The organism is Cryobacterium sp. TMT1-3 (genome assembly GCF_004402315.1).
Taxonomy (GTDB): Bacteria; Actinomycetota; Actinomycetes; order Actinomycetales; family Microbacteriaceae; genus Cryobacterium; species Cryobacterium luteum.
In genome coordinates, this window is record NZ_SOFW01000006.1 from 56,701 (window position 1) to 114,371 (window position 57,671).

The 57,671-nt window shown below is 63.9% G+C and carries 50 protein-coding genes, 1 tRNA gene, 1 other RNA gene and 1 pseudogene (2 of these 53 only partly in view); 29 read left to right on the plus strand and 24 right to left on the minus strand.

From position 1 onward, the window contains the following. On the minus strand, positions 1-54 hold the 5' portion of the coding sequence (aceE, locus tag E3O25_RS00805) for a pyruvate dehydrogenase (acetyl-transferring), homodimeric type (protein ID WP_134360230.1). It extends 2,673 nt beyond the left edge of the window; only the first 54 of its 2,727 coding nucleotides appear in the window; its start codon is at positions 52-54; its stop codon lies beyond the left edge, outside the window. A gap of 261 nt (positions 55-315) precedes the next feature. On the opposite strand from aceE, the gene E3O25_RS00810 reads away from it, so the two are divergent. The 8 genes from E3O25_RS00810 to rnpB all read left to right on the plus strand — a co-directional run bounded on the left by E3O25_RS00810 (position 316) and on the right by rnpB (position 5,186). Continuing rightward, positions 316-786, plus strand: a complete 471-nt coding sequence (locus E3O25_RS00810; RefSeq protein ID WP_092108049.1) for a peroxiredoxin — start codon at positions 316-318, stop codon at positions 784-786. A 72-nt stretch (positions 787-858) separates the two neighbouring features. After that, positions 859-931 (plus strand) — tRNA-Val (locus E3O25_RS00815). Positions 932-1,050: 119 nt separating this feature from the next. Further along, positions 1,051-1,800, plus strand: coding sequence for a GAF and ANTAR domain-containing protein (locus E3O25_RS00820; protein WP_092108047.1), 750 nt, complete (start codon positions 1,051-1,053; stop codon positions 1,798-1,800). 9 nt (positions 1,801-1,809) lie between these two features. After that, positions 1,810-2,523, plus strand: coding sequence for a GAF and ANTAR domain-containing protein (locus E3O25_RS00825; protein WP_174721689.1), 714 nt, complete (start codon positions 1,810-1,812; stop codon positions 2,521-2,523). A 172-nt stretch (positions 2,524-2,695) separates the two neighbouring features. Continuing rightward, positions 2,696-3,031 (plus strand): hypothetical protein, encoded by a 336-nt coding sequence (locus tag E3O25_RS00830; protein ID WP_134360231.1) that lies wholly within the window; start codon positions 2,696-2,698, stop codon positions 3,029-3,031. Positions 3,032-3,113: 82 nt separating this feature from the next. After that, positions 3,114-3,932 carry a Nif3-like dinuclear metal center hexameric protein gene (locus E3O25_RS00835; protein ID WP_092108043.1) on the plus strand — a complete coding sequence of 273 codons (819 nt, stop codon included), beginning with the start codon at positions 3,114-3,116 and terminating at the stop codon, positions 3,930-3,932. A gap of 73 nt (positions 3,933-4,005) precedes the next feature. Then, on the plus strand, positions 4,006-4,743 hold the full coding sequence (locus tag E3O25_RS00840) for a zinc ribbon domain-containing protein (protein WP_134360232.1): 738 nt from the start codon (positions 4,006-4,008) through the stop codon (positions 4,741-4,743). A 48-nt stretch (positions 4,744-4,791) separates the two neighbouring features. Beyond that, positions 4,792-5,186, plus strand: an RNA gene (gene rnpB, locus E3O25_RS00845) — RNase P RNA component class A. 63 nt (positions 5,187-5,249) lie between these two features. On the opposite strand, the gene ppgK is transcribed toward rnpB, so the two are convergent. Next, entirely contained in the window at positions 5,250-6,008 is a 759-nt protein-coding gene (gene ppgK / locus E3O25_RS00850) for a polyphosphate--glucose phosphotransferase (RefSeq protein ID WP_134360233.1), read from the minus strand. Positions 6,009-6,059: 51 nt separating this feature from the next. After that, positions 6,060-6,923 carry a type I methionyl aminopeptidase gene (gene map / locus E3O25_RS00855; protein WP_092108037.1) on the minus strand — a complete coding sequence of 288 codons (864 nt, stop codon included), beginning with the start codon at positions 6,921-6,923 and terminating at the stop codon, positions 6,060-6,062. Between the two features lie 12 nt (positions 6,924-6,935). Here map and E3O25_RS00860 point away from each other — a divergent pair, with 12 nt between their 5' ends. Further along, entirely contained in the window at positions 6,936-7,124 is a 189-nt protein-coding gene (locus tag E3O25_RS00860) for an SPOR domain-containing protein (protein ID WP_092108035.1), read from the plus strand. Between the two features lie 22 nt (positions 7,125-7,146). Here E3O25_RS00860 and panB read toward each other — a convergent pair whose 3' ends face one another. Beyond that, positions 7,147-8,022 carry a 3-methyl-2-oxobutanoate hydroxymethyltransferase gene (panB, locus tag E3O25_RS00865; RefSeq protein WP_134360234.1) on the minus strand — a complete coding sequence of 292 codons (876 nt, stop codon included), beginning with the start codon at positions 8,020-8,022 and terminating at the stop codon, positions 7,147-7,149. A gap of 115 nt (positions 8,023-8,137) precedes the next feature. Between panB and E3O25_RS00870 the strand changes: the two genes are divergently transcribed. Together E3O25_RS00870 and E3O25_RS00875 are read left to right on the plus strand one after the other, a co-directional pair. Further along, the gene (locus E3O25_RS00870) at positions 8,138-9,475 is read left to right on the plus strand and encodes a glutamine synthetase family protein (protein WP_092108031.1); all 1,338 of its coding nucleotides are present in this window, start codon (positions 8,138-8,140) and stop codon (positions 9,473-9,475) included. A 58-nt stretch (positions 9,476-9,533) separates the two neighbouring features. Next, entirely contained in the window at positions 9,534-12,641 is a 3,108-nt protein-coding gene (locus tag E3O25_RS00875) for a bifunctional [glutamine synthetase] adenylyltransferase/[glutamine synthetase]-adenylyl-L-tyrosine phosphorylase (protein WP_092108029.1), read from the plus strand. 106 nt (positions 12,642-12,747) lie between these two features. On the opposite strand, the gene glnA is transcribed toward E3O25_RS00875, so the two are convergent. After that, positions 12,748-14,172, minus strand: a complete 1,425-nt coding sequence (gene glnA / locus E3O25_RS00880) for a type I glutamate--ammonia ligase (protein WP_092108027.1) — start codon at positions 14,170-14,172, stop codon at positions 12,748-12,750. 145 nt (positions 14,173-14,317) lie between these two features. Between glnA and E3O25_RS00885 the strand changes: the two genes are divergently transcribed. Then, positions 14,318-14,746, plus strand: coding sequence for an RDD family protein (locus tag E3O25_RS00885; RefSeq protein ID WP_092108025.1), 429 nt, complete (start codon positions 14,318-14,320; stop codon positions 14,744-14,746). Between the two features lie 79 nt (positions 14,747-14,825). Here E3O25_RS00885 and E3O25_RS00890 read toward each other — a convergent pair whose 3' ends face one another. From E3O25_RS00890 to lipB, 3 genes are all read right to left on the minus strand, one after another. Next, positions 14,826-15,533 (minus strand): DUF4191 domain-containing protein, encoded by a 708-nt coding sequence (locus E3O25_RS00890; protein ID WP_092108023.1) that lies wholly within the window; start codon positions 15,531-15,533, stop codon positions 14,826-14,828. A gap of 78 nt (positions 15,534-15,611) precedes the next feature. Beyond that, positions 15,612-16,601, minus strand: a complete 990-nt coding sequence (lipA, locus tag E3O25_RS00895) for a lipoyl synthase (RefSeq protein WP_134360235.1) — start codon at positions 16,599-16,601, stop codon at positions 15,612-15,614. Further along, entirely contained in the window at positions 16,598-17,278 is a 681-nt protein-coding gene (gene lipB, locus E3O25_RS00900; RefSeq protein ID WP_092108018.1) for a lipoyl(octanoyl) transferase LipB, read from the minus strand. The genes lipA and lipB overlap by 4 nt, the downstream gene beginning before the upstream one ends. Before the next feature lie 157 nt (positions 17,279-17,435). On the opposite strand from lipB, the gene E3O25_RS00905 reads away from it, so the two are divergent. Beyond that, complete coding sequence (locus tag E3O25_RS00905) at positions 17,436-19,385, plus strand: protein kinase (protein WP_166805934.1); 1,950 nt, start codon at positions 17,436-17,438, stop codon at positions 19,383-19,385. Positions 19,386-19,451: 66 nt separating this feature from the next. On the opposite strand, the gene sucB is transcribed toward E3O25_RS00905, so the two are convergent. The 3 genes from sucB to E3O25_RS00920 form a co-directional block, all read right to left on the minus strand. After that, entirely contained in the window at positions 19,452-20,810 is a 1,359-nt protein-coding gene (gene sucB, locus E3O25_RS00910; protein ID WP_134360237.1) for a 2-oxoglutarate dehydrogenase, E2 component, dihydrolipoamide succinyltransferase, read from the minus strand. A 62-nt stretch (positions 20,811-20,872) separates the two neighbouring features. Continuing rightward, on the minus strand, positions 20,873-22,246 hold the full coding sequence (gene lpdA, locus E3O25_RS00915; protein ID WP_092108012.1) for a dihydrolipoyl dehydrogenase: 1,374 nt from the start codon (positions 22,244-22,246) through the stop codon (positions 20,873-20,875). A gap of 99 nt (positions 22,247-22,345) precedes the next feature. After that, positions 22,346-23,839, minus strand: a complete 1,494-nt coding sequence (locus E3O25_RS00920; protein WP_092108010.1) for a leucyl aminopeptidase — start codon at positions 23,837-23,839, stop codon at positions 22,346-22,348. A gap of 129 nt (positions 23,840-23,968) precedes the next feature. Between E3O25_RS00920 and E3O25_RS00925 the strand changes: the two genes are divergently transcribed. From E3O25_RS00925 to E3O25_RS00945, 5 genes are all read left to right on the plus strand, one after another. After that, positions 23,969-24,892 carry a proteasome assembly chaperone family protein gene (locus E3O25_RS00925; protein WP_092108008.1) on the plus strand — a complete coding sequence of 308 codons (924 nt, stop codon included), beginning with the start codon at positions 23,969-23,971 and terminating at the stop codon, positions 24,890-24,892. 70 nt (positions 24,893-24,962) lie between these two features. Then, on the plus strand, positions 24,963-26,288 hold the full coding sequence (locus E3O25_RS00930; RefSeq protein WP_134360238.1) for a nitrate/nitrite transporter: 1,326 nt from the start codon (positions 24,963-24,965) through the stop codon (positions 26,286-26,288). A gap of 204 nt (positions 26,289-26,492) precedes the next feature. Further along, positions 26,493-27,782 (plus strand): RNA polymerase sigma factor, encoded by a 1,290-nt coding sequence (locus E3O25_RS00935; RefSeq protein WP_134360239.1) that lies wholly within the window; start codon positions 26,493-26,495, stop codon positions 27,780-27,782. 43 nt (positions 27,783-27,825) lie between these two features. Further along, positions 27,826-29,103, plus strand: coding sequence for a MurT ligase domain-containing protein (locus tag E3O25_RS00940; protein WP_134360240.1), 1,278 nt, complete (start codon positions 27,826-27,828; stop codon positions 29,101-29,103). Beyond that, positions 29,100-29,858 carry a type 1 glutamine amidotransferase gene (locus E3O25_RS00945; protein WP_134360241.1) on the plus strand — a complete coding sequence of 253 codons (759 nt, stop codon included), beginning with the start codon at positions 29,100-29,102 and terminating at the stop codon, positions 29,856-29,858. Before E3O25_RS00940 ends, E3O25_RS00945 begins: the two co-directional genes overlap by 4 nt. Positions 29,859-29,966: 108 nt before the next feature. On the opposite strand, the gene E3O25_RS00950 is transcribed toward E3O25_RS00945, so the two are convergent. Further along, entirely contained in the window at positions 29,967-30,203 is a 237-nt protein-coding gene (locus E3O25_RS00950) for a hypothetical protein (protein WP_092108186.1), read from the minus strand. 184 nt (positions 30,204-30,387) lie between these two features. Between E3O25_RS00950 and E3O25_RS00955 the strand changes: the two genes are divergently transcribed. Continuing rightward, positions 30,388-32,466: a type IIA DNA topoisomerase subunit B gene (locus E3O25_RS00955; RefSeq protein WP_092108184.1), complete on the plus strand. Its 2,079-nt coding sequence runs from the start codon at positions 30,388-30,390 to the stop codon at positions 32,464-32,466. Positions 32,467-32,617: 151 nt separating this feature from the next. Here E3O25_RS00955 and E3O25_RS00960 read toward each other — a convergent pair whose 3' ends face one another. Further along, positions 32,618-35,101 carry a DNA topoisomerase (ATP-hydrolyzing) subunit A gene (locus E3O25_RS00960; RefSeq protein ID WP_134360242.1) on the minus strand — a complete coding sequence of 828 codons (2,484 nt, stop codon included), beginning with the start codon at positions 35,099-35,101 and terminating at the stop codon, positions 32,618-32,620. 119 nt (positions 35,102-35,220) lie between these two features. On the opposite strand from E3O25_RS00960, the gene E3O25_RS00965 reads away from it, so the two are divergent. Further along, on the plus strand, positions 35,221-36,378 hold the full coding sequence (locus E3O25_RS00965; protein ID WP_174721690.1) for an alkaline phosphatase family protein: 1,158 nt from the start codon (positions 35,221-35,223) through the stop codon (positions 36,376-36,378). Between the two features lie 39 nt (positions 36,379-36,417). Here the strand turns inward: E3O25_RS00965 and E3O25_RS00970 are convergent, their stop codons facing one another. After that, the gene (locus tag E3O25_RS00970; RefSeq protein ID WP_092107995.1) at positions 36,418-37,011 is read right to left on the minus strand and encodes a DUF3043 domain-containing protein; all 594 of its coding nucleotides are present in this window, start codon (positions 37,009-37,011) and stop codon (positions 36,418-36,420) included. Between the two features lie 38 nt (positions 37,012-37,049). On the opposite strand from E3O25_RS00970, the gene E3O25_RS00975 reads away from it, so the two are divergent. The 5 genes from E3O25_RS00975 to E3O25_RS00995 all read left to right on the plus strand — a co-directional run bounded on the left by E3O25_RS00975 (position 37,050) and on the right by E3O25_RS00995 (position 42,333). After that, positions 37,050-38,543 carry a dipeptidase gene (locus E3O25_RS00975; protein WP_134360243.1) on the plus strand — a complete coding sequence of 498 codons (1,494 nt, stop codon included), beginning with the start codon at positions 37,050-37,052 and terminating at the stop codon, positions 38,541-38,543. 107 nt (positions 38,544-38,650) lie between these two features. Then, positions 38,651-39,037, plus strand: a complete 387-nt coding sequence (locus E3O25_RS00980) for an iron-sulfur cluster assembly accessory protein (RefSeq protein ID WP_092107991.1) — start codon at positions 38,651-38,653, stop codon at positions 39,035-39,037. 248 nt (positions 39,038-39,285) lie between these two features. Beyond that, complete coding sequence (gene coxB, locus E3O25_RS00985) at positions 39,286-40,176, plus strand: cytochrome c oxidase subunit II (RefSeq protein ID WP_092107989.1); 891 nt, start codon at positions 39,286-39,288, stop codon at positions 40,174-40,176. A 3-nt stretch (positions 40,177-40,179) separates the two neighbouring features. Beyond that, entirely contained in the window at positions 40,180-41,910 is a 1,731-nt protein-coding gene (gene ctaD, locus E3O25_RS00990; RefSeq protein WP_134360244.1) for a cytochrome c oxidase subunit I, read from the plus strand. Further along, positions 41,911-42,333, plus strand: coding sequence for a cytochrome c oxidase subunit 4 (locus tag E3O25_RS00995; RefSeq protein ID WP_092107985.1), 423 nt, complete (start codon positions 41,911-41,913; stop codon positions 42,331-42,333). A 107-nt stretch (positions 42,334-42,440) separates the two neighbouring features. Here E3O25_RS00995 and E3O25_RS01000 read toward each other — a convergent pair whose 3' ends face one another. The 6 genes and pseudogenes from E3O25_RS01000 to E3O25_RS01020 form a co-directional block, all read right to left on the minus strand. Beyond that, complete coding sequence (locus tag E3O25_RS01000) at positions 42,441-43,091, minus strand: methyltransferase domain-containing protein (RefSeq protein WP_166805935.1); 651 nt, start codon at positions 43,089-43,091, stop codon at positions 42,441-42,443. Between the two features lie 48 nt (positions 43,092-43,139). Then, a pseudogene (locus tag E3O25_RS17820) lies at positions 43,140-43,265 on the minus strand (SAM-dependent methyltransferase); the annotation flags it as partial. 24 nt (positions 43,266-43,289) lie between these two features. Beyond that, positions 43,290-44,939, minus strand: coding sequence for a ubiquinol-cytochrome c reductase cytochrome b subunit (locus E3O25_RS01005; RefSeq protein ID WP_092107981.1), 1,650 nt, complete (start codon positions 44,937-44,939; stop codon positions 43,290-43,292). Further along, positions 44,936-46,009, minus strand: a complete 1,074-nt coding sequence (locus E3O25_RS01010) for a ubiquinol-cytochrome c reductase iron-sulfur subunit (RefSeq protein ID WP_134360246.1) — start codon at positions 46,007-46,009, stop codon at positions 44,936-44,938. Before E3O25_RS01010 ends, E3O25_RS01005 begins: the two co-directional genes overlap by 4 nt. A gap of 95 nt (positions 46,010-46,104) precedes the next feature. Continuing rightward, positions 46,105-46,917 carry a cytochrome c gene (locus tag E3O25_RS01015; protein WP_092107977.1) on the minus strand — a complete coding sequence of 271 codons (813 nt, stop codon included), beginning with the start codon at positions 46,915-46,917 and terminating at the stop codon, positions 46,105-46,107. 37 nt (positions 46,918-46,954) lie between these two features. Next, on the minus strand, positions 46,955-47,584 hold the full coding sequence (locus E3O25_RS01020) for a heme-copper oxidase subunit III (RefSeq protein WP_241983849.1): 630 nt from the start codon (positions 47,582-47,584) through the stop codon (positions 46,955-46,957). A 143-nt stretch (positions 47,585-47,727) separates the two neighbouring features. Between E3O25_RS01020 and trpD the strand changes: the two genes are divergently transcribed. Further along, a complete protein-coding gene (trpD, locus tag E3O25_RS01025) occupies positions 47,728-48,780 on the plus strand; it encodes an anthranilate phosphoribosyltransferase (RefSeq protein WP_134360247.1) in 1,053 nt (350 codons plus the stop codon). A 54-nt stretch (positions 48,781-48,834) separates the two neighbouring features. Here the strand turns inward: trpD and glpK are convergent, their stop codons facing one another. Beyond that, positions 48,835-50,349: a glycerol kinase GlpK gene (glpK, locus tag E3O25_RS01030; protein WP_134360248.1), complete on the minus strand. Its 1,515-nt coding sequence runs from the start codon at positions 50,347-50,349 to the stop codon at positions 48,835-48,837. A gap of 91 nt (positions 50,350-50,440) precedes the next feature. Continuing rightward, positions 50,441-51,205: an MIP/aquaporin family protein gene (locus tag E3O25_RS01035; protein WP_255576012.1), complete on the minus strand. Its 765-nt coding sequence runs from the start codon at positions 51,203-51,205 to the stop codon at positions 50,441-50,443. Between the two features lie 237 nt (positions 51,206-51,442). Between E3O25_RS01035 and dhaK the strand changes: the two genes are divergently transcribed. The 3 genes from dhaK to dhaM are packed head-to-tail and all read left to right on the plus strand — an operon-like array spanning position 51,443 to position 53,915. Continuing rightward, the gene (gene dhaK / locus E3O25_RS01040; protein WP_092108178.1) at positions 51,443-52,444 is read left to right on the plus strand and encodes a dihydroxyacetone kinase subunit DhaK; all 1,002 of its coding nucleotides are present in this window, start codon (positions 51,443-51,445) and stop codon (positions 52,442-52,444) included. Between the two features lie 11 nt (positions 52,445-52,455). Continuing rightward, positions 52,456-53,166 carry a dihydroxyacetone kinase subunit DhaL gene (gene dhaL, locus E3O25_RS01045; RefSeq protein ID WP_092107969.1) on the plus strand — a complete coding sequence of 237 codons (711 nt, stop codon included), beginning with the start codon at positions 52,456-52,458 and terminating at the stop codon, positions 53,164-53,166. A gap of 23 nt (positions 53,167-53,189) precedes the next feature. Beyond that, positions 53,190-53,915 (plus strand): dihydroxyacetone kinase phosphoryl donor subunit DhaM, encoded by a 726-nt coding sequence (gene dhaM, locus E3O25_RS01050; protein ID WP_241983847.1) that lies wholly within the window; start codon positions 53,190-53,192, stop codon positions 53,913-53,915. 987 nt (positions 53,916-54,902) lie between these two features. Here the strand turns inward: dhaM and E3O25_RS01055 are convergent. Further along, positions 54,903-57,332 (minus strand): excinuclease ABC subunit UvrA, encoded by a 2,430-nt coding sequence (locus tag E3O25_RS01055; RefSeq protein WP_134360249.1) that lies wholly within the window; start codon positions 57,330-57,332, stop codon positions 54,903-54,905. A gap of 53 nt (positions 57,333-57,385) precedes the next feature. After that, a protein-coding gene (locus tag E3O25_RS01060; RefSeq protein ID WP_092107965.1) for an SDR family oxidoreductase crosses the window boundary here: on the minus strand, positions 57,386-57,671 show its final stretch. 479 nt of this gene lie beyond the right edge of the window; only the last 286 of its 765 coding nucleotides appear in the window; the start codon falls outside the window, past its right edge — the gene reads right to left on this strand; the stop codon is at positions 57,386-57,388.

The following is a 57,671-nucleotide window of genomic DNA, read 5'->3' on the forward strand; positions in this document are numbered from 1 at the left end:
CGGATCGGAGTCGGCGTTGTTCGTCGAATACGGGTCCTGGTCGTTGACCGTCACAGTCGACCTCTCCTTGGGGTTTGTGCAGCGATGATGCTCCGTGGCGACCGTTTGCGCCGCCACGGGGGCACGTGCCATAAAAGAGCAGGTTGGATTGCAACCAGCGGCACCACGTAAGCCTACAGATTTCGCCCGTTGTCCGCGCACGGGGGTGCCGATGACGAAAAAACCGACGGGTACTGTGAACGCGCGCACATTGCCGGGCTAGAGTGTGTCACCGGCCAATCCGTGCGCTGAGGGCGCACCAGGAAAGGAGCATTCATGGCTCTCGAAAATGACACCCAGGCACCCGATTTCAAACTCATCAACCAGTTCGGTGAAAGCGTTCAGCTGAGCCAGTACCGGGGCACGAAGTCGGTGGCGCTCGTCTTCTTTCCGCTGGCATTCTCGGGAATCTGCAGCGGAGAGTTGTGTGAGCTCAGGGACAATCTCGCACTGTTCGAGGACGGCGGCGTCGAGTTGATCGGCATTTCGGTAGACTCCCGACACGCCCTGCGCGCCTTCGGCGAGCAGGAGAAATACACCTTCGACCTGGTCGCTGATTTCTGGCCGCACGGAGCCGTGGCGAAGGAATACGGCGTCTTCCTCGAAGAAAAGGGATTCGCGAATCGGGCGACCTTCCTCATCGACCCGAGCGGCATCATCCGCGCCAGTTTCATCACCGCTCCCGGTGAAGCGCGTTCGATCGACTCCTACCGCGCCGCACTCGGGCAGCTGGCACCGGTGCTCTAACCCACGTGGGTCGCCAATCAGGCATCGACTCTGACCTATACTGAACAGACCCGCGACTGTTCGTCGTCGTCGGGGCCTTTAGCTCAGTTGGTAGAGCGCCACGTTTACACCGTGGATGTCATCGGTTCGAGCCCGGTAGGGCCCACAGAACATTAGTCGTGGTCGCCCACGGGGCGGCAGCGGATGTTTTGGCGGGCGGGCCGCGTGAAACGATCTGCGTTTCACGCGAAATGACGTGATCGTGAGGTCGTATGACGGAACGATGTGGTCTTCAATACCGGTTCGAAGTCGACCGATCCGCCTCGATCCGCGATGATTGATCGGCGGGAGTTCGGCGCCGCCATCGCCGAGCTGACCGCATCGTTTGAACGGCACACGAGCATGTGCGCGCCGTTCGTGCGGGCCTTGCCCGTGCACGCTGCCACCGTGTGCACACTGGGCACCCCGTTCGGGTCCGAAACCATTTGCGCGAGCAACACCCTGGCGGCCATCTTTGACGAGCTGCAGTTCGATCTGGGTGAAGGGCCGTCCTGGGATGCCCTGACGACGCGGCGCCCGGTGCTGATCGATGATTTTCAATCCGTGCAACACGCGGCCTGGCCGGCACTCCAGAAGGCAGCACGCAGCATCGACGTTCGGACTGTCTATGTGTTCCCGCTGACGATGGGGTCGCTCGATATCGGCGCGGTGTCCCTGTTCTCGCGGGGTCCGAAGGAGCTGACTCCTGGCCAGATCGTCGACGCTGAGGCGCTCGCCCAGATCGCTGCGGGGCAGGTTTTGCGCCGATCGCTCGCGTCGCGAACATTGAAGACGAATCTGGAAGATAATGAAGGATACTCGAGGCGTGTCGTACACCATGCGACCGGAATGGTTCTGGCCCAGCTCAATCTTTCCGCGGCGGATGCGCTCCTGATGATTCATGGCCACGCGTTCTCTCACGGACGAACGGTTCGGGAAGTTGCCGCGGATGTAGTGACACGACGACTGGATTTTTCGTCGATGCCCGAATCTTAGGATGGAATTATGGTGACAAAAACCCGGGAAGGTCAACTCGTCGAGACCTTCGTAACCCTGGCCGACACTCTCGTCGCCGACTACGATGTCGTCGATTTGCTGCACACCCTGGTAGAAAAATGCGCCGCCCTGCTGGAGGCTTCGGCGGCGGGAATTATTCTGTCGGCGGGCGACGGAAAATTAGAGGTTGTGGCTTCAACCAATGAGCGCAGCCGCCTCGTCGAGATCCTTCAGTTGCGAGCCGGAAGCGGCCCGTGCGTGGAAAGCTTCACGACCGGCCGGGCCGTAGCCATTCCCGATATTGAGGGTACCGGCGACAAATGGCCAAAGTTTCGGGCGGGTGCTCTGGCCCAAGGGTTCGCTTCCATGCATGCCGTCCCGCTGCGGCTGCGTGCCACGACGATCGGCTCCCTCAACTCGTTTTGGGACCGCACCGGGGGACTGAGCACGGGAGATACCAATACGGTGCAGGCCCTGGCTGATGTCGCGACCATCGGCATCCTGCAGGAACGCGCCATTCGGGAGAGTGACATTGTTCGCCAGCAGCTCCAACACGCACTCAGCAGCCGCGTGCTGATCGAACAGGCCAAGGGCGTGGTGGCCTATACGCACGGCGTGCACATGGGCGATGCCTTCGACAAAATTCGTGAATACGCCAGAAACAATGGCCTTCCCTTGGCCGCCGTTGCTGAACGCATCGTGAATCGCGCGCTCACCCTATAGAGTCTCGGGTTCACTGCAGTGTCTCGGGTTCAGCCGGGTCGCCGTCCGGTAGAAGCTCAACATGCGAGATAGCCGAGATTCCGTCGACTTGGGGTAGACCGCGCATATACTTGCTCTCGCAACCCCGGACCCTGGTAGCACGCGATTTTTTCCGAGTTTTCGAGGGGCGAGCATGAAACGCATATTTCACCCGGGCGGTTCAGTAGTAACCGGCAGCGATCTTGCTGACGCGGTACTGCTTTATGCCGAGGCACTGTGTAACCGACGCCAGGTCGATGTCGTGGATATCCCGGTCATGGACGACGACGGTAACCTGCTGCGGGCGCAGTTCTTGATCGGTTCGGCGAGCCAACTGGTCAGCGTGACGGCGGATGGCCCGTCACCCGAACTTGTAGAGCCGGAGACCACCGATTTTCTACACCGTAAGGCCCAGACCGGTGCCATGATTCCGGCCGCCTGGACCCGTGAAGAGTCGGCTGCCGCGCAGTTCGACGATTTCGACTACTGACCCGATATTCGGCGGGCACGGCGCAACGGGGTGCGTCGTGCCCGGCGAAGCTCCGACCTCGGTCTCCGGGTAGGCTGAACGGGTGCCATTCTCGCTAGCCGACGTTACCCGCGTCGCCCATACCCTGTGGCCCCTTGCCGGTGCAGAGGAGTGGGATGCCCCCGGCCTGGTCAGCGGTGATCCGTCGAGACCGGTGCGCAGTATCCACTTGGCCGTCGACGCGGTCGCAGCTACGGTCGATGAGGCTATCGCCACCGATTCCGACCTGCTCCTGACCCATCATCCGCTGTTGCTTCGCGGTGTCACGAGCATTGCCGAAGACCGTTACAAGGGTGCACTGCTCAGTCGGCTGATCCGCGCCGAGTGTGCTCTGCTCTCAGCCCACACCAATGCGGACGTCGTCACCGACGGAGTCTCCGACATCATCGCCACCCGGCTCGGGCTGGTCGAGGTGACCCCCATCACGGAGAACGCGCTGCCCGGTACGGGGATCGGCCGGGTCGGTCGACTTGCGCAGCCGACGACCCTCGGACATCTGGCCCACGTTTTGCTGGCTCTGCTGCCGGCCACGGCGTCGGGGGTGCGGGCCGCTGGCGATTATTCCGCACCGATCAACACGGTCGCGCTGTGCGGCGGTGCTGGGGACTCGCTGTTGCGCCAGCCCAAGGTTCTGGCAGCGGATGTCTACATCACTTCGGACCTGCGCCACCACCCGGCCTCTGAGGCCCGCGAGCAGGCGCTCTGCGCCGGTGGACCGGCTCTCATAGACGTGTCGCACTGGGCGAGCGAATGGCTCTGGCTGGAACCGGCAGCCGCACAACTGCGCGCAGCCCTGCCGGGGATGGTGGTCACGGTCAGCGAGCTGAATTCCGATCCGTGGTCCTTCGCCGTCGTGCACTGACTCGTGCACTAATCTCCGAGTCGCTCCCTTTTTTCCGCACCACATCTCACTTCCAGCGTTAGGTCAGGACATCGTGAAGGCATCACCACTCCAGCAGAAGGAACTTCTGCGGCTTCAGGCCCTGGACATCAAGGTTCTTCAGCTCAGCCACCAGTCAAAGTCGCTCGCGCAGCACACCGAGCTGGCCGCGCTCAATCGTGAAGCTGAAGCCAGCCGCATGAAGCTGCTCGGTCGTTCGGGCGAGCTCGACGACGTGCGCACCGAATTGGGGCGCATCGAGAGCGACGTCGAGGTCGTCGAAAAGCGCATCGCGCGCGACACCGACCGTCTGCAGCACACCTCGTCGATTAAGGACATCCAGGCCCTGGACTCTGAAATCGCCTCGCTCAAGAAGCGTCTCTTCGACCTGGAGGAGATCGAAATCGCCGTGCTGGAGCGTCAGGAAGAGCACGAGGCCGCAGTCGCCGTCGTGCAGCAGGAACGGGACGCCATCACGGAGCGCGTGAGCGCTACGGAGTCGGCGCGCGATGAGGTGCTCGTTGACCTCACCCGTCAGCTCGGTGAACTGACGCGGGACCGTGCCACGGTGGCCGCCACCATCCCCGATGACCTCGCGGCACTGTACGAGCGCCTGCGGATCACCGGCCACGGCAATGCGGCGGCCCTGCTGCGGGCGCGCGCCTGCAGCGGATGCACGATGACACTGACCGGAAGCGACCTCGCCGATGTGCGCCAGGCGCCGGCCGACGAAGTTATCTTCTGCCCCGACTGTGGTGCCGTGCTGGTGCGCACCGACGAGTCCGGAATCTAGCCGAGGTTCAGCGCCGCGGCGCACGCCCTGTAGGCTTGATTTTCGGAATGGGTCGGCAAGACGGTCGCGTCAGTCGTATGGTCTTCGGATCACACGATTGCCGAGGAACGTCCGGGCTCCACAGAGCAGGATGGTGGGTAACACCCACCCGGGGTAACCCGCGAGACAGTGCCACAGAAAGTAGACCGCCACCAGCGCCCTGCCCTCGGGTTGGACCTGGCGGTAAGGGTGAAACGGTGGTGTAAGAGACCACCAGAGGCCAGGGTGACCTGGTCGGCTCGGTAAACCTCGTCCGGAGCAAGGTCAGACAGAAAGCGTTGAGGCTGCTCGCCGAGCTTTCGGGTAGGCCGCTAGAGGGCTGCGGCAACGTAGTCACGAGATAGATGGCCGTCGACGGTGTGCAAACACTTGGACAGAACCCGGCGTACTAGCCGGCCCATTCCACCCCTCGTGCCCGACCGGCCATTGTGTCAGGCCGGGCCTTCCGGGGCGCTCCCGGCCGCCGGCTAGTCGGAGAACCGAGCGGCCAGAGAAGCCGCGCCAAGAATTCCGGCGTTATTGCGGTGCACAGCGGGAATGATGCGCGTTTTCAGGTTGAGCAGGGGCAGAAAGTTTTCGTGGTGCTTGGAGACCCCGCCGCCCACGATGAACAGGTCGGGGGAGAAGAGTAGTTCCAAAGTTGAATAATACTTTTGCAGCCGGGCAGCCCACTTATCCCAGCTGAGGTCCTCACGTTCCTTCGCCGAGTAGGCCGCGCGTGTCTCGTAGTCGTAGCCGTCGATTTGCAGGTGGCCCAGTTCTGTGTTGGGCACGAGCACACCGTCGTTGAGCAGCGCCGAACCGATACCGGTGCCGAGGGTGGTCAGCAGAACGACGCCGGCCACGCCCCGCGCAGCACCGAACTGTGATTCGGCGTACCCGGCAGCATCCGCGTCGTTCACGAAGTGGATCGGAAGCCCGAGTCCCTTTTCGAACAACGCTTCGGCAGCCAGTCCGATCCACTTCGTCGACACATTCGCGGCCGACATGGTGTGCCCGTTCTTCACGACGGCCGGAAAGCAGACACCGACCGGCAGGCCCTCGACGTTTTTCGAAACGGTGGCGAGCAGGGTGCGGGTGGCCTCGATGATGTCCTGCGGGCGACCGCCCCTCGGTGTGGGCAGCTTGACCCGGTCGGAGAGGAGAGCACCGGTCGAAAGGTCAACCACCGCCCCTTTGATTCCGGTACCGCCGATGTCGATACCGATTGCCGTCGTTGCAGTCATGTGCCTATTCTCTCTCTGTAATGCCGAGGACGAGCCCTAGGAACGAGTCGGTCAGGCGAGGGTCAGGATCTCGGCGCCACGCTCGGTCACGACGAGGGTGTGCTCGAACTGTGCGGTGATGCTCCGATCGCGGGTGAGCACCGTCCAGTCGTCGCCCCAGATATCCCAGTCGCTGGTGCCGAGGGTCAGCATCGGCTCGATGGTGAAGACCATTCCGACCTCCATGACCGTGTCGTACTGGGGTGCGTCGTAGTGCGGAATGATGAGTCCGGAGTGGAACGCCTCGCCGACGCCGTGGCCGGTGTAGTCGCGGATGACGCCGTAGTTGAAACGCTTGGCGTACGTCTCGATTGTGCGTCCGATCACGTTGACCTGACGCCCGGGAGCTACGGCCTTGATACCGCGGGCGAGAGCCTCCCTGGTTCGTTCGACTAGCAGAGTCACCTCCTCGCTGGCGTCACCGACGATGAACGTGACATTGGTGTCGCCGTGCACACCGTTCTTGAAGGCAGTGATGTCGATATTGACAATGTCACCGTTCTCAAGCACCGTGGTGTCGGGGATCCCGTGACAGATGACCTCATTCACCGAACTGCACAGCGATTTCGGGTAGCCGCGGTAGCCCAGGGTCGAGGGGTACGCATCATTGGCCACCAAGAAGTCGTGACCGACCTGGTCGAGCTCTTCAGTCGTGACGCCGGGCACAATGGCCCGGCCGACGGCGGCAATAGCCTCAGCGGCGATGCGGCCGGATTCACGAATGAGCTCGATCTTCTCGGCCGAATAAACGTCGGAGCCGGTGAACGGGCTCGGCCCCTTCTTGCCCACGTACTCGGGACGAACGATGTGGGAGGGAACGGAACGCGTCGATGACACCGTTCCCGGGATGAGGTGACCGATCGAATCCTTAGGCATAGGATCAAGCTTATGGCCGAGGACAAGGAACACGCATTCTGGTACAACATGCGCACCGGTGAAGTGGAGCACGGCTTGCAGTCGGCATCACTGGATCGGGTCGGGCCGTTCGCCACACGCGACGAGGCGGCTCATGCCCTGGAGAAGCTGCGCGCCAACAGTGCGAAATGGTCGGAAGACGACGCCCGCGACGCCCGCTGAGTAAGCGCGGTCCCTGCGGGTTCTACTCGTAGCGGTGCTCGGGAGCCGGGTACGCACCCGAGGCGACGTCCGCGGTGAAGCGCTGCACAGCATCCGTCAGTACCGCCCGCACATCGGCGTACTGCCGCACGAACTTGGGCACCCGACCGCTGGTCATGCCCGCAAAGTCGGTCCACACGAGCAACTGACCGTCAACGGAAGGCCCGGCCCCGACACCGATGGTGGGGATCGACAGCTCTTCCGTCACGCGCGCTGCGACGGTCGCCGGCACCATCTCCAGCACCACGGCGAAGGCCCCGGCGTCCTGCACGGCGAGAGCATCCGCCAGAAGTTCTGCGGCTTCGTCCCCCCGGCCCTGGATGATGTGGCCGCCCAGGCCGTGCTCGCTTTGAGGGGTGAATCCCACGTGGCCCATCACGGGGATACCGGCCGTGACGATGCGCCGGATCTGCTTGTGACTGCGCCGACCGCCCTCGAGCTTCACCGCGTGCGCCTGCGCCTCCTTCATGAACCGCACGGCTGTCGCCAAGGCCTGGTCGGCACCGCTCTCGTACGAACCGAACGGCATGTCGGCGATGACGAGCGCGCGGGTTACTGCCCGCGCAACGGCACGGGTGAGTGGGATGAGTTCGTCGACGGTGACCGGGAGGGTGGTCTCGTACCCGAAGACGTTGTTGCCGGCCGAATCGCCCACCAGAAGAAAGTCGATCCCGGCCTCGTCGAAGATTTGAGCGGTGAGCATGTCGTAGCTGGTCAGTCCCGTAATGGGGATGCCCTGCGACTTGGCGTTGTGAAAGTGGCGGGTGCGCACCCGCTTGGGCCCGGCAGCCGCGCCATAGGGATGCTGCACCGCTGGAGATTCCGTCGGCTCGGGCTCGCGTGCTGTCAACTCTGGCATGCGACAAGTGTAGTCAGGCGAGCAATCCTGCCGGGAGCCAGTAGCCTAGATGGTAGCTATGCAGGACCGTGGCTATTTGAATCCGTACCGGTTGCAGCAATCAGAAAGAGCGTGAATGGACAAGCAGCGCGACTTCGTTCTTCGGACCATCGAGGAACGGGGAATCAAGTTCGTTCGACTCTGGTTCACCGATGTCGTCGGCACCCTGAAATCCGTTGCCATTGCACCGGCCGAGGTCGAAGGCGCCTTCAACGAAGGCCTCGGTTTTGACGGCTCGGCCATCGAGGGTCTGACGCGTTCCTTCGAAGCGGATGTGCTGGCCCACCCGGATCCCACCACCTTCCAGATCCTGCCCTGGCGAGGTGAAGTCGATCCGACCGCTCGTATGTTCTGCGACATCACCACGCCCGACGGCCAGCCGGCCGTGGCCGACCCGCGCAACGTGCTCAAGCGCACGCTCGCGAAGGCTGCCGACCGCGGCTTCACGTTTTACACCCACCCCGAGGTCGAGTTCTACCTGCTGAAGTCGTCGAAGTACGGCAAGAACGGACCAATCCCGGTCGATTCGGCCGGCTACTTCGACAACGTTCCCGGCGGAACCGCCCACGACTTTCGTCGTCGCTCCGTGCGCATGCTCGAGGACCTCGGAATTTCCGTGGAATTCAGTCACCACGAGGCCGGTCCCGGCCAAAACGAGATCGACCTGCGCTACGCCGACGCGCTGACCACCGCCGACAACATCATGACCTTCCGAACCGTGGTAAAGGAGGTCGCGATCGAGCAGGGCGTCTACGCGACGTTCATGCCCAAGCCCATGTCCGAACACCCGGGAAGCGGCATGCACACCCACATGTCACTGTTCGAGGGCGACGCGAACGCCTTCTACGAGGCCGGCGCCAAGTACCAGCTCTCCAAGATCGGCCGCCAGTTCATTGCCGGGCTGCTCAAGCACGCCCCGGAAATCACCGCAGTGACCAACCAGTTCGTCAACTCGTACAAGCGGTTGTGGGGCGGCGACGAGGCCCCGAGCTTCGTCTGCTGGGGTCACAACAACCGGTCGGCGCTGGTGCGGGTGCCGCTCTACAAGCCCAACAAAGGCCAGAGCGCCCGCGTGGAGTACCGTGCCATTGATTCGGCGGCCAACCCCTACCTCGCGTACTCGCTCATGCTGGCTGCCGGGCTCAAAGGCATCGAAGAAGGCTATGAACTACCGCCGGAGGCCGAAGACAACGTGTGGAGCCTGAGCGACACCGAGCGCCGTGCGCTCGGCTACACGCAGCTGCCGGCCAGCCTCGACCACGCCATCCAGTTCATGGAGGAGTCTGAACTGGTCGCCGAGACCCTCGGCGAACAGGTCTTCAACTATGTCCTGCTGAACAAGCGGCAGGAATGGCGCGATTACCGGTCGCAGGTCACCCCGTTCGAACTGCAAAAAAACCTGGAGATGCTCTAGTTCCTCGGAGTTCGCTCAAACTGCTCATAGGTGTCGATGATCGAAGGAAACACCCGCGATGGAGCGTCTGCAACTGACCCTGACCGAGCTCGTTCGGGTCGGATTCGTTGATCTCGCCGAGGTGCACGCGCGCCTCGACGAGGTCGCCGAGCTCGGTGCGAACAGCCCGCACAGCGGCTCGGCGGCGACTGGCCGGTCGACCGACACCCGTGCGCTGTTGCCGCTGCTCACGGCAACGGCCAGCCCGGATGCAGCGCTCGTCGCCCTGGTCGCCCTGTTGCGACAAGGGTCGGCTGAACTGTTCGCGCTCCTCCACACTCCCGCGGCGACCGGGCGACTCCTGAAAGTGCTCGGGGCGTCGAGCGGGCTCGCCGACTTCTTCCTCCGCCACCCCGAGGAGCTACCGGTGCTGACGACGCCGCTGGTGGTACTTCCAAGCGTCAACGATCTGGTGCACGATCTTCTCGATGCCGTCGGTGCGGTCGCCGGCTTCTCGCTCCTCATCGATGATGAGGCCTGGGTTGCCCTCCGGGTTCGCTACCGCCGCCGGTTGGCGCAGCTCGCCGCCTTCGACCTTGAACAGGTCGACCCGGTTGCCGGGCTCGACGGCGTCGCCCGCACCCTGTCGGATCTCGCCACTGCGGCGCTGGAAACAGCCCTCGCCGTTGCCCGAACCATGTCGAGCGGAGAAACGGCCGGCCGCGGCGTCTTTCTGATCGACCAGGTACGCGCCACCCGCCTGGCCGTCATCGGCATGGGCAAGGCCGGCGCGAGCGAGCTCAACTATGTCAGCGACGTCGATGTTATTTTCGTCGCCGACGGCGACGAGACGGCCGGTCTGGAAAGTTCCCGTGCCGTTGAAATCGCCACCCGACTCGCCGTGCTGATCATGCGGGGCCTGGGCGAATCCGGGATTGAACCGGAACTGTGGGAGGTCGACCCCAACCTGCGCCCCGAGGGCAAGAGCGGCGCCCTCGTCCGATCGATTGAATCGCACCTGGCCTATTACGATCGCTGGGCCAAGAGTTGGGAATTCCAGGCGCTGCTCAAGGCCCGCACGCTGGCCGGTGACCGGGAGCTCGGCGCTCGTTACATCGACGCCGTCAGCCCCAAGGTCTGGAGCAGCGCCAGCCGGGAGAATTTCGTCGAATCCGTGCAGCGGATGCGGGAGCGGGTCACCGACAACATCCCCGACGAAGAGGTCGACGTGCAGCTCAAGCTCGGCCCCGGCGGGCTGCGCGACATCGAATTCACTGTGCAACTGCTCCAGCTGGTGCACGGCCAGACCGACGCCGACGTTCGCCAGGCCGGCACGCTTCCCGCGCTGACCGCGCTGGCGACGGCCGGTTATGTCGGCCGTGCCGAGGCCACCGAATTCGCCCTGGACTATCGCATGCTTCGCCTGATGGAACATCGGCTGCAGCTACAGAAACTGCGCCGCACCCACCTGGTGCCGCGTGACGAAACCCAACTGCGGGTGCTGGCCCGATCGACCGGCCTGGCTACGAGCGCTGCCGGGCTGACCATCCGCTGGTCTGAAACGAAACAGCGGGTGCGTGGCCTGCACGAACGGCTGTTCTACCGTCCGCTGCTGTCTGCGGTGGCGTCGCTGCCGGCGGAAGGACTGAACCTGACAAGCGCACAGGCCGAGGCCCGCCTGGCGGCGATCGGTTTTCTCAATACCAAGGGGGCGCTCGCGCACATCGCTGCTCTTTCCGGCGGGGTATCCAGGCGTGCAGCTATCCAACGACATCTGCTGCCCGTCTTGTTACAGTGGCTCTCTCAGGGCGCCGACCCGGACTACGGATTTCTGGCCTTTCGACGACTGAGCGACAACCTCGGCTCGACCTACTGGTTTCTGCGCATGCTGCGCGACTCCTCCGGCGCCGCAGAGCGCCTGACCCGGGTGTTGTCGGGAAGCCGGTACATCGGCGAGTTGCTGGAGAAGATCCCGGAAGCGGTCGCCTGGCTCGAAGACGAGGCGGATCTTCAGCCCCGACCGCTCAAGGCCCTGCAGGACGAAGCCAGGGCGGTGCTGGGACGGCATGAGAGCCCGGATGCCGCCGCGACGATTTTGCGCGCGGCCCGGCGCCGGGAGATGCTTCGGCTGGCCTTCGCGGCGCTCCTCGGCCAGATCGACCTCGACCAGCTCGGCCAGGGTCTGACCGACGTCAACGCAACCTACATTCAGGGCGTGATCGCCGCCATCCGCGGGGGCGATCTGACCGTTTCGGAGGATACCGATGCGGTCGGCGGCGCGGCTGATCCTGCCGGTACCGCCGGCGACGGAATCGAATTCGGCGTGATTGGCATGGGTCGCTTCGGGGGAGCCGAGCTCGGTTTCGGCTCCGACGCCGACGTCATGTACGTATTCCGTGCGGGCACCCTCGAGGGTGAAGCGGCCAACGAACGGGCCCGCTTCATCGTACGGGAACTCAACCGCCTCACCGAAGACGGTCGGTTGCCGCTCGATCTGGACATCGGGCTGCGGCCGGAGGGCAGCAACGGCCCGGCGGTGCGGTCGCTGGACTCCTATCAGGCGTACTACCGGCGCTGGTCGCTCACCTGGGAGGCCCAGGCGCTGCTCCGCGGACGCGGTGTGGCCGGCGATGCCGCTCTGTTGCGCGATTTCGAAGCCGTCGCCGATGAGGTGCGGTACCCGGCCGCCATCAGCGAGCAGGCCGTGCGGGAGGTACGCCGCATCAAGGCCCGAGTGGAGAACGAGCGGCTGCCGCAGGCCGCCGACCCGAACCGGCACCTCAAGCTCGGGCGCGGCTCGCTGAGCGACGTGGAGTGGCTGGTTCAGCTGCTGCAGCTGCAGCACGCAGCCGCGATTCCGGCGCTACGCACAACGTCGACGCTGTCGGCGTTGGCTGAAGCCGTCAGCGCCGGCCTGATACCGGCAGTGGATGCCGTGGTGCTGCGCAGCGCCTGGATCTTCGCGTCCCGCGCCCGCTCGGCCATCACGCTGTGGACGAACCACACCTCGAACGTCTTGCCGACCGACCGTGCGGCCCTTGAAGGCATCGCGCGGGTCATGGAATACCCGCCCGGCTCGGGAAACCAACTCGAAGACGACTACCTCGCCGTGACCAGACGCTCTCGCGCCGTGTTCGAGCGCCTCTTCTACGGCCCCGTGGAGCGTCCGGGCCCGACCGTCGGCTGACCGGGCAGGCGCGGCTGCCGCGAAGAGAAAAGGACCGCATCCGAAGATGCGGTCCCTGTGCCCCTGTTGCTGCAGCCGTGATTCGTGCAGCTGCGTGTGCCGGAGCTTAGACGCCGTAGTACAGTTCGAACTCGAACGGGTGCGGACGCTGGGCGAGCGGCTTGATCTCGTTTTCGCGCTTGTACTCGATCCAAGTCTCGATCAGTTCCGGCGTGAACACGTTTCCGGCGAGCAGAAAGTCGTGATCGACTTCGAGGGCCTGCAGGGCCTCCTCGAGGGAAGCCGGAACCTGCGGGATGTTCTTGGCTTCTTCGGGCGGCAGTTCGTAGAGGTCCTTGTCAACGGGCTCGTGCGGCTCGATGCGGTTCTTGATACCGTCGAGGCCGGCCATGAGCTGCGCGGCGAAGGCGAGATACGGGTTACCCGACGCATCGGGAGCGCGGAATTCGAGGCGCTTGGCTTTCGGGTTGGTGCCCGTGATCGGGATACGGATCGACGCGGAACGGTTACCGGCCGAGTAGACCAGGTTGACCGGGGCTTCGAAGCCGGGAACGAGACGGTGGTACGAGTTGACCGTGGGGTTGGTGAAGGCGAGTACGGCCGGGGCGTGCTTGAGGAGGCCTCCGATGTACCAGCGGGCCAGGTCGGACAGTCCGCCATAGCCGGCCTCGTCGTAGAACAGCGGCTTGCCGTCGGACCACAGTGACTGGTGGGTGTGCATGCCGGAGCCGTTGTCGCCGAACAGCGGCTTGGGCATGAAGGTCGCCGTCTTGTTCCATTCGTGCGCCGTGTTCTTGACGATGTACTTGAACTTGAGCAGGTCGTCGGCGGCGTGCACCATGGTGTCGAACTTGTAGTTGATCTCGCCCTGACCGCCGGTGCCGACCTCGTGGTGGCTGCGTTCGAGGATAAGGCCCGATTCGATCAGCTTGAGGCAGATGTCATCGCGCATATCAACGTGCTGGTCGACCGGGCTGACCGGAAAGTAGCCACCCTTGAACGGCGTCTTGTTGGCGAGGTTTCCGCCGTCTTCCTTGCGGCCCGAGTTCCAGGCACCCTCGCTGGAGTCGACCTTGTAGTAGCTGGTGTGCTGGTTCACTTCGTAGCGCACGTCGTCGAAAATATAGAACTCGGCTTCGGAGCCGAAGAATGCGGTGTCTCCGATGCCGGTGGAGGCGAGGTACTTCTCGGCCTTCTTTGCTACCTGGCGCGGGTCCTTCGAGTAGATCTCACCGTTGCGGGGGTTGTAGATGTCGAAGAGCATGATAAGTGTCTTCTCGGTGCGGAACGGGTCGAGGTACGCCGTCGACACGTCGGGGATGAGCTGCATGTCGGATTCGTGGATCGACGCGAAACCGCGGATCGAGGAGCCATCGAACATTTGGCCAACGGTGAAGAACTCTTCATCGACGGTGGAAGCCGGAATGTTGAAGTGCTGCTGCACACCGGGGAGATCGGTGAAACGGATGTCAAGAAACTTGACGTCATTGTCTTTGATGAATTTGAGCACTTCGGACGAATCGCGGAACATGCGGTTTTAACTCCAGACGACGAGGGTGTGGAAACGGCCGAATCGGACGCATCGGCTTCATTGAGATTAGTAGCGCTGCGTTACTTGTCCGTGACGCTTATGTTTCGCCCATGTTACAGGGGCGGCTCCTCGGTAGACTCATCGGGTGCCAGACTCCAGCTCCCGCCCGAACACTTTTGGTCAGCTTCCGCCCAGTAAATGGCCGGGGGAGCGGCTCGGATTACCCAAGATCGGGCCCGGTTCCATTGGTCGTCCGCTGCGACGCCTGCTCGGCTTCGCCATTGACTGGGCGATCGCCATCGGCGCCTCCGCGATCTTCTTCGACTACGATCCGGCCGCCAACCTGATCATTTTCGTCATTCTGCAAATCATTTTCATACCGACGATCGGCGCCAGTATCGGTCATCGTCTCGTGGGGCTGCGGATCATTTCCATTCACGGCGGGTGGGTTGGACTGTGGCGTCCGGTCGTGCGATCCGTGCTGCTGGGCATTGCGCTTCCCGCGCTCGTGTGGGACTCCGACCAGCGCGGCTTCCACGACAAAATCGCCGGAACGGCTCTTATCCGTCAGTAGGGATCCGCCGGAACAGCGGATGCCGGAATGACGAAGGGCCGGACATCGTGTCCGGCCTTTCGTCGTTTTGCTCGTGGCGTCAGCCGCGCTGGGGGCGCGCCTTCATCGGGTCGACGCCCTTGGGAATGGGAAGCTTAGTGCCCATGGAGTTGAGCCGGTTGTTCACGGCCAGCACCTCCGCCTTGGTCAGGGTGGGCTTGATCCGGGTGAGGCGCCGGGCCAGCTTATGCAGCGGCACGGCGTCTTCGTCGGGTCCGACCGAGATCACAGTCACGCCGACATTGCCGCCGATACGCACAATTTTGCGCTTCTCTTCGTCGAGCATGCGGGCGGTACGCGTCTTGGGGCCCTCACTGATCAATACGACGCCGCCACGACCGACCGCCCGATAGACCGCATCCTGGGTTTTGCCGTTGACGGCGACCGGCATCTCACTGCCGACCCAGCCGCGTTTGAGTGAACTGCGCAACACGGCACCGACTGCACCGGGCTGGCCTTCGATCTGCGAATATGCGGCTTTTTCGGCACGTCGACCGAGGATGATGAGCATCGCCAGAATACCGGCGAGAACGCCGGCGACGATCCAGAGCACCATCGTGAAGACGTTGCTGCCCGGGATCAGCAGGGCCAGTGCCAGGCTGATCAAAACCGGTAAGAGGAAGGCCAAAACCAGAATCCAGACGATGTTCGAGTCGTAGCGTCTCGTCATCTGGAAAACCTGCCACATTTGCTTCAAGCGGCCGGGCTGTTTTGCTTTTTTGGGGGTCTTTTCCTTGCTGCGTGCCATGGGTATAAGACTACCCAGTCACTCGAATGCCGCGTGACCGAATTCGTCTGTGCTCTCTCATTAGGAATCACTCTCGCATCAGGAAACGGCCTGCGCAAAGCCGAGCTGGGCATCCGCGAGTTGGCGCAGTTCGGGCGGGATCGCCCGCCCGGTTGCGACCATGGATTGCGCCCACAGACGCCCGGCACGGTAGGACGAGCGCACGAGCGGGCCGGAGAGAACACCCAGAAAGCCAATCTCCTTGGCTTCCTCGTTGAGCTCGACGAACTCTTCCGGGCGCACCCACCGGGCCACCGGCAGGTGCCGGGCACTCGGACGCAAATACTGCGTGATGGTGATGATGTCGGTTCCGGCCTCGTAGAGGTCGTGCAGCGCCTGGCTGATCTCCGCGCGTTCCTCACCCATGCCGAGGATCAGGTTGGATTTGGTGATCAGGCCGGCGTTCCGGCCCTGAGTGAGCACGTCGAGCGACCGGTCATAGCGGAACGCGGGGCGGATGCGCTTGAAGATGCGCGGCACGGTCTCCACGTTGTGCGCAAAGACCTCCGGTTTGGCGTCGAAGACCTGAGCGAGGTGTTCCGGGTTACCGGAAAAGTCCGGCACGAGGATCTCAACGCCCGTGCCGGGACTCTGCTGGTGAATCTGGCGAATCGTTTCGGCATACAACCAGGCGCCCTCATCGGGCAGGTCGTCTCGGGCCACACCGGTGACCGTGGCGTAACGCAGGTTCATGGTCACCACGGATTCGCCGACCCGACGCGGTTCGTCGGTGTCGTAGTCGGCCGGTTTGCCGGTGTCGATCTGGCAGAAGTCACATCGCCGGGTGCACTGCGAGCCGCCGATCAAAAACGTCGCTTCGCGGTCTTCCCAACATTCAAAGATGTTGGGGCAGCCGGCTTCCTGACACACGGTGTGCAGGTTCTCGCTCTTGACCAGGCTTTGCAGTTTCTGATATTCGGGCCCCATCCGGGCGACCGTCTTGATCCAGGCGGGCTTACGTTCGATCGGGGTTTCTGCGTTGCGAATTTCCAGGCGCAGGAGTTTGCGACCTTCGGGTACTGCGCTCATGCGTTCGTCCTGACGGTCTCAAGGCTGGCGGGGGACAGGGCCGCCTGGTGCAGCCCCGGTGCGCGACGGAACGCGTTGGTGATGGGGTCGATCAGCTCGGCGGGGTCGACGGAGTGCCCGAGTACACGTGTCATCGTGGTCACCCCGGCGTCGCGGATTCCGCAGGCGATGATTCGCGAGTAAGGTTCGAGCGAGTTGCTGCAATTGAGCGCGAAGCCGTGCATGGTCACGCCCTGGGCGACCCGAATGCCGATGGCGGCGATCTTGTCTTCGTGACCGGCTTTCCCGACCCACACCCCAGACCGTCCGGGCACCCGAACCGCACCGATGCCGAATTCGATCAGAACCTCGATCAGTATGCCCTCGAGGCATCGAACGTAGCCGACGACGTCCACCGGTTCCTGCAGGTGCACAATGGGGTAGCCAACCAATTGGCCGGGGCCGTGCCAGGTGATTTTGCCGCCTCGGTCGGCGTCGATGACCGGCGTGTCATCGATCGGGCGTTCCTCGGGCAGGGTGCGTTTACCGGCCGTATAGACGGCGGGATGCTCCATCAGGAGGACGGTGTCCGGCCGCTCTCCGGCGACGACGGAACGGTGGACTGCGCGTTGGAGCTCAAGGCCCTCAACATACGGCACGGAGTTGGCGCTTAGCCCCGCGACGACAAAGTCGAGCATCTGCTTAGTCTAGGGGCAGAGTTCGACTGGTGGGCTGCGGCGTTGGCAGGCGGCCGCTCATGGTGCCTCGACTCCTCCACCGCGGAGGGCAGCGCTGGTTGTGCACGGATGCGGGATGCGCTGCGCGGCAGAGGGGGCCGCGCCCGAACATGAAGGTGTGAAACGACGCCCTGAACAGCTGGCCCCGGTCGAGGATGAGGCCTCGCTTCGTCCCCGTCGTGGCCAGTCCGCCCCGCCCGGCGGGGAAGCTCAGCTCACCGCTGCGGCAACGATACAAACCGATGGTGTCGTCGCCGGACACCGGGTGCTCCGTTTGCTCGGTACGGGGACTCGAGCCACGGTGTACCTGGGCCATTCTCCGGGCGCGAGCGCCGTGGCTCTGAAAGTCTTTCGGGCCGACATCGCGGCCTCCAGTATCGAGCTCGATATTGCCGTGCTCACGTCACCGGCCGCGCCTGGGCTCGTGCAGTTGCTCGATGTCGCGCAGCTCGGTGACGGTCGAATCTGCCTGGTCCTCGAACGACTCCCCGGGGGATCCTTGGCGCGGTACCTCGTCGACAACCCGCGGCTGTCACCCGGGGAGGTCGTGACGTTGCTGGCACCGGTCACCGTGGCGTTGACCTCCCTGCACACGGCTGGGTTCGCGCACGGCGGCCTCAGCCTGGCCAGCATCCTGCTCGACGCAAGCGGTCGAGCCGTGCTGACCGGTTTTGGAGCTGTCACGCAGTTCAATGACCTGCCCCGTGAACGGATGCGGCTGCTCCGAGCCGACTACGCGCGCCTCGGCATCGTGATGCAGTCCCTCGTCGACACGCTCGACCCGGCCCACCCGCAGTTCCGCAGCGGGGCGGCGATAGCGCGGCGATTCCAGGCGGCCACGAACCTGATCGGTGGAGGGTCCGGGGCGAGAACTGCGGGCGCGCCCCTCGGGGCCATCCTCGGCACCCTGGAGCGCAACCTTTTCGATTGGGCCGACGCCGCACCGTTGCGAGGTTTTCACGCCGCTGCCCCCGGGGAGGTGAACGCACCGAGCACGCCCGGTCCCGCGTTCTCCTCGGCACCTCGTGGCATCGAGCCCGCTCTCTCGACCAGCGATCACGGCGACGGCATTCACGACAATTTCCACCACGCTCAGAACAAGATTCTCAGTAGATTCCGCAATCACGTCGGTACTGATCCGGCGCACCCGACACATCCCGACAACGATGACGGGTTCGACATTCAAATCGACGACAGATTCAACACCAGCTTCGACACCGAATTTGATCATGACCTCGACCTTGACCGCGACCTCGGCGGCGACCACGAATTCGATGACGTGCCGCCCCGCGCACCCTTCGGCCAGGCCAGGGTCGCCCTGCGCCGACTCACCGACCGCTGGGCCGCCCGCAGGCGCACAGGACAACGGCAAGCCCGGTTGGGTCGCACCCTCGCGACCGTGGTCGACTCGCATCCGCTCAGAGACGCCGGTCACCTGCTGCGAAAACGGCTGCACGGTCACCGGCGACCACTCCTGGTGTCGGCCTTCGGCGGTGCGAGCCTGCTCGTGCTCGCTCTCACCCTGTTTCCCGTCTTGGGGCAGGCGGGCGAGACTGGCGAAGACAACGGTGCAGGCTCGGGCGATCGCGCCAGCGGCTCTCCAAGTGCGCTGGCGCCGGCCAACGCACCCGCCAACCCACCAGCGGATGCCGCCGGCTCGGCCGCCCCGACCGATGCGCCTGCCACTCCGTCCGTGGCGGACGGTGCGGCGGCCCCCGACCAGGCGGCAATAGCGGGCGATGACCCGGTTTCGGCGGTCGTAGCGCTGCTCGCCCGCCGGGCGTCCTGTCTCGCGGCCGCGTCCCTGGTCTGCCTGGTCGAGGTGGATCAGACCGGTTCGGCCCTGCTGACCCTCGACAGCTACGACGCCCGAGAACGTCAGAAGGGGAGAACGGGCGGCCCCCTGGCCGACTACGTGGGGTTCCTGCCGACGCTGGCGGAACGAAACGGCGACCTGGCCGTCGTTGCCTTGATCCCGTCGCCGGGGCACGAAGAAAGCCAGCCGGCCTCGGTCCTTGTGGTCAAGGGCGAGGGCGGCTGGCGTCTCCGTGAGATTTTCGACTATTGAGTCTTCACCCACGGAGTTTTTCAACGACTCAGGTAGCGAGCCGAACGTTCACGCAGTTCGAGCTGGTCAGATTCCGAGGTTGCCCTCGAATGCACCGGCTTCGAGCCGTGCCTTCATCGTGGTGAGGAAGCGGGCAGCATCCGCTCCATCGATGATGCGGTGGTCGTACGACAGCGCGAGGTACACGCTGGAACGGATTGCAATGGAGTCGAGGCCGTCGTTGGTGACGACGAGCGGCTTCTTGTAGACGATTCCGGTGCCGAGAATGGCGCTCTGCGGCAGGAACACCACGGGCGTGTCGAACAGGGCACCGCGCGAACCGGTGTTGGTCAGCGTGAACGTTCCACCACTCAGTTCATCGGGCTTGAGCTTGTTGTCCCTGGTACGAGCGGCGAGGTCGGCGATCTGCGCGGCGAAACCGGCCAGATCGAGTTCGCCGGCGTTGCGCACAACCGGGGTCAGCAGTCCACGCTCGGTGTCGACGGCGATGCTGATGTTCTCCGAGGCCGGGTACACAATCGTGTCGCCATCTATCGTGGCGTTCACAATGGGGATGGCCCGAAGCGCCTCGGCGGCGGCGAGAGCGAAGAACGGCAGGAAGGAGAGCTTGTTGCCCGTCTTCTCGGCGAATGCACCCTTGACCCGGTCGCGCAGCATGGCGACGCGGGTGACATCGACCTCGACCACGGTCGTGAGCTGGGCGGATGACTGCATCGAGATGACGGCGCGCTCGGCGACGACCTTGCGCAGGCGGGACATGGGCTGAGTGGTGCCGCGCAACGGCGACACTTCGACCACGGGGGCGGCCGCGACCGCGCCGACAGCCGAGGCCGCCTGCACGATGTCTTCCTTGCGGATCCGTCCGCCCACTCCGGTGCCGCTGATCGTCGACAGGTCGACGCCGGCTTCGTTCGCGAGCTTGCGCACGATCGGCGTGACGTAACCGCTGGTGCCGGCGTGGGAGCCACGAGTTGCCGGGGCAGCGACAGCCGGCGCAGCAGCAGCGACCGGCGCGGGTGCCGGGGCTGCAGCAACCGGCGCCGGTGCGGGAGCAGCAATCGGAGCCGCGACGGGCTCGGGGGATGTAACCGGGGCCGCGACGGGCTCCGGGGCCGCAACCGGGGCTGCGACGGGCTCCGGAGCGGCGACGGGCTCGGGCGCCTCGGCAGCGGGTGCGGCAGCGCCGGACCCGTCGCCGATCGTGACGAGCGGGGTGCCGACCTCGACGGTCTCGTCTTCCTGCACCAGGATGGCTTCAATGATGCCGGCGACCGGGGACGGGATTTCCGTGTCCACCTTGTCGGTCGATACCTCGAGCAACGGCTCGTCGACCTCCACGCGGTCGCCCACGTTCTTGAGCCAGCGGGTGACCGTGCCCTCTGTGACACTCTCTCCGAGTGCCGGGAGGCTGACGGATTCGCTCATGCGTATGTCTCCTTCAAAACCGTTTGCTTGTCTGAAAATTGGATGAAAATGGTGGGCTCCGCCTACATCGCGTGAAGCGGTTTGCCGGCCAGAGCCAGGAAGGCCTCACCCATCGCTTCGTTCTGCGTCGGGTGGGCGTGCAGGAACGGAGCGATGTCCTCCGGGTACGCCTCCCAGTTCACCACGAGCTGGCCTTCGCCGATGAGCTCACCGACGCGGGCGCCGATCATGTGGATACCTACGATGGGGCCGTCCTTGACCCGCACCAGCTTGACCGAACCGGCCGTGCCGAGAATCGAGCTCTTGCCGTTTCCGCCGAGGTTGTACTCGTAGGTGGAGATCTGGTCGGCACCGAACTTGTCGGCGGCCTTAGCTTCGCTGTACCCGACGGATGCAACCTCGGGGTCACAGTAGGTGACCTTGGGGATGTTCACGTCCTCGACGATGATCGGGTTCAGCCCGGCGATTTCCTCGGCGACGAAAATGCCCTGCTGAAAACCGCGGTGTGCGAGCTGCAGTCCGGGGACGATGTCGCCAACGGCGTAGACGCCGGGGATGTTCGTGGCGAGGCGCTCGTCAGTGAGGACGAACCCGCGGTCCATGGTGACTCCGACCTCGTCGAAGCCGAGACCGGCCGTGACCGGGCCGCGACCAACGGCAACGAGCAGTAGGTCGGCCTCAACGGTCGTCCCGTTCTCCAGGGTGACGATGACGCCGGAGTCGGACTGAGTGACACTCTGAAAGCGGATGCCGAGGGAATACTCGATACCGCGCTTGCGGAACGCGCGCTCGAGCTGCTTGGAGATCGACTCTTCCTCATTGGGCACGAGGTGCGGCAGGGCTTCGATGATCGTGACGTCGGCGCCGAAGGACTTCCAGACGCTGGCGAACTCGACGCCGATGACGCCGCCGCCGAGGACGGCGACCTTCTTGGGAACGTAGTCCAGGGCGAGTGCGGTCTCGCTCGTGATGACACGGCCACCGATCTCGAGGCCGGGCAGCGAGCGGGAGTAGGAACCCGTGGCCAGGATCACGTTCTTGCCGACGATCAGGTCGTCGCCGACCTGAACGGAGGTGGGGGAGACCAGGTGGCCTTCACCGGTGATCACGGTGATCCCGCGAGCCTTGATCAGACCCTGAAGTCCCTTGTACTTGCTCGCTACTATGCCCTCGCGGAACGCGGTGACGGCAGCGATGTCGATGCCCTCGAACGCCGTCTTGACGCCGTATTTGGCGGCTTCCCGGCTGACGTCGGCGACCTCGGCCGAGTGCAGGAGGGCCTTGGTCGGGATGCAACCGACGTGCAGGCAGGTGCCGCCGAGTTTGCCCTTCTCGATCAGGCCAACGGTGAATCCCAGCTGCACGGCCCGCAGCGCTGCTGCGTATCCACCGCTTCCGCCACCGAGAACGACAATGTCAAAATTCTGTTCCGACACTCAGCTACTCCCTCGCGCATTACGCTTTGTCACGACGACCGACGGATTGTGCTGATCGGCCGCGTGGTTTGACAAGCTTTTCTTGCCCCTACGACTGTACTACGGGCGTGAAAAGTCCTCGGCCAGTCGAAGCAGCGCCCGAACCGACACCCCGGTCGGTCCGGCTGCGGTGAATCCCCAGCCGGCACCGGAATTCTGAGCCGGCCCAGCGATGTCGAGGTGAGCCCACGGAATCGTCTGCCCGGCGGCATCCGTTCCGATGAACTCCCGCAAAAAAACCCCGGCGAGGAGCATCCCGCCGGCGGTGCTGCCGATCTTCGCATTCGCGATGTCGGCGACGTCCGAATTCAGGGTGGCGCGTAACTCATCCGGGAACGGCATCGGCCAGGCCGATTCGCCGACCGCGGCACTGGCTGCGAGCACCCGCTGCACCAGGGCGTCATCGCCCATCGTGCCGAAATACCGGTTACCGAGGGCGACTACCTGGGCTCCGGTGAGGGTGGCGACATCGACGATCGCGTCGGGGTGTTCTTCGCCGGCGGCGACGAGGCCGTCGGCGAGCACGAGGCGACCCTCGGCGTCCGTGTTGAGCACTTCGACGGTGCGGCCTCCGCGCATGCGCAGTACGTCATTAGGGCGAATAGCCGAGCCCGACGGCATGTTCTCGGCGATGCACATCCACGCGGTGATCCGCACCGGCAGCTGGAGCCGGGCAGCGGCGACCACCACGGCGAGCACCGTGGCCGCACCGGTCATGTCGTATTTCATGCCGACCATCGATGCCGGCGGCTTGAGCGAAAGCCCGCCGGTGTCGAAGGTGATGCCCTTGCCGACGAGGGCCAGGTGCTTGGCGGCCCCGGTCGGGGCGTAGCTGAGCTTGACCAGTCGCGGCGGTCGGGTGGATCCGGCTCCGACTCCGACGATGCCGCCGAACCCATCGGCGGCGAGCTGATCTTCGTCCCAGACGGTCACGTCGAGCGGCAGGTCGCGCGCAGCTTCGACTGCCAGGTCGGCGAGCGACGCCGGGTAGAGGTCGAGCGGCGGCATGTTCACGAGGTCCTTGACCAGGCGGATCGCCTCGGCGCTGGCTCGGGCACGGTCGACAGCGGATCCCGCCGGAGTCGTGCTGTGCACGACGACGCTCTGAGCCGGCAGCTTCGCGTCGGCCAGCGAACTCTGCCGGTAGGTCGTGTAGGAGTACCCACCGAGGGCCGCGCCCTCGAGCACGGCCTCCACCTGCGCGGCGTCGTTCAGCGGAAGAGCGAAGGCAACGGAAGCGGCACCGATCAGTTGGCGCACGGCGGAACCAGCCGCGTGGCGGAGGGTGTCGGTGCTGATCTGGCGTCCGAGCCCGACGATGGCGATGGCGCGCGGGGTGCCGACAGCGGCCACCAGACGCACCACCTCATCACGAGCGCCGGTCACGTTCAGCAGCGGGAGCTGCGCAGCCACCGACGCGATGAGGGCGTCGCCGAGCGTGACGTCGGCGAGCAGCCGCGCCCCATCATCCGTTTGAAGTGCAGCGAGGATGAGAACGTCGGCGGCGGAGTCCCCTGCGGACTCGGTGGACAGGGACAGTGTCGGAACAGTCATATCTTGATGGTAACCGTGGCCCGTCGGCGTCGCCGGTCCAGCCGGGTCGCTCATCGCTGTTCGCTCTGGGCGCGATGCTGAACGCCCGCAAACACAACACGGATGGAGCCTCCGGATTAGAGTTAAGGAATGTCAGACCCCGAGGAGCTCTACGAACTCACCGTTGACGCCGATGGCGTCCCGCAAGGGTTGCATCTGGTCATGGGCCTGACCGGCTTCGCGGATGCCGGCGGTGCGGTCGCGCAGTTTACCGACTACCTCCTGACCACACTGGATCACACGGTGGTGGCGTCCTTTGACACCGACACCCTGCTGGACTATCGGGCCAGGCGCCCGATCATCTACTTCGATCAGGATCACCTCACCAACTATCAGCCGCCGTCACTGCGACTGTACCTGGCCCGCGACGAGATCGGGCAGCCGTTCCTGTTCCTGACCGGCTTCGAGCCCGACTTCCGCTGGGAGCAGTTCACCGCAGCCATGCTGCAGCTCATCGACCGCTTCACCGTCGCCTCGACGACCTGGGTGCACGCGATTCCCATGCCGGTGCCGCACACCCGTCCGGTCGGGGTGACCGTCAGCGGCAACCGATCCGATCTCATCGAGAACCGTTCGGTCTGGCGGCCGCACACCCAGGTGGCGGCCAATGTGCTTCACCTGCTGGAATATCGGCTGCAGGAGCGGGGGTCGTCGACGGTCGGATACGTGCTGCTCATTCCGCACTACCTGGGCGACACCGAGTTTCCCGCGGCAGCATTGAGCGCCCTCGAAAGCACGAGCGCGTCCACCGGGTTGATCTTTCCGACCGATCGCCTGCGGGAAGCCAATCGCGAGTTCGTCGCGCGCATCGATGATCAGGTGCAGAGCAACCCCGAACTGGCCAAACTCGTCGGCACCCTCGAACAACGCTACGACGCCTATATGGAGGGCAGCCCGCTGCGCTCTCCCCTCACCGATGAAGACGGTGAACTGCCGTCGGCTGACGAAATCGCCGCGGAACTCGAGAATTTCCTGGCATTGCGCCGCAGCCGTGACGACGGGCCCGCCAGCTGAACGCAATCGGAGTCCGGTGCAGACCACGGCCTGACCCGACCGGCGGGAGGAACGCGATAGGTTTGATCGAATGAACTCTCGTCGATCTACCCTGATATTTATCGTCGGGTCGTTCGCGTACCTGTCGGCCGTTCTGCAGCGCACCTCGATGGGGATCGCCGGGGTGGCCGCCACGGACCGGTTCGGCGGTTCAGCTGCCATCCTGTCGAGCCTGGCCGTCGTTCAACTCATCGTCTACGCCGCCGCGCAGATTCCGGTCGGCGTGTTGATCGACCGGTACGGACCCCGGGTGCTCATGATCACCGGCACGGCGCTCATGGTGACCGGCCAGATCACCCTGGCCCTTGCGCCGGATATCAGCGTCGCAGTCATCGGCCGCATTCTCGTCGGCGCGGGCGACGCCACCATCTTCATCTCGATGATCCGCCTGATCAGTTCATGGTTCAGCGGACGCATCGTTCCGCTCTTGTCGCAGTGGATGGGCAATATCGGCCAACTCGGTCAGGTTCTCTCTGCGGTTCCTCTGGCCTGGCTGCTGCACACAAGCGGCTGGGAGCCCGCTTTTCTGTCTGCGGCCTCCGTGGCTGTCATCGCCCTGATCGTGGTCATCATTTTCGTGCGAGACCGCCCCCGGGATATCACCGAGCACGTGCGCGCCAATAGCCTGGGCATCGCTCTGACTCAGTTGCGGCACAGTTTTCGGCGCCCGGGCACCCAACTCGGATTCTGGTCGCACTATGTAACGCAGTCTTCCGGTACCGTGTTCAGTCTGCTCTGGGGCTATCCGTTCATGGTCTTCGGGCTCGGCTACGAACCGGCATTCGCCGCCGGAATGCTGACCGTGCTGGTCGGTGCCGGTCTCGTGTTCGGCCCGATCCTTGGCCTGCTGACGGCACGCCACCCGCTGCGTCGGAGCAACATCGTGCTGGGCATCGTGACGGTTATCGGAATCGCTTGGGCGATCGTGCTGCTCTGGCCAGGGGTTCCGCCCTTATGGACAATCGTGGTGTTGTTGGTGGTGCTCGGCATCGGCGGTCCCGGGTCTCTCATCGGTTTCGACTTCGCACGCACCTTCAACCCGCAACGGAGTCTGGGCTCGGCCAACGGCGTCGTCAACGTGGGCGGCTTCACCGCGAGTTTCGTCATGATGTATCTGGTCGGGCTGCTCCTCGACCTGCAGAACGGCTGGCGCGTCGCCGGGGGAGCGTCGAGCGACCTGTACACGCTCGACGCGTTCCGGGTGGCCTTTTCGGTGCAGTACATCATCGTCGGAATCGGCGTCGGGTTTCTGATCCACGCCCGACGGAGAACGCGGCGCCAACTCTCCCGTGATGAGGGAATAGAAGTCGCCCCGATCTGGGTTGCACTATCACGCGCGTGGAAACGGCGTAACTGATGATCGTAGTACGCGCCGTGGCTTGTCGTCCACACAAACCGTGCAATAATATTTTCTAGGACCCGTTCTGGTCCGGGGCACACTGATTTCGTATCGGTGTGGGCATCCCGGGACTTGACATGGGTCCAAGTTCTGCCCAAAAACGCTTCTGGCTCCTTTTGCGGCTCCCAGAAGCAGGTACTACTCCGCATGAGAGGTATTCGAATGGTAACCACCGTCAAGACCGAGGTGACCGAGGTGACCGAGGAGTCTGTCACGACTCCCGTAGTACCGACGGTCAAGAAGACCGTCACCAAGGCGGCTGCCGCCAAGGCCGCTGCCGCTGAGGCTGCCGCGACGAAGAAGTCCACAGCTGCCGCCGAGAAGCCCGCTCCCAAGAAGCGTGTCACCAAGGCGAAGGTCGTCAAGAAAGACGATGATGCCGACGTGGACGGCGGTTCCGAACCTGACGAAGACGACTCGGACGACGACAGCACCAAGCGCACGGCGTCGACGGAACCGCTTCCCAGCGGGGCCCTCGTACTTTCGCTCGTCGATGACGACGACGAGGTACCGGTTTACTCCAGCGCCATCACCGGCGCCACGGCCGACCCGGTCAAGGATTACCTCAAGCAGATCGGTAAGGTCGCCCTGCTGAACGCGGCCGAAGAGGTCGAACTGGCGATGCGCATCGAGGCCGGCCTGTTCGCCGAAGACAAGTTGTCGGAGATGACCGAGGTCGAGAAAAAGAATTCTCTCGGCCGTGAGCTGCAGTGGGTCGCCAAAGACGGTGCCAGGGCCAAGAGTCACCTCCTCGGCGCGAACCTGCGCCTCGTCGTGTCACTCGCCAAGCGTTACACCGGCCGTGGCATGCAATTCCTTGACTTGATTCAGGAGGGTAACCTCGGGCTCATTCGTGCCGTCGAGAAGTTCGACTACACCAAGGGCTTCAAGTTCAGCACGTACGCCACCTGGTGGATTCGCCAGGCGATCACCCGCGCCATGGCCGACCAGGCCCGCACCATTCGCATCCCCGTGCACATGGTCGAAGTCATCAACAAGCTCGCCCGCGTGCAGCGCCAGATGCTGCAGGACCTCGGTCGCGAACCCACGCCCGAAGAACTGAGCCGCGAACTCGATATGACGCCGGAGAAGGTCGTCGAGGTGCAGAAATATGGTCGGGAACCCATTTCGCTGCACACCCCGCTCGGCGAAGACGGCGACAGTGAATTCGGTGACCTCATCGAAGACACCGAAGCTGTCGTGCCGGCAGATGCCGTTGGTTTCACCATGCTGCAGAAGCAGCTCGAAAGCCTGCTCGACTCACTCTCGGAGCGTGAAGCCGGCGTGATCCGCATGCGCTTCGGCCTCGGCGACGGAATGCCGAAGACCCTCGACCAGATCGGCGACACCTTCGGTGTCACCCGTGAGCGGATCCGCCAGATCGAGTCCAAGACGATGGCCAAGCTGCGCCACCCGTCCCGGTCGCAGTCCCTGCGCGACTACCTCGAGTAAACGTGACAGTGACAGGGTTCGCCCGGGTTGTGACGTGCCGTTCGTGAGTTCCTTTCGGCACGCTCCCGCGATTCTCATCGGTCGGGTGGTTCGGGTGCTTGCTCGGTGGCGCAAACCGGGCGGCGGCTCGGCCATACCCGGCGTCATCGTCAATCGCATCGCGCCCGGCTTTCTCGCGTCGACCCTCAATGGTTTCCCGCTCGGGCTTGTGATCGTCACGGGTTCCAGCGGCAAGTCGACGACGACGAAAATGCTCGTCGCCGTTTTGCGTGCCCACGGCCTGACCGTCTTCACCAACCAGTCGACGGCGAACATCAGCCAGGGCCTGACCAGCGCTCTTCTGGAGCGGGTCACCCTCTCCGGGCAGATCGCCGGCGACGTTGCCGTACTTGAGATGGATGAAGGCCACGGGGCGTTGATCGCCGCATCGTTGACGCCGCGCGTCGTCGCCCTCACCAACGTGATGGTCGACCAGATCGACCGGTTTCACGACTCCGAGATGGTCGCCGCCCTGCTCGCCAAAATTTCCGCGCGCGCCACAGAGACGGTTGTGCTCAACGCCGACGACCGATACCTCGCCGATCTCGGTTCCCACCTTGACGCCACCGTGCAGGTCGCCCGCTACGGCGTCACCGCCGCGGTGCTTGGCCAGTATCCCCGCGGGCTCGGGTATGCCGACACCGCTGTGAATCGGCTGCCAGCCGGCACCGGCCTGCAGCTGACCCGCGTGGTCGGTCGTGACGCCGATGTGCTATTCCCGACGGGCGGGCGCCACATCCGTCTGCCGGCGCGCGGCATCCACTACGCCGTCGATGCGCTGACGGCGTTGAGCACGGCCCAGGCCACCCTCGGCGAACGCTTCGATCCCGCCTTGGCCTGTGCGGCACTGTCGGCCATGCCGGCAGTTTTCGGTCGCGGTGAGGTCGTCACCGTTCGCGGCAAAACCGTTGAGTTCGTGCTCGTTCAAAACCCGTCCAGCTTTCAACTCAACGTTGACAGCCTCGAGGCCGGCACCGAGCAGATTCTGATGATCATCGGATCCGATGTTCGGGATCCGTCGTACTTCTGGCCGGTAGACACCTCGGGTCTGGGTCATGTGCTCATTGCGTCGGGCCTGAAGGCTCACGACATCGCCCTGCAGCTCGCCTACGACGACGTTGTCGTGGACCGCATCGAACCGGACGTGCCGACGGCCCTCGACGCGTTCCTGGCCCTGCCCGATCCCGTCTTCGGGGTGAAAACCATCATCTTCTCTGCCGACGGCATGCGCCGCACCCGCGCCCACCTCGGCCTCGTCTCCAACGCTGAGGATCCGGAATGACCGCCACCTCCCTGGGGCGACCGTTCACGGTCGTCTCGCTGCTGCCCCGCCTGCTCGACACCAACGGTGATGCCGGGAACGCCCGGGTGCTCGCCCAGCGCATGCGCTGGAGTGGCCACGACGCACGGGTCGTCGACGTGCACTCGCGCTCCGATCTGCCCGAACAGATCGACGCTGTGTCGATCGGGTCGGGAACGGATGCTGCGCTCCTGCCGGCCCGAGATGGCCTCCGTGCCCTGGTCGAGGAACTTCGCGTCTGGTCGAACTCCGGTGTTCCCATCCTGGCCGTTGGTACCGGTTGGGAATTGCTGAGCTGGGGCATCGACCTGGCCGACGGCAGCGTGCTGGAGGGCCTCGGGCTCGTGGCCGGCCACGCTGTACCGCGCTCGATCCGAGCCACCGATGACATTATCGTCGCCTCGAAGTACGGACGGCTGATCGGGTTCGAGAACCACGCCCGTGACTATGTCGGGGCCGAAGCCAGTCCGCTCGGACGAGTCGTCTACGGCACGGGAAACGGCGATGCGGCAACCGGTCCCCGGATCGAAGGGCTGACCATGGGGGAGGTGTTCTGCACCCACCTGCATGGTCCGGTGCTGGCGCGCAACCCTGGCCTCGCCGACCACCTGCTGCTGGCAGCGTTCAATCGCCATGGGCTCGCGTATTCACGTGGCTTCCTGGCCGCCAGCGTCGATGCGATCGCCCAGTCCGCACGCAATAACGCTGCTGTTCGGTTGGGCCAGAGCGCCGAATAGCCGAACGCGGGCGAGTGGGCAAGGAAATGCCGCGCAGGTGGCTGGAGGATACCAGCCGACTGCGCGGCATTTTTGCGCACTAACTCCCGACGGAGTGAAGAGCACTGATCAGGAGCGTTGGTCTTCGAGCAATCTGCTCGACTCGTCGTGCCAGCTTTCGGCGATGCTCGCGAGCTTCTCCTGGTGCTTGCGGCCGTGGTGGGCGCAGAACAGCAGTTCGCTGTTCTTCACGACCACGCGAATGTAAGCCTGGGCACCGCAAGCGTCGCAGCGGTCGGCTGCGGTGAGCTGGTGGGGGGCGCTCTGGTGGTCTGTTGCACCATTTTCGGTGGCGATCTGGGACATATTCTCCTCCTCCAGACTGAATTGCATGAACCCTCTTCACTAATGTAAACACGCCAAGGCAGCAATGACGAGATGAACGGCCGGTATTTCGCTTACCGCGTAGACGTGTCCTGTCGAGTGGCGGCCCGTGACCGGCCGGGCCGGCGCGACAGACCACCGGTCAGGGCCGGTATTCTTGGTGGTTGTGAGCTCCGACTATTCCGCCCGCCACCTGTCAGTCCTCGAGGGACTGGAGGCAGTGCGCAAACGCCCCGGCATGTACATCGGATCCACCGACTCGCGTGGTCTCATGCACTGCCTCTGGGAGATCATCGACAACTCCGTCGATGAGGCCCTGGGCGGGCACGGTGCGAGCATCCAGATTGAGCTGCACCCGGACCAGAGCGTCGAAGTTCGCGACACAGCTCGGGGGATCCCGGTCGACATCGAGCCCAAGACCGGCCTGACCGGCGTCGAGGTGGTTTTCACCAAGCTACACGCCGGGGGAAAGTTCGGCAGCGGGTCCTACGCCGCGTCGGGCGGGCTGCACGGGGTGGGAGCATCCGTCGTCAACGCCCTGTCCGAGCGCCTCGACGTCGAGGTCGATCGTGACGGCAAGACCTGGGCCATGTCCTTCCATCGCGGGGAACCGGGTCTCTTCGCCGATTCGGGCGAGAAAAGCCCCGACGCGCCGTTCACTCCGTTCGAGAACCAGAGCGAACTTCGGGTGATCGGCAAGGTCAAACGCGGCGTCACCGGCACCCGCATCCGCTACTGGGCTGATCGCCAGATCTTCACCAAGGGCGCCTCATTCCAGACCGACGAGGTGCTCAATCGAGCCCGCCAGACGGCCTTCCTCGTACCCGGCCTCGCCATCGAGGTGGCAGACCGGCGCACCGAGGAGTCGGTCACCAGCCTGTTCCAGTTCGACGGCGGCATCTCCGAGTTTGTCGAACACCTCGCAACGGATGCCCCGATCACCGATACCTGGCGACTGACCGGCAGCGGCACCTTCAGCGAAACCGTCCCGGTGCTCACCGACAAGGGTGCCATGGTGCCGACCGAACTCGTGCGTGACTGCCAGGTTGATATCGCCCTGCGCTGGGGCACCGGCTACGACACGATCGTGCAGAGCTTCGTCAACATCATCGCCACCCCCAAGGGCGGCACCCATCAGGCCGGATTCGACGCGGGACTGCTGAAGTTCCTGCGTGGGCAGGTGGAACTCAACGCTCGCCGGCTAAAGGTCGGCAGTGACAAGCTCGACAAGGACGACGTCATGGCGGGGCTCACCGCCGTGCTCACCGTGCGCCTGCCCGAACCGCAGTTCGAGGGGCAGACCAAGGAGGTGCTCGGCACTCCGGCGGTGCGCGCGATCGTTGCGAACGTCGTGGCCACGGCCATGGCCGTGCGGTACGCCTCACCGAGGCGCGACGACAAGACGCAGTCGGCGCTGCTGCTCGATAAGATCGTCGCCGAGATGAAATCGCGCATCTCCGCTCGGGCCCACAAGGAGACCCAGCGTCGCAAGAATGCCCTGGAAAGTTCGTCCCTGCCGGCGAAGCTGGTCGATTGCCGCAGCAACGATGTGTCCACGAGTGAGCTTTTCATCGTCGAGGGCGACTCGGCTCTCGGCACCGCCAAGCTCGCTCGAGACAGCGAGCACCAGGCGCTGCTGCCCATCCGTGGCAAGATTTTGAACGTGCAGAAGGCATCCGTTTCAGACATGCTTTCCAACACCGAGTGCGCTTCGATCATCCAAGTGATCGGAGCCGGCTCCGGCCGCAGCTTCGACCTGTCGGCGGCCCGCTACGGCAAGGTCATCATCATGAGCGACGCCGATGTCGACGGCGCCCACATCCGCACCCTGCTCCTCACGCTGTTCTTCCGCTACATGCGACCGATGATCACCGAGGGCCGAGTCTTCGCCGCCGTTCCGCCGCTGCACCGGGTCGTCGTCATGAATCCGGGCTCGAAGCCCAACGAGACCATCTACACCTACTCGGAAACCGAACTCCACGCGGTGCTCAGCGCGCTCGAGAAGAAGAACCGCCGCTACCAGGACCCGATCCAGCGTTACAAGGGTCTCGGTGAAATGGATGCCGACCAGCTCGCGACCACGACCATGGAACGCGCCCACCGCACGCTGCGGCGGGTACGTGTCGACGACGCTGAGTCAGCTGGAAAGGTGTTCGAACTCTTGATGGGTAACGATGTGGCCCCACGCAAGGAATTCATCATCGACAGCTCCGACACGCTGTCCCGGGACCGCATCGACGTCTAGCCGGGACCGCTGCGGGGGCTGATTCAGGAAATCCTCCCGGTCGCCGAGAATACCGGCCCATGTTTTCCGGCTCAGGGAGCGGCAACGGGGCGTTTTTCCTGAATTGGCAACACCTCGGGGTGGTGTCGAGCGGCGGCCACACCAGACGGTGCTAGATCTCGGTGCCGATGGCTCCGATGATGGCGTCGAGCATGACCCCGGAGGCGTCTCGACGGGAGCCGGACTCCGGCAAGGCGCGCGGGGTGCCGTCCGGTCCGACGGCTCGGGCGGGCGCTCGGCCGGCCCAGGCCACCGCGAGGGTATCCTCTCCCTTCAGGAATCGCTGGGCGCGCACGCCGCCGGTCGCACGGCCCTTGGCCGGGTATTCGGAGAACTCGCTCTGTTTGGCGCTGCCGGGATCCGTTCCGGGTAAGGTCTGGCTACTCGCGGCCACCGTGGCCACGACCGCCGTGGTTAGGTCGTCCGTAGACAAACTCGTGAAGAACACGACCGTTTCGCCGGGAGTCAGCTTGATGCCGGCCATGCCGCCCGCGGCTCGGCCCTGCGGCCGTACGCCGAGAGCGGTGAAGCGCAGCAGCTGAGCGTCCGAACTGATAAAGACCAGGTCGTCGTCCTCGGCACCCTGCACCGCACCGACCACTTCGTCTTTGGGCTTGAGCGCGATGATCTCGAAGCCCGGCTTGTTGGCCCAGTCGCCGGGTGTGACGCGCTTGACGACGCCCTGTCGGGTGCCGAGGGCGATGGCTTGATCGGAGTCCAGCGAGACGATCGCGAGCACGCGTTCCGTCTTATCGGGCAAGGCCAGGTACTCGCTGATGCGCACACCGGCGGCCAGCTGAATCGACGTCGGCGGCATCACCGGCAGGTCGACGGGGGAGAAGCGGATGAGCCGGCCACGGTTGGTCACCGCGCCCACCTCGGTACGACTCGTCGTGTCGAGCGTTGAGCGCACGGCATCGTGCTTGCTGCGCCGCTGCGGAGGCTGGATCCGAGGCGGTACGGCGTCGTCGACCGCGACCAGATCGACGCGGGCGATGCGCCCGGTCACGCTCAGGAAGACCCGGGTAGGAATGTCCTGCACCTCGAGCACCGCGGCCTGTCGTTTGGCAGCGGCCGCAGACAGGCCGGCGATACTCGGTTTCGCCTCGGTGAGCACCGTGCGCCGCGGAGTTCCGAACTTCTCCGCCACCGCGCCCAGTTCCTCCGACACCAGCGTGCGGATGGCGGGCTTGGACGACAGGAGCTTCTCCAGTTTCGCGATCTCCGCGAGCAACTGGTCGCGCTCAGCTTCCAGCTCGATGCGCGAGAACTTGGTGAGGCGTCGCAGCCGAAGTTCGAGAATATACTCGGCCTGAATCTGACTCAGGTCGAACACGTCGATGAGTTTGGCCCGGGCCTGCTCGGTGTCGTCACTGCCCCGGATAACCTGGATAACCTCGTCAATGTCAAGAATCGCGACAAGCAGACCGAGAACGAGGTGCAGGCGCTCCTTGCGCCGAGCCAGCCGATAGGCCGAGCGCCGGGTGACGACCTCGATGCGGTGGTTGACGTAGACGTGCAGCAGTTCGAGCAGGCCGAGGGTTTGCGGGGCACCGTTGACGAGAGCGACGGCATTGATGTTGAACGAATCCTCGAGCGGGGTATAGCGGTAGAGCTGTTCGAGCACGGCATCAGGGCTGAAACCGGTCTTGATGCCAATGACCAGGCGCAGTCCCTTGGTACGGTCGGTGAGGTCGGTGACGTCCGAGATGCCGCTGAGCTTCTTGGAGTTAACGCCGTCCTTGATCTTCTCGATCACCTTTTCCGGACCGACCAGGTAGGGGAGTTCGGTCACGACGAGCCCGGTCTTGCGAGCGCTAATCGACTCGACCGACACGCGGGCACGGGTCTTGAAGCTGCCGCGCCCGGTGCCGTAGGCATCCTTGATGCCGGCCAGGCCAACGATGGTGCCGCCGGTGGGCAGGTCCGGCCCCGGCACGAACTCCATCACATCGTCGAGGGTGGCGTTGGGGTGCGCCAACAGGTGCCGGGCAGCTCCGACCACCTCGATCAGGTTGTGGGGCGCCATGTTCGTCGCCATGCCGACGGCGATGCCGCTCGTGCCGTTGACCAGCAGGTTGGGGTAGGCGGCCGGCAGCACGTCGGGCTGGGTGAGTTGGTTGTCATAGTTGGGTACGAAATCCACGACATCTTCGTCGAGGTTCTCGGTCATGGCGAGTGCCGGGGCGGCCAGGCGCGCCTCGGTGTAGCGGGGAGCCGCCGGCCCGTCGTCGAGGGAGCCGAAGTTACCGTGCCCGTCAATGAGCGGCACCCGCAGTGAGAACGACTGGGCCATGCGCACGAGGGCGTCATAGATGGCCGTATCACCGTGCGGGTGCAGCTTACCCATCACCTCACCGACGACCCGGGCGCTTTTCACGTGCCCCCGGTCAGGGCGCAGCCCCATTTCGCTCATCTGGTAGAGGATGCGCCGCTGGACGGGCTTCAGGCCGTCCCGCGCATCGGGCAGTGCCCGGGAGTAGATCACGGAGTAGGCGTACTCGAGGAAGGACCCCTGCATCTCGACCGTGACGTCGACGTCTTCGATGCGTTCGGTGCTGCCGGCGGCGGGTGGGGTGCTATCTGAGCGGCTCATTGTGACTTCTGCTTCGGGCGTGCAGCGAGAACCGGTCGAACCGGTCGGGCTGCACTACATCGGGGGCGCCTTCGAGCGCTGGAGGGCTCGGGTTGCTCCCTGTGAAAGAATGAGACCCGATGCCCACCATGCTACCGGCCCGCCAATTCAGTGCTCTGCGCCTTGCCGATGTTCTCACCAGTTCCCTCGAAGCCGTCTGCGCCCGGCAGAATCCGCTGGGGCTTCCCACGGTCCGCAAAGCCGTGGTCATTCTGGCCGACGGTCTCGGCGCCAGCTCGATCCGGGCGCGGTCCGGGCACGCCCGGTTTCTGTCGTCCCGCCTGAACAAGTCCAGCATCATCGACGGGGTCTTCCCGGCAACGACCGCCGCCGGAATCGCTACCCTGACCACCGGAGTGGAACCGGGCCAGCACGGCCTGGTCGGCTACCAGGTGCTCGATGGCGCCCGCGACCGCGTCGTGAACCAGCTCACCGGCTGGGACGGCGACATGCGGCCGGCCACCTGGCAGCGAGAGCGCACCGTCTTCGAACGGGCGGCCGACGAGAGCGTGCCGAGCTTCGCCATCGGCCCGAAACGGTTCGTGGCGTCCGGCTTCACCCAGGCCGTGCTCCGCGGCGCACGATACGTTGCTGCCGACACGGTGGCCGACCGCTTCGCTGCGGCGCGCAGCATCCTCTCGGAAAACCCGACGGCACTGATCTACCTCTATGTCGCCGAACTCGACGTCGCCGCGCACGCGCACGGCTGGCAATCAGACCGCTGGCTGGCTCAGCTCGAAACCCTCGACTCCGAAGTGAGCCGCTTCGCCTCGACCCTGCGCTCGGACGAAGGCTTGCTGCTCACCGCGGATCACGGTGTGATCGACGTGCCGAGCACCCGGCACGTCCTGTTCGACACGGAACCCGCGCTCATTTCCGGTGTGCGCCACGTCGCGGGGGACCCTCGCTGCGTGCAGCTCTACCTGGAGCCGCAGCAGACTGCGGGCTCTGCTTCGAGCGCCGCCGACACACTGGCGGATGCCTGGCGAGAGTCCCAGGGAGACCGCGCCTGGATCTACACCCGTGCCGAAGCGGTCGCCGCCGGCCTCTACGGCCGGGTGGCCGACGAGGTGCTCCCTCGCATTGGCGACGTCGTCATCGCCGCCCGCAAATCCATCGCCTACTACGATTCTCGACCCGCGAATCAGAAAGCCCGCGGCATGATCGGGCAGCACGGCTCCCTCACCGATGAGGAAGTGCGAGTGCCTTTGATCCGCGCGGGCGCCTTCTCCAGATAGCCCGCCGCACAACCAGCACGGCGGACTCCGGCTCTGACATCAGACCGGGTACTGGCGGCGCTTGACCTGCGGCTTGGGCAGACGCATCGGCCGCAGCTGCAGCGCGCGCATGGCCGAATACCAGCGCACCCGCTCGGCGTTGTCCTTGCCAAACTTAGCCTCGATCTTCTTGGTGAGGATGAAACCGAGCACAACGCAGTCGATGACCGCGAGGATGAAGAAGGCCCAGAGCGCAAAGATGGCATACACATCAACGCTGGGGATCGTGGTGAGCAGGATGACCAGGAACATGATCGGAATCATCAGCTCGCCGACGTTGAACCGTGCGTCGACGTAGTCGCGGGCATACCGCTTCTGCAGGCCGCGTTCCCGCAGCGGCAGGTACTTGTCGACGCCGGCGGCCATACCGGCCCTGGCCACATCGCGCGCAGCCGTGGACTTGGCGCGCGCCTGCTTGGCGGCAAGCTTGCGGTCGTCGGGAACCAGCGGACGCTTGTTCGCTGCTTCCTGCTTCCTACGGGTGGGGGTCGCCTGACCCTTACCCGTGTTGTGCGTGAGCCCGAGGCGTGCTGCGGTCTCGTCGGAACTTTCAATCGACGGCTGGGCGTCGGGGTTTACGGGAGGCTTGGCCACATCAAATCCTTGCAATTGGGTGCCTTAAGATTACCCGTATGACTGGTAACCCACAGACAAATTCACGTCCCAACGCCTCAACGCTGAAGCCGGCGGTCGATCCGGGGGCGCGCGAGGCCCTCCGAACGGCGGTCGAACGGGGGCTCCCGACCGCGATCGCCGATCTTTGTGCTTTGGTGCGCATCCCCTCGGTGTCGTGGGCGACGTTCGATCGTTCCGAGGTCGCCGCCAGCGCCGCCGCCGTCGCCTCGCTCGTGCGCCGCCTCAACGTGTTCGAATCAGTCGACATCGTGCAGGCCGGCATTCCGGGGGGCACCGAACTGGGCCAACCGGCAATCCTGGCCTCCCGCCCCGCTCGAAACGGCCGCCCCACGGTGCTGCTCTACGCCCACCACGACGTACAGCCTCCCGGCCACGATCAGGATTGGGAGTCTGACCCATTCACACCGACGGTGCGCGGCGACCGTCTCTACGGGCGCGGCGCTGCCGACGATAAGGCCGGTGTCATAGCGCACGTCGCCTCCATTCGCGCTCTGGTCGCGGCAGTGGGCGCCGATTTTGATCTGGGTATCGCCCTGTTCATCGAGGGGGAGGAGGAGTTTGGAAGCCGCTCCTTCGCGACTTTTCTCGACGAAAATCGTGAATCCCTGCGCGGTGACGTGATTGTCGTTGCTGATTCAAACAACTGGGACATCAACACACCGGCCATCACGACCGCTCTGCGCGGCAACGTCACCCTGCGATTAACGGTGCGCACACTGGCACACGCCTCGCACTCCGGCATGTTCGGGGGAGCGGTGCCCGACGCTATGCTCGCCACCATCAGGCTGCTCGCCACGCTCTATCACGAGGACGGCTCGGTGGCCGTGGCCGGCCTCACCAGCATTGATGTGCCCACCCCCGACTATTCCGAAGCGCAGTTGCGCGCGGAGACCGGCCTGTTGCCCGGCGTCACACCGATCGGTCATGGCTCCATCCTCAGCCGGATCTGGTCGCAGCCTGCCCTGACCATCACCGGAATTGACGCCCCCACCGTCGACAACGCGTCCAATACGCTCACCCCGTCGGTCAGCGTTCGCATCAGCACCCGCATCGCCCCTGGGCAATCGGCGGTCGAGGCCGCCGTGGCGATCGAGGCGCATTTGCGCAAGAACGTCCCGTTCGGCGCGATTGTCGAAATCGACGATGCGGACACGGGGGAGCCGTTTCTCGTCGACACCAGCGGTTGGGCAGTCACCGAGGCTCGATCCGCGATGACCGCTGCCTGGGGTGTACCGCCGATCGACATCGGGGTCGGCGGATCCATTCCGTTCATCGCCGACCTGGTGCGTGTCTTTCCGACCGCTCAGATTCTGGTCACCGGAGTGGAGGATCCGGATTCCCGGGCGCACAGTCCAAACGAATCCCTCCACCTTGGCGTTTTCAAACGCGCCATCCTGAGCGAAGCCTTCCTGCTCGGCAGCCTGAATGAGCGCGTCGACCATCAGACCGACACCGAACCCGGTCAACAGCCTGCGCCCAAGAAAATATGAAAGCGTGGGAATGCCCGCGTCGACTTTCTGGTTGTCGCAGGTAGAATTCATAAATCGCAATTCAGTGAGATCGCAACCGTGCGTGACTGCGTGAACCGAGGAGAAGCATGACCGACACCATGACCGAAACCGTCAGCACTGCTGACACCGCACCCGCCCCGGCCGCTGCCCATGGCGTCGGACTCACGGAGGCCGCCGCGCTCAAGGTCCGCAGCCTGCTAACCCAGGAGGGTCGTGAAGACCTCCGTCTGCGCGTCGCAGTGCAGCCTGGTGGCTGCTCCGGCCTGATCTATCAGCTGTACTTCGATGAACGCGTCCTCGAGGGCGACGCCCTCGTCGACTACGACGGAGTCGAGGTCGTCGTCGATAAAATGAGCGTTCCCTACCTCGATGGCGCCTCGATCAACTTTGAGGACACCATTGAGAAGCAGGGCTTCACCATTGACAACCCGAACGCTGGCGGCAGTTGCGCGTGTGGAGATTCCTTCCACTAGCGCAGATTCGTAGCAGCATGGGTGTCGGATAAACACTCTTCAGGGACATCATCACTTCGATGGTGTCCCTGTTTTTTTGCCCAAAATGCGCTCTACGCGCCCGAAATTGCCCGCCCCACGGCCGCCAAGAGCATAAATGCAGTGCGACCCGACCAGGAGTGCACTTCGTGCCTGCTCTCGCGGAGTAGGCTAGGAATCGATCAAAACGCTTCCTGAGAAGTGTCCTCGAATCTCCCGAAAGGTCCCCGGTGCGCAATAACCACCGCCTTCGTTGGGCTGCTATTCCGCTCGCCGCGACGCTCGCCGTTGTACTGGCCGGATGCACGCAAGCCCAGCTCCATGGCTACCTGCCCGGCTTTGAAGAAGAGGGCGAAACGGCGGTGACCAATCAGACCGACCGCATTGCCGGTCTCTGGACCACCTCGTGGATCGTGCTCCTCATCGTCGGCCTCATCACCTGGGGTCTGATCATCTGGACGATCGTCGTGTATCGGCGCCGCAAAGGTCAGACGGGCCTTCCGGTCCAGCTGCGGTACAACATGCCGATCGAGATCTTCTACACGGTCGTGCCGCTCATTCTCGTCGTTGGCTTCTTCGCCTTCACAGTGCGGGACCAGATCGCCATCGAATCGCGTTACGACAACCCTGACGTGACGATTGAAGTGCAGGCCAAGCAGTGGGCCTGGGACTTCAACTACGTCGACGAAAATGTCTACTCTCCCGGCATCCAGGGTCAGCTCGATCCTGACGGGGAGCGTGGCTCCCTGATCGAGTCGGAACTTCCCGTGCTTGTGCTTCCGGTCGACCAGACCGTTGAGATCGCCTTAGAATCACGCGATGTCATCCACTCGTTCTGGGTCATCGACTTCCTGTACAAGAAAGACGTCATCCCGGGCAAGACCAACTACATGTCGGTCACGCCCGAGCGCATCGGAACTTACGCGGGTAAGTGTGCCGAGCTCTGCGGTGAGTACCACTCCCTTATGCTCTTCAACGTCAAGGTTGTCTCCCAGGCCGACTATGATACGTACATCCAGTCTCTGCGCACCGCGGGTAACGTCGGCCAGCTCGACAACGAATTCGACCGTAATCAGAATCAGCCGGGCACGAGTGCCCCGACGGCTCCGGAGGGCAACTAAGCCATGACCACGACCATCGCACCCGCCCCGTCACGTCCGGCCGCACCGGTCTCCACGTCCGCGGAACACAAGGGCAACGTCCTCGTCCGGTGGATTACTTCCACCGACCACAAGGTCATCGGGTATATGTACCTGATCACCTCCTTCATCTACTTTTGCATCGGCGGCGTCATGGCGCTGATCATTCGTGCCCAGCTGTTCGCTCCGGGTCTCGATGTGGTGCAGACCAAGGAGCAGTACAACCAGCTCTTCACGATGCACGGCACGATCATGCTCCTGATGTTTGCCACGCCGCTCTTTTTCGGCTTCGCCAACTTCCTGGTTCCGCTGCAGATCGGCGCCCCCGACGTTGCGTTCCCGCGGCTGAACGCCCTCGCCTACTGGTTCTTCAACTTCGGCAGCCTCATCGCTGTCGCGGGATTCATCACCCCGCAGGGTGCGGCCTCCTTCGGCTGGTTCGCCTACCAGCCGCTGGCCAGCACAACGTTCTCGCCCGGTGTTGGCGGCAACCTGTGGATGGTGGGCCTCGGACTCTCCGGCTTCGGTACCATCCTCGGCTCCGTGAACTTCATCACCACGATCATCACAATGCGCGCCCCCGGCATGACGATGTGGCGCATGCCGGTCTTTACCTGGAACTCGCTGATTACGTCGTTGCTCGCGCTCATGGTCTTCCCGGTACTGGCGGCCGCCATGCTCGCCGCAGCTTCCGACCGCATCTTCGGTTCGCACATCTACGATCCGGCCAACGGTGGTGCCATCCTGTGGCAACACCTGTTCTGGTTCTTCGGCCACCCCGAGGTGTACATCATCGCGCTGCCGTTCTTCGGAATCGTTTCCGAGGTGTTCCCGGTCTTCAGCCGCAAGCCGATGTTCGGCTACAAGACCCTGATCTACGCGACCATCTCTATCGCGGCGCTGTCGATCTCGGTCTGGGCTCACCACATGTACGTCACCGGCTCCGTACTGCTGCCGTTTTTCTCCCTCATGACCATGTTGATCGCAGTCCCCACTGGGGTGAAGATCTTCAACTGGATCGGCACCATGTGGCGAGGCTCCATCACCTTTGAAACTCCCATGATCTGGGCCATTGGCTTCCTCGTCACCTTTACCTTCGGTGGCTTGACCGGAGTCATCCTCGCCTCGCCGCCGCTCGACTTCCACGTGTCAGACACCTACTTCGTCGTCGCGCACTTCCACTACGTCATCTTCGGCACCGTCGTCTTCGCGATGTTCAGCGGATTCTACTTCTGGTGGCCCAAGTGGACCGGCAAGATGCTCAACGAGAGCCTCGGCAAGTGGCACTTCTGGCTTCTGTTCATCGGCTTCCACACCACCTTCCTGATCCAGCACTGGCTCGGAGTCATGGGCATGCCGCGTCGCTACGCGACGTATTCACCCGAGGATGGCTTTACCTGGATGAACCAGGTGTCCACCATCGGTGCCATGATCCTCGCCGTGTCGATGATTCCGTTCTTCCTGAACGTGTACATAACGGCTCGCAAGGCTCCTCTGGTGACCGTGAACGACCCGTGGGGCTATGGTTCCTCGCTCGAGTGGGCCACGTCCTGCCCGCCGCCGCGTCACAACTTCACTTCCATTCCGCGAATCCGCTCCGAGCGTCCTGCCTTCGACCTGAACCACCCCGAAGCCGGCCTGCCCGTCGGCATCGGCCCGGGCAAGGATGCGCCCGACGTTGCGGTTTACGACATCGACTCGAATCAGGTTAAGTAAATGAAGACCAACGTCAACATCCTCTGGGTCCTCACCGCCTTCTTCGGAATTGTGACGGTTGTCTACGTTGCCTGGAACCTGCTCGACCCGGAGCACGGAGAGATCGAGTGGGCCGGCACGTTCATGCTCGCGCTGTCGACGCTGCTCGTGGCCTTCATCGCGTTCTACCTCGACAAGGTTCGGGGAGCTCAGGGCGGGGAACTGCCCGAGGACCGTCTTGATGGCAACATTGATGACGGCGACCCCGAACTGGGCTTCTTCAGTCCGTGGAGCTGGTGGCCGATCTTCCTCGCGGCCTCGACGGCCCTGGTCTTCCTGGGTCTGGCCGTGGGAATCTGGATTGGTTTCATCGGTCTGGGACTCGGCCTGGTCGCCCTCACGGGATGGGTCTACGAGTACTACCGGGGCCTGTTCGCCCGCTAAGCGTTCCCACGCCACGATACCGATCTCCCTACCGGGAGGTCGGTATCGTCGTTTAACTGGGATCCTGGCCCTGGTCAGTGCACATTCCGGGCAAAGCCAGCGCCAGCTCAGCGACGTCGAAACCCGAAAATGTCAAAGGCCACGGTGACCTCCCGATCAGGAGTGACGGGGTCAGCTTCGGCTGCGCTGTCAATGTGATGCGCGGACGGTCCCATGCCGACTAGAGATGCCACCTCGGTCACCGACAAGCGCACCGTCCGGGCGAGCTGGTCGTGCGATTCCAAACTGAACCAGGCAGCGAGGCTCGTAGTCAGGTGAACGGCTTTATCGGCTTGCATCTGAACGGCCAGACCTGACTCACGCAGTTGCCGTAGGTGGGAAGGCTGCGGTACGACGACCAGCAGCAGCCCGTCGTGTCGAAGCGCCCGATGGAACTCGGCGGCGTTCCGTGGCGCGAAAACGTTGAGAATGATGTCCGCGGTGCCATCTCGCAGGGGGAGAGGCGACCAGACATCGGCTACCAGCCCGTCAACGCGATCGTGCGAGCGGATGGTGCGCCCGACGGCGACGGGGGAGAGGTCCATTCCCAGAGCCCGCACGTCGTCTCCTGAGGGCAACGCTGCGCCCAGGTAGTATCCGGTTCCGCAACCGACATCGAGGATGCGCCGGGGTAATTCACCGGCGGCTCGAGAGCAAATGGCATCGCGGAGCGGCTCGTACCATCCGGCAGCAAGAAAACGATCGCGGGCGTCAAGCATGGCCGCACTGTCGCCGATGAATTTGCGCGGGCCGGTGAGCAGGTTGACAAAACCCCGCTTATTGACGTCGTAAGAATGCCCGCGCTCACACGTCAACAAAAGGTGGCCGCTGGGATGCAGGGGGAGAAAACAATTCGGGCACCGAAGCCACTCCGCTAACGTCTGGAGTGACATCGATGCCCGTTCTGTTGGTTCTTGCTACTTGTCGGTGATCTCCGCGGGGTGGTCGCCGTGGGCATGATCTAGTTCTGCCTGAGTCACCGGGGTGATCCGGTCTTCAAAGAACCAGCGGGACAGGCCGGCACGAACCTTCTCGGTCGCACCAATCTTGCCCTGAGCGTTCGGTCGCAGCATGAGCGGCTTGAAGTCACTGTAGCTGACCAGCTTCCAACGCTCGTACTCGTCGACGGGCTGGTGCACCTCGACGAATTCGCCGCCGGGAAGCCGTACGATGCGGCCGGACTCGTAACCGTGCAAGACGATTTCGCGGTCCTTCTTCTGCAACGCCAGGCAGACGCGCTTGGTTATCAAGAAAGCGAGGAACGGGCCGAGCAGTGTGGTCGCCTGGAGGGTGTGGATGACGCCCTCCATGGTGAGGTGGAAGTGCGTGGCCATGATGTCCGATGAAGCGGCGGCCCACAGCGACGCATAGAATGTCACGCCGGCTGCGCCGATCGCGGTGCGGGTCGGTGCGTTCCGCGGACGATCGAGCACGTGGTGTTCACGCTTGTCGCCGGTGATCCACGCTTCGATGAACGGGTAGATCATGACGGTCACGATGAACAAACCGACCACGATCAAAACCACGAGGATGTTGAGCGAGTAGGTGTGGTTCAGCCAAACGAATTCCCACCCGGTCGGGATGAGCCGCATGGCGCCGTCGGCAAAGCCGATGTACCAGTCGGGCTGGGTTCCTGCCGACACCGGTGAGGGGTCGTAGGGTCCGTAATTCCAGATCGGGTTGATCGTAAAGAACGACGCGATGAGCATGACGACACCGAAAACGATGAAAAAGAACCCACCGGCCTTCGCGGCGTAGACCGGGAGCACCGGGTAGCCGACCACGTTCTGGTTGGTGTGTCCGGCGGCCGGGTACTGGGTGTGCTTGTGCACGACGACGAACAAGAGGTGCATGGCGATCAAGGCGACGATAATGGCCGGCAGCAACAGGATGTGCAGCGAGTAGAGCCGTCCGACGATGTCCGTGCCGGGGAATTCTCCGCCGAACAGCAGGAACGAAACCCAGGTTCCCACGACCGGGATGCCCTTGATGAGTCCATCAATGATGCGCAGGCCGTTTCCGGAAAGCAGGTCGTCGGGAAGGGAGTAGCCGGTGAAGCCTTCAGCCATGGCCAGGATGAAAAGAACGAAGCCGATAACCCAGTTGAGCTCGCGCGGCTTGCGGAACGCGCCGGTGAAATAGATGCGGAGCATGTGCAGACCGATGGCTGCAACGAAGAGCAAGGCAGCCCAGTGGTGAACCTGACGCATGAGCAGGCCACCGCGAATGTCGAACGAGATGTCCATGGTCGAGGACATCGCGGCCGACATCGGAATGCCCTTGAGCGGTGCATACGAGCCTTCGTAGACGACCTCGGCCATAGAAGCCTGGAAGAAGAAGGTCAGGAAGGATCCGGACAGCAAAATGATGACGAAGCTGTACAGTGCCACCTCGCCGAGGAGGAAGGACCAGTGATCGGGGAAGATCTTGCGACCAAGTTCCTTGACAGCACCAGAAATACTGGTGCGTTCGTCAATGTAATTGGCAGCGGAAGCGGTGAAGCCTCCGGATTTCTTCACCCCGACAGCTGGATCCTCAGTGGATTCGCGGGTGGTTAATGTTGTCATGCTCGCTCCCAGTAACTCGGGCCGACTGGTTCAGTGAAATCGCTCTGAGCGATCAGGTAGCCCTCAGCATCCACGGCGATTGGGAGCTGGGGTAGTGCCCGTTTGGCCGGTCCGAAGATGACCTTGCAGTGGTTCTCAACGTCGAACTGGGACTGGTGGCACGGGCAAAGCAGGTGGTGCGTGTGCTGTTCGTACAGCGCGACCGGGCACCCAACGTGGGTACAGATTTTGGAATAGGCGACAATTCCGTCGTACGACCAGGACTTGCGGTCCTCTTCTTCGACGAGGTCCTCCGGATCCATCCGAATGAGCAGAACGGCTGCTTTTGCCTTTTCTTCCAGACGACCGTGGCCCATTTCGGCCAGGCCCTCAGGAATGACGTGGAACGACGATCCGAGAGTGACATCCGCTGCCTTGATCGGGGTGCCACTGGGGTCCATGGTGAGGCGAACGCCCTTCTTCCACATGGTCTCGTTGAGAAGAGCGACCGGATCCTGGTCCATCGGGCCAAGGCCACGAAAAAGTACGACGGCCGGCAGCGGAAAGACGACGAGGGCGCCGATCAGGCTGTTCCGAATGAGCGTACGGCGACCGAAGCCTGATTCTTCATTGGCCTGCTGGAAGATCTCCACGGCGCGGGCCCGAACTGGCTCGGTTCCACGCACGGGGTGACGTTCGTCGACACCTTCATGATCGCTCATGAGGGCCTTGCCCCAGTGCACGGCGCCGATACCGATGGCGAGGAGCGCGAGGCTGAGGCCAAGGCCGATGAAGAGGTTGTTCAGTCGAACAGAACCGGGATCTTCGGCCACGATAGGAAAGGCCATGTAGGCCGCAATGGCAAAAACGCTACCCACGATGGAGACGTAGAACAGCGTGTAAACGGCCCGCTCAGCCTTGCGCTCTTCCTTGTGGTCAAGGTCGGTGATGCGCGGACGGTGCGGCGGGAACCCTGGATTGACCAGGGCATCCCGTGTAACGACGGCTGTGCTTGCGGCGGATGTCGCGAGCTGCGCGCCAGGCGAGTCGGCGGCGGTTACGTGCTCCGCGCCGTTATCGTCCTTGGCCATTGTTCTCCTTTGTGGGCTGTGTAAATACTCTGCACTCTGGTGCTGTGCGGCATTCGATTGGAATCGAAGGCCGCGTCAACACCGGATACCGATGCTTAGTTTGATTTTGCGGTGATCCACACGGTGAGGGCAACGATTGCGCCCAGTCCGAAGATCCAGATGAAGAGGCCTTCCGCCACCGGCCCCAGAGAACCGAGAGCCAGTCCGCCCGGAGACGGGTTGTCCTCGACGTACTTGAGGTAGGTGATGATGTCGCGCTTGTCTTCGGGTGAGATATTCATGTCGTTGAAGACCGGCATGTTCTGCGGGCCGGTGATCATGGCCTCGTAGATGTGCTGGGCAGAGACGTTCTCAATCGCGGGGGCGAACTTGCCCTCGGTCAGCGCGCCACCGGCACCGGCGACGTTGTGGCACATGGCGCAGTTGATGCGGAACAGCTCAGCACCATTGGCCGAGTCGCCCGCACCGTCGAGAAGTTCAGCCGCAGGAATGGCCGGGCCGGGAGCGAGGGAGGCGACGTACGCGGCGAGAGCAGCGGTCTGCTCTGCCGTGAATTGCACGGGCTTCTTCTGCGCCTGCGGGCCCTGCATCTGCATCGGCATGCGACCGGTGCCGACTTGAAAGTCCACCGAGGCCGCGCCGACTCCGATGAGGCTGGGACCTTCTGACGATCCCTGCGCACTGAGTCCGTGGCAGGTGGCGCAGTTCGCCGCGAAAAGCTTTTCACCCTGGGCGATGGTCTGCTGTGAAGACGCATCAGTCGTTGCAATGGCGGTGCTGGTACTGAAAGCTGCGTAGGCGCCTCCCGTGAAGAGCAACCCGATGGCGATGAGTGCGACGCTGGCAAGAGGATGGCGACGTCCGGCTTTGCGTGCCCGGCGTGCGCGAGGGGGTTTGATCGTGGTCATGCTGAAGTAGTCCGCTCCCGTTTCTAAGTATGAACTTCTATTTAAGAACGTAGACGACCAGGAAGAGCCCGATCCAGACGACGTCGACAAAGTGCCAGTAGTAGGAAACCACAATGGCGCTGGTGGCTTCCTTGTGGCCGAAGTTCTTGACCGCGAATCCGCGCCCAATCACAAGAAGGAAGGCGAGGAGCCCGGCCGTTACGTGAATGCCGTGGAAACCGGTCGTGATGTAGAAGGCTGAACCGTAGGCGTTGGAGGTGAGCGAAATCCCTTCTGACACCAGGGTGGCATATTCGAACACCTGGCCGGTGACGAAGATGGCACCGAGGGCGTAGGTGAGGAAGAACCACTCAACCATTCCCCACTCGCTCGGCTTCCAGCCGGTCGAGCGCGCCTGCAGTCGTTCGGCAGCAAACACGCCGAACTGGCAGGTCACCGAAGACGACACCAGGATCAGCGTATTGATCAACGCGAAGGTGAAGTTGTGCTTATCGGCCTCGAACAGCCATAGCTCGGGGGAGGTTGAACGGAGCGTGAAGTAGATTGCGAAGAGCCCCGCGAAAAACATCACCTCGCTGCCCAACCACACAATGGTGCCTACAGCCACGCTGTTGGGCCGGTTCACGACGGGCGCACTCGCCGTCTGAGTAATTGAGGTGCTGGTCACCCGTCCATTATGGCCGATATTCCCACAGGTTTTTCTCAATCTGGCGTCCAAGTGCGGGTTAGCGCCTGCTACGGGTAGGCAATTTCGGCATGCGAATGCCGTGAATTCGGGGGAGTTGGGCCCGTTCTCCTAAGATCAGGACCATGCTCGAATCGCAGTCTTGGCCAAACATATTAAATTCCCTTCTCGACGGACGTGACCTGAGTGTTGCGGATGCCGCCTGGAGCATGGAACGGATCATGCTCGGTGAGGCCTCCCCATCCCAGTTAGGGGCGTTCTTAGTCGCGCTTCGCGCCAAGGGCGAAACCGTCGACGAGATTGTCGGATTCCGGGATGCGATCCTCGAGCAGGCCGTCGCGCTTCCGGTTGACCCAATGGCCCTCGACATCGTCGGAACCGGTGGTGACCGGTTCGGTACGGTGAATATTTCCACGATGGCGTCGATCGTGTGCGCGGCAGCCGGTGTGCCAATTGTCAAGCACGGTAACCGTGCCGCCAGCTCGGCCTCCGGGTCTTCGGACGTGCTCGGTGAATTGGGGATCGACCTGTCCCGGGATGCGACGCGCGTGGCGCAAGTGTTCAAGGAGACAGGGATCACGTTCGCGTATGCGGCGGCATTCCATCCCGGATTTCGCCATGCGGCCCTCACCCGCAAAGAGTTGGGGATCCCGACCGTGTTCAACTACCTCGGACCGCTGTGCAATCCGGCGCGGCCGGAGGCATCCGCTGTCGGGGTGGCCAACCTTGACCGGGTTCCGCTCTTCGTGGGCGTGTTCCAGACCCGCGGCGCGACGGCCCTGGTCTTTCGCGGCGATGACGGGCTCGACGAACTGACCACGACCGGGCACAGTCACGTTTGGGAGGTGTCCCGCGGTTTGGTGACCGAGCACGACATCGACCCCAGAGATTTGGGCATCAAGCGCGCGCAGATCAGCGATCTGGTGGGCGGCACGCCGCAACATAATGCGGAGGTCGTGCACTCCGTTCTTTCCGGCGAGCCTGGTCCTATTCGCGACATCGTGTTGCTCAACGCCGCCGCCGGGCTCGTCGCCTTCGACCTGGCCAACGACTACTCACAGATGCAGGTGGCCATTCTCGACAGATTTCGCGACAAGATGGCCGTCGCTGCCGATGCAGTCGACTCCGGTGCCGCGACATCCAAGCTGGCGGCGTGGATTGCGGCGACCCAGGTGTGATTCCGGGTCGCCGCATGTAGTGATCGCCGCAGGATGATGCGGCGAATCGGCGCCCTACAGAACGTCCTCGTCGACCCAGCCGAAGGTTTTCGTGACCGCCTTCTTCCAGTTGCGCAACTGGCGGTTGCGTTCGGCCTCGTCCATCTTGGGCGTCCACCGGCTGTCTTCCTGCCAGTTGGTGCGCAGTTCGTCGAGACCGCTCCAGAAGCCGACCGCAAGGCCCGCGGCGTAAGCGGCGCCTAACGCGGTTGTCTCGGCGACGACCGGTCGCACCACGGGAACACCCAGGATGTCGGCCTGGAACTGCATGAGCAGATTGTTCGCGATCATGCCGCCGTCAACCTTGATCTCGGTGAGGGGAACGCCGGAGTCGGCGTTGACCGCATCGATCACCTCTCGAGTCTGGAACGCCGTCGCCTCCAGTGCCGCGCGGGCTATATGTCCCTTGTTCACGAACCGGGTGAGTCCGACCAGCGCGCCGCGGGCGTCGGAACGCCAGTAGGGGGCGAACAGCCCCGAAAAGGCCGGCACGAAGTAGGCTCCGCCGTTGTCGTCGACGGTTTTCGCCAGGCTTTCAATCTCAGCGGCCGAGCTGATCATGCCGAGGTTGTCGCGCATCCACTGCACCAAAGCCCCGGTGACGGCGATGGAACCCTCCAGGGCGTAATGCGGAGCGGCGTCCCCGAGTTTGTACCCCAGGGTAGTCAGGAGGCCGTTCTTGGAGTGCACGATCTCGGTTCCGGTATTGAAGATCAGAAAGTTTCCCGTGCCGTAGGTGTTCTTGGCTTCGCCCTGGTCGAACGCCGCCTGACCGAACGTCGCGGCCTGCTGGTCGCCGAGAATTCCTGCCACCGGCACCTCGCGGAGCAGGCTCGAGGTGTGCGCGGTGCCGTAGACCTCAGACGATGAGCGGATCGACGGCAGCATCGACTTCGGCACGTCGAAAATGGCGAGGATCTCGTCGTCCCATTGCAGGGACTCCAGGTCCATGAACAAGGTGCGGCTCGCGTTGGTCACGTCGGTGGCGTGCACTCCGCCGTCCACTCCGCCGGTCAGGTTCCACAGCACCCAGGAGTCCGTTGTTCCGAAGAGCAGGTCGCCGGCATCCGCTTTCGCCCTGGCGCCCTCAACGTTTTCGAGGATCCAGACGATTTTGGTCCCGGAGAAATAGGTGGCCAGCGGTAGCCCGACCTTCTTCTTGAAACGTTCGACGCCTCCGTCGGCGGCGAGACGATCGACGATCGGCTGCGTGCGGGTATCCTGCCAGACGATGGCGTTGTAGACGGGAACACCGGTTGTCCTATCCCAGACCACAGCCGTTTCGCGTTGGTTGGTGATGCCGATGGCTTGGATATCGTGCCGGGTGAGATTGGCCTTGGACAGAGCCTGCCCGATCACTTCACGGGTGTTGTCCCAGATCTCTTTCGGGTTGTGCTCGACCCAGCCGGCCTGCGGAAAAATCTGCTCGTGTTCGAGCTGCCCGGTCGACACGATCGAGCCGGCCTTGTCGAAGATGATGGCGCGGGAACTGGTGGTTCCCTGATCGATGGCGAGAATGTAATCAGTCATTGGTGGGTGTCCTTTTCTTGAATCGTTCAGACGTCATGTTGTGTGCACGACAACGGACCGGTCCGCTGGGGAACCGGCCCGTTCGTTCGGGTTAGGAGGTCAGCAGGGGCAGGAGAAGCAGCGCAGCCCACCCGGCCAGCAGACCGCCGATGACGGGGCCGACGACGGGGACCCAGGAGTAGGCCCAGTCGGAGCCGCCCTTGCCTTTGATCGGCAGGATGAAGTGCGCGATCCGTGGACCGAGGTCTCGGGCAGGGTTGATGGCGTACCCGGTCGGGCCGCCGAGCGACGTACCGATGACGATCACGAGCAGTGCAACGGGGAGTGGCCCGAGGGCGGCAAGACCGCTGGCTTCGCCCTGCCTGCCGAACGCTATGACGACGAAGACCAGCACGAAGGTGCCGATGATTTCGGTCACGAGGTTCCAGCCGTACGAGCGGATGGCCGGCCCGGTCGAGAAGACACCGAGCTTGTTCGCCGGATCCGGCTCGGCGTCGAAGTGTTGCTTGTAGGCGAGCCAGCAGGCCACGGCGCCGAGCACGGCTCCGATCATCTGTGCGCCGATGTAGGTGAGCACGGAGACCGCGTTGACCGGAACCTCCAGGTTTCCGAATGTCGAGTCACCGTGGGCGACGAGCCCCAGGGTGACGGCGGGATTGAGGTGTCCACCCGAACGGTAGGCGACCATGACGCCTGCGAAGACGGCGAAGCCCCAGCCGATGGTCACCATGAGGAAACCGCCCCCGAGGCCCTTGTTCTTGGCCAAGGCGACGTTGGCGACCACGCCGGTGCCCAAGAGGACCAGCATGGCAGTTCCAACGAGCTCCGAGACGAATACAGCTCCGATATTTTCCACGAGAACCTTTCTGATCAGGCCGGGGATGCCGAAGCTGCCCCTCTGCGGCGAGCGGTTGGCAAACAACATAGCGCGGGGTGTGATCGAGGGGAATGGGCTGGTGGAGTTGCTTCCCGTCCCTTACCGCGTACGCGCGAAGCGCGTATGTTGACCGTGGGAAAATGGCATCTTGGGCAGTGTCGCCCGCACCGTCAGCTCCCTATTCGAACCGTGGCATTACCGAGTGAATGGATGGTCATGAAGAAGCTCATCAACGATCCCAAGAACGTCGTCATCGAGGCCGTCGCCGGATTCGAAGCAGCGCACGGCGATATCGTGCGCGTCTCGCACGACCCGATCTTCATCGCACGCAGCGATGCCCCCGTGCACGGCAAAGTGGGCATTGTCAGCGGCGGTGGAAGCGGTCATGAGCCACTCCACGGCGGGTTCGTCGGGTACGGAATGCTGGATGCCGCCGTACCGGGAGCCGTGTTCACGTCGCCGACACCCGACCCGATCCTCGCGGCGACCCAGGTCGTCGATGGCGGCGCCGGGGTGCTGCACCTCGTGAAGAACTACACCGGGGACGTCTTGAACTTTGAGACCGCGGCCGATCTCGCATCCGCTGAAGGTATCGAGGTGCGCGCCGTCATCATCAACGACGATGTGGCGGTCAAGGACTCGCTGTACACTGCGGGGCGCCGCGGCGTGGCCGGAACGGTGCTGGTGGAGAAGATCACCGGGGCTGCCGCTGAACGCGGCGATGATCTGGCTGCCGTCGTCGCCGTCGCGGAGAAAGTGAACTCTCGTGTGCGCACCATGGGCGTCGCGCTGACCCCCTGTGTGGTGCCGCACGCGGGGGAGCCGAGCTTCGTGCTCGCTGACGACGAGATCGAGATCGGTATTGGAATTCACGGCGAGCCAGGGCGGGAGCGTATCAAGCTCGAACCGGCCGATGCCATCGTCGACCGACTGCTGGCTCCCATACTCGACGACCTGCCCTTTGTTGCTGGCGACGCTGTACTCCTATTTGTCAACGGCATGGGCGGAACACCTCAGGTTGAGCTGTACATCGTGTTTCGCCGCGCCGCCGAAGTGCTCGCGGAGAAGGGAATCACCGTCACCCGCAGTCTCGTTGGCAACTACACGACAAGTCTCGAAATGGCCGGCACCTCCATTTCCGTTCTCAAGCTCGATGAGGAACTCACCAGCTTGTGGGATGCCCCGGTGCAGACAGCGGCGCTACGGTGGGGACGGTAGAAGGAGAGTCGATGACCCCCGAAGAACAATCAGACACGGCCAACGCTGACGCAGATCTGGGCGACAGAGCGCCCGGTACGGCCTCGCTCACGCTCGACGCCGCCTGGACCGTTGGCTGGATTCGGCGCAGTGCCGAGGTGCTCGCCGCCGAACGTGCCGCGCTCAACACCCTTGACCGGGACATCGGCGACGGCGATCACGGTGAGAACATGGATCGAGGATTTCAGGCAGTCCTGTCCAAGCTGAACGATCTGGTCGACGAGTCCACCCCCGGCGCGGTGCTCAAGCTCGTCGCCACCACTCTCATCTCAACCGTGGGAGGCGCCGCCGGGCCGCTGTACGGTACGGCATTTCTCAAAGCAGCCGGAGCCGTCGGGTCGGCAAGGTGCCTCGACGCGGCCGCACTCGTCGCTCTGCTGACCGCGGCGCGTGACGGCATCGTGCTGCGCGGCAAAGCCGAGGAGGGTGACAAGACCATGATCGACGCCTGGACGCCCGCGGTCAACGCGGCGGCAGCAGCGCAGGCGGCCGGATCGGCCGTGGACGAGGTACTGCTGATCGCAGCGGATGCCGCAGCATCCGGTGCGCAGGCCACGGAACCGCTGATCGCACGTAAGGGTCGGGCGAGTTACCTCGGGGAGCGAGCGATCGGCCACCGCGATCCCGGTGCCCAGTCGACCTCGCTGCTGCTTCGGGCCGCCGCCGATGTGGGCCGGGCCTGATGGCGTCGGCATCCGCTCAGCGCGTGGGAATCGTTTTTGTGTCCCACAGCGAGAAGATAGCGACGGGGTTGGTCGAACTCGCGCGGCAGATGGCGCCGACCACCCAGCTCATTGCTGCTGGGGGGACGGATTCCGGCGGGATCGGCACCAGCTTCGACAAGATCAGCAACGCGATCACAGCGGCAGATGCCGGCGGAGGAGTCGTGATTCTTTGTGATCTCGGTTCGGCTATTCTGACGGCGGAAACGGCACGCGATTTTCTCGACGAGGCGGCGCAGCTCGAGGTTCGGATCGTCGATGCTCCGCTCGTCGAGGGCGGGGTGGCCGCGGCGGTGGCCGCGGAAACCGGGGGAGGGCTGAACGCCGTCGCGGCAGCCGCGCGGACAGCGCTGCAGCCGCTCAGCCCTAACCCATCTCCCGCTGGAGGTCACGACACGACCACCCGGACACCGCGAGACGACACCCCGCCGCACACCGATTCGGCGGATTCCGGTGCGATCTCACGCACGGTGATCCTCACCAACAGGGAGGGCCTTCATGCCCGGCCAGCCGCCCAGTTCGTCAACCTGGCGAGCACGTTCCCGGTTCCCATCACGGTGAACGGAACGGATGCGCGGAGCCTGTTGAGCATTATGTCGCTCGGGCTGGCCAAGGGGAGCACGGTGCGGCTCGCCTCGACCGATCCGACAGCCGGGCCGGCGATCACGGCCCTCGCAGACCTGCTGAAATCAGGCTTCGGCGAGGCGTAGCCGTCCCGACCCCCTGTCGAGGCGAAGCGTTATAGCAGTTGCGTGCCTTTTTGTCCAATCCGGCGTATCGTGAGGGCATGATTCAGGACAGGAACACCTCAAACGGTTCGGACGAGCGGGCCGCGACGGACCTACCGGCGTGCCCGATTTGCGGCCATGCGATGGGCGAGCACAGTATCGATCATTCGACCCGGAACACTGTGGTCAACTGTCCGGTTACCCACCCCGGAGCGTGGGATCGCGACGCATTTGAACCGGTGAATGAGTTCGGCATGGTGATTCACCGAACGCAGTCCTGACGGATTTGCGATCCGCGCGGCTACTGCGTCCAGTGTGCCTACTGTGTCCCTGCGACTTGGCGAAGTGCTGCGTTCCCAGCGCACTGGCGCTGGACCGAGGTCGGCACGGCGATCGCCTCTGGGTGAGCGGTGACGCTTCTAGTGGCTCCCACGTCGTAGTCATTGGTAGCACGCCGGCCCAGACAGTGCGGTCTTCGCCGTCGTCGACGCTCTCACTCGGCGGCCCGGTTCGCACCTTGAGGCTCACCTCATGCAGCGGAATACGCAAGACGATCGTCGCGGCGAGTTCCCGACGAGTCATCGGGCGCACCTCTCGGCGGCACGCGCGCGGGGTGGTGTGCACGGCCGACGACATCATTGTCACCGCCGGAACCAGCGAGGCACTCGGGCTGGCAGCCCTGTCGCTGCGGGCGGGCAGGGGAGCGGCAGCAGTTCCGGGCGAGGGCCTCGGGCGCGCACCCCTCGTCGCGGTGGAAACACCGGGCTATCCGGAGAACCGTCGCGGCGAAGCGAGACCGAACCCTCAACAGCGGATTGAACGTTGGTCGGGGAGACACTGATCGATCTGCGCTGTCGGACAACCGAGGACCTGAATGTCACCTTGTTGACATAATGTGCATTATCGGTCGCGTCGTATGGGGCTGGGAAGGGGGCCCTATGTGCTTGACTGGTGCGGTGCACCGACCGGTCAGCGACCGAGCGGTTCGACCCCGGTTCTGCCGCCAGCCGCCGCACCGACGTAAGCGGCCAGATGTTCACCCGTAAGCGTCGAACGAGCGACCACCAGCTCGGCGGGCGTGCCCTCGAAGACGATCCGGCCGCCGTCGTGACCCGCCCCAGGGCCCAGATCGATGATCCAGTCAGCGTGCGCCATGACAGCCTGGTGATGCTCGATCACAATGACCGATTTTCCAGAATCCACGATCCGATCGAGCAGGCCGAGCAGATTCTCCACGTCGGCCAGGTGGAGACCGGCGGTCGGTTCGTCCAGAATGTAGACATCGCCCTTCTCGGCCATGTTGGTGGCGAGCTTGAGGCGTTGCCGTTCGCCACCGGACAGTGTCGGCAGCGGCTGGCCGAGGCTGAGATAACCGAGCCCGACGTCGACGAGTCGGCCCAGCACGGCGTGGGCGGCAGGAATGCGCGCCTCCCCCGCACCAAAAAATTCGTGGGCGTCGGTCACAGACATCGCCAGCACCTCGCTGATATCATGACCACCGAGCCGGAATTCCAAAACGGATGCCTGGAATCGTTTTCCCTCACACACCTCGCAGCGTATGGCTACGCCCGCCATCATCCCCAAGTCGGTATAGATGACGCCGGCACCGTTGCAGTTGGGGCAGGCCCCTTCTGAGTTGGAACTGAACAGGGCAGGTTTGACCCCGTTGGCCTTGGCGAAAGCCTTGCGGATGGGCTCGAGCATTCCCGTGTAGGTCGCCGGGTTGCTGCGTCTGGAGCCCTTGATCGCGCCCTGATCTACCGTCACCACGCCGTCCCGACCCGAAACGGAGCCCCGGATCAGTGAGCTCTTGCCGGAGCCGGCCACACCGGTGAGTACGGCCAGCACGCCGAGCGGAATGTCGACATCGACGTGCTGCAGGTTGTGGGCGTCGGCGCCGCGCACCTGAAGGATCCCCGACGGTGTGCGCACCGTCGGTTTCACGGCGGCACGGTCGTCCAGGTGCCGCCCGGTCAGCGTACCGCTTGATCGAAGACCAGCGAGGGACCCCTCGAACACAATGCTGCCACCGTCACTGCCGGCGCCAGGGCCCAAGTCAATGACGTGGTCGGCGATCATGATCATCTCCGGCTTGTGTTCCACGACGAGGACCGTGTTGCCCTTGTCGCGCAACTGGACCAGGAGGGTGTTCATCCGCTGGATGTCGTGGGGGTGCAGCCCGATGGTCGGCTCGTCGAAGACGTAGGTGACGTCGGTGAGCGAGGAACCGAGGTGGCGGATCATCTTGGTTCGCTGCGACTCGCCGCCGGAGAGGGTGCCGGAGGAACGGTCGAGGGACAGATAGCCCAACCCGATCTCGACGAAGGAGTTCAGCAGGTGCTGGAGGGAGGCGAGCAGCGGAGCGATGGAGGGTTCAGCCAGCCCCCGCACCCAGACCGCGAGGTCGCTGATCTGCATCGCGCAGGCATCCGCGATGCTCACGTCGTGGACTTTAGACGATCGGGCTCCCTCGTTGAGTCGGGTGCCGTTGCAGTCGGGGCAGACCGTGAATGTAACCGCCCGCTCGACAAACGCTCGAATGTGCGGCTGCAGGGTGTCGACGCCTTTGCTCAACATCGATTTCTGGATTTTTGGAATCAGCCCCTCATAGGTGAGGTTGATGCCCTCGATTTTGATCTTTGTTGGCTCCTTGTGCAGGAGGTCGGCCAGCTCCCTCTTGGTGAAGTCCCTGATCGGCTTGTCCGCGTCGAAGAAGCCACAGCCGTTGAAGATGCGACCGAACCAGCCGTCCATGCTGTACCCGGGGATCGTGAGTGCGCCCTCGTTGATGGATTTGCGCTCGTCGTAGAGCGCCGTCAGGTCGATGTCGGTGACCGATCCCCGACCTTCGCAGCGGGAACACATTCCTCCAGTGATACTGAAGCTGCGGCGTTCCTTCACGGTCGCTCCCCCGCGTTCGATCGAGACAGCGCCCGCTCCGCTGATTGACGCGACGTTGAAGGAATAGGCCTGCGGCGAGCCGAGGTACGGCTGGCCGAGTCGACTGAAAAGGATGCGCAGCAGCGCGTTCGCATCGGTCGCCGTACCGACCGTGGAACGCGCGTTGGCGCCCATCCGCTCCTGGTCGACGATGATCGCGGTCGTCAGCCCGTCGAGCACGTCGACGTCCGGCCGGGCCAGGGCCGGCATGAACCCCTGCACGAATGTGCTGTACGTCTCGTTGATCATGCGCTGGGATTCAGCGGCGATGGTACCGAAGACGAGCGAACTCTTGCCGGACCCGGACACGCCGGTGAACACGGTCAGTCGTCGCTTGGGAATCTCCACGCTGACGTCTTTGAGATTGTTTTCCCTGGCGCCCTGCACGCGGATCAGATCATGGCTGTCGGCAATCTGGAGGTCAGCTGACGGGGTGGCCGTTTTCGTTGTCGTGCGCATCGGTTCTCCTATGACTCCATTTTGCGCGATTCGGGCACGGCGCCGACCACCGGCTAGTCGCCGGCGAAGCCGCTCGTGTCGCCAACGAGGCGGGTGTTGCCGACCGGAACCGGTTCGACCGCGGCCCGGACGACCTCCGCCGCGAACTCGCTGACGTTATACAGCCGCCCCGCGGCCTCCTTGCGGGCGCTCAGAGCGCCCGGGTTGGACCGTTCAAGGAGAGTCGCCGTGATGGTGCCCTCGATCATGTCACCAGAGACGACGACGAAGCCGATCCCGGACTCCTCCAGCTGCGGGATGACGGCGCGCAGGGCGTCCTCTCCTGCACGCTTGCTGCGG

What these genes read in the sequence shown, in the direction of transcription:
- E3O25_RS00810 (WP_092108049.1), top strand. Translation starts at nt 316, where the DNA reads ATGGCTCTCGAAAATGACACCCAGGCACCCGATTTCAAACTCATCAAC.
- E3O25_RS00825 (WP_174721689.1), top strand. Translation starts at nt 1,810, where the DNA reads ATGGTGACAAAAACCCGGGAAGGTCAACTCGTCGAGACCTTCGTAACC.
- E3O25_RS00830 (WP_134360231.1), top strand. Translation starts at nt 2,696, where the DNA reads ATGAAACGCATATTTCACCCGGGCGGTTCAGTAGTAACCGGCAGCGAT.
- ppgK (WP_134360233.1), bottom strand. Translation starts at nt 6,008, where the DNA reads ATGACTGCAACGACGGCAATCGGTATCGACATCGGCGGTACCGGAATC.
- map (WP_092108037.1), bottom strand. Translation starts at nt 6,923, where the DNA reads ATGCCTAAGGATTCGATCGGTCACCTCATCCCGGGAACGGTGTCATCG.
- E3O25_RS00860 (WP_092108035.1), top strand. Translation starts at nt 6,936, where the DNA reads ATGGCCGAGGACAAGGAACACGCATTCTGGTACAACATGCGCACCGGT.
- panB (WP_134360234.1), bottom strand. Translation starts at nt 8,022, where the DNA reads ATGCCAGAGTTGACAGCACGCGAGCCCGAGCCGACGGAATCTCCAGCG.
- E3O25_RS00870 (WP_092108031.1), top strand. Translation starts at nt 8,138, where the DNA reads ATGGACAAGCAGCGCGACTTCGTTCTTCGGACCATCGAGGAACGGGGA.
- E3O25_RS00875 (WP_092108029.1), top strand. Translation starts at nt 9,534, where the DNA reads ATGGAGCGTCTGCAACTGACCCTGACCGAGCTCGTTCGGGTCGGATTC.
- glnA (WP_092108027.1), bottom strand. Translation starts at nt 14,172, where the DNA reads ATGTTCCGCGATTCGTCCGAAGTGCTCAAATTCATCAAAGACAATGAC.
- E3O25_RS00890 (WP_092108023.1), bottom strand. Translation starts at nt 15,533, where the DNA reads ATGGCACGCAGCAAGGAAAAGACCCCCAAAAAAGCAAAACAGCCCGGC.
- lipA (WP_134360235.1), bottom strand. Translation starts at nt 16,601, where the DNA reads ATGAGCGCAGTACCCGAAGGTCGCAAACTCCTGCGCCTGGAAATTCGC.
- lipB (WP_092108018.1), bottom strand. Translation starts at nt 17,278, where the DNA reads ATGCTCGACTTTGTCGTCGCGGGGCTAAGCGCCAACTCCGTGCCGTAT.
- sucB (WP_134360237.1), bottom strand. Translation starts at nt 20,810, where the DNA reads ATGAGCGAATCCGTCAGCCTCCCGGCACTCGGAGAGAGTGTCACAGAG.
- E3O25_RS00920 (WP_092108010.1), bottom strand. Translation starts at nt 23,839, where the DNA reads ATGACTGTTCCGACACTGTCCCTGTCCACCGAGTCCGCAGGGGACTCC.
- E3O25_RS00925 (WP_092108008.1), top strand. Translation starts at nt 23,969, where the DNA reads ATGTCAGACCCCGAGGAGCTCTACGAACTCACCGTTGACGCCGATGGC.
- E3O25_RS00930 (WP_134360238.1), top strand. Translation starts at nt 24,963, where the DNA reads ATGAACTCTCGTCGATCTACCCTGATATTTATCGTCGGGTCGTTCGCG.
- E3O25_RS00935 (WP_134360239.1), top strand. Translation starts at nt 26,493, where the DNA reads ATGGTAACCACCGTCAAGACCGAGGTGACCGAGGTGACCGAGGAGTCT.
- E3O25_RS00945 (WP_134360241.1), top strand. Translation starts at nt 29,100, where the DNA reads ATGACCGCCACCTCCCTGGGGCGACCGTTCACGGTCGTCTCGCTGCTG.
- E3O25_RS00950 (WP_092108186.1), bottom strand. Translation starts at nt 30,203, where the DNA reads ATGTCCCAGATCGCCACCGAAAATGGTGCAACAGACCACCAGAGCGCC.
- E3O25_RS00960 (WP_134360242.1), bottom strand. Translation starts at nt 35,101, where the DNA reads ATGAGCCGCTCAGATAGCACCCCACCCGCCGCCGGCAGCACCGAACGC.
- E3O25_RS00965 (WP_174721690.1), top strand. Translation starts at nt 35,221, where the DNA reads ATGCCCACCATGCTACCGGCCCGCCAATTCAGTGCTCTGCGCCTTGCC.
- E3O25_RS00975 (WP_134360243.1), top strand. Translation starts at nt 37,050, where the DNA reads ATGACTGGTAACCCACAGACAAATTCACGTCCCAACGCCTCAACGCTG.
- E3O25_RS00980 (WP_092107991.1), top strand. Translation starts at nt 38,651, where the DNA reads ATGACCGACACCATGACCGAAACCGTCAGCACTGCTGACACCGCACCC.
- ctaD (WP_134360244.1), top strand. Translation starts at nt 40,180, where the DNA reads ATGACCACGACCATCGCACCCGCCCCGTCACGTCCGGCCGCACCGGTC.
- E3O25_RS00995 (WP_092107985.1), top strand. Translation starts at nt 41,911, where the DNA reads ATGAAGACCAACGTCAACATCCTCTGGGTCCTCACCGCCTTCTTCGGA.
- E3O25_RS01000 (WP_166805935.1), bottom strand. Translation starts at nt 43,091, where the DNA reads ATGCTTGACGCCCGCGATCGTTTTCTTGCTGCCGGATGGTACGAGCCG.
- E3O25_RS01005 (WP_092107981.1), bottom strand. Translation starts at nt 44,939, where the DNA reads ATGACAACATTAACCACCCGCGAATCCACTGAGGATCCAGCTGTCGGG.
- E3O25_RS01010 (WP_134360246.1), bottom strand. Translation starts at nt 46,009, where the DNA reads ATGGCCAAGGACGATAACGGCGCGGAGCACGTAACCGCCGCCGACTCG.
- E3O25_RS01015 (WP_092107977.1), bottom strand. Translation starts at nt 46,917, where the DNA reads ATGACCACGATCAAACCCCCTCGCGCACGCCGGGCACGCAAAGCCGGA.
- trpD (WP_134360247.1), top strand. Translation starts at nt 47,728, where the DNA reads ATGCTCGAATCGCAGTCTTGGCCAAACATATTAAATTCCCTTCTCGAC.
- glpK (WP_134360248.1), bottom strand. Translation starts at nt 50,349, where the DNA reads ATGACTGATTACATTCTCGCCATCGATCAGGGAACCACCAGTTCCCGC.
- dhaK (WP_092108178.1), top strand. Translation starts at nt 51,443, where the DNA reads ATGAAGAAGCTCATCAACGATCCCAAGAACGTCGTCATCGAGGCCGTC.
- dhaL (WP_092107969.1), top strand. Translation starts at nt 52,456, where the DNA reads ATGACCCCCGAAGAACAATCAGACACGGCCAACGCTGACGCAGATCTG.
- E3O25_RS01055 (WP_134360249.1), bottom strand. Translation starts at nt 57,332, where the DNA reads ATGCGCACGACAACGAAAACGGCCACCCCGTCAGCTGACCTCCAGATT.